Annotated in this window: 56 protein-coding genes (1 of these 56 running past the window's edge); 26 read left to right on the top strand and 30 right to left on the bottom strand. The window is 41.6% G+C overall.

Annotated features, from left to right (window positions below):
- Positions 1-100 precede the first annotated feature (100 nt).
- The 7 genes from dnaA to NFU46_RS19095 all read left to right on the top strand — a co-directional run bounded on the left by dnaA (position 101) and on the right by NFU46_RS19095 (position 9,785).
- Entirely contained in the window at positions 101-1,498 is a 1,398-nt protein-coding gene (gene dnaA / locus NFU46_RS19065) for a chromosomal replication initiator protein DnaA (RefSeq protein WP_251604084.1), read from the top strand.
- A gap of 13 nt (positions 1,499-1,511) precedes the next feature.
- Entirely contained in the window at positions 1,512-2,615 is a 1,104-nt protein-coding gene (dnaN, locus tag NFU46_RS19070) for a DNA polymerase III subunit beta (RefSeq protein ID WP_054563760.1), read from the top strand.
- 6 nt (positions 2,616-2,621) lie between these two features.
- The gene (recF, locus tag NFU46_RS19075) at positions 2,622-3,716 is read left to right on the top strand and encodes a DNA replication/repair protein RecF (RefSeq protein WP_054563761.1); all 1,095 of its coding nucleotides are present in this window, start codon (positions 2,622-2,624) and stop codon (positions 3,714-3,716) included.
- A 12-nt stretch (positions 3,717-3,728) separates the two neighbouring features.
- Positions 3,729-6,155: a DNA topoisomerase (ATP-hydrolyzing) subunit B gene (gyrB, locus tag NFU46_RS19080; RefSeq protein ID WP_175080859.1), complete on the top strand. Its 2,427-nt coding sequence runs from the start codon at positions 3,729-3,731 to the stop codon at positions 6,153-6,155.
- A 141-nt stretch (positions 6,156-6,296) separates the two neighbouring features.
- A complete protein-coding gene (gene glyQ, locus NFU46_RS19085; RefSeq protein ID WP_054554789.1) occupies positions 6,297-7,196 on the top strand; it encodes a glycine--tRNA ligase subunit alpha in 900 nt (299 codons plus the stop codon).
- Between the two features lie 8 nt (positions 7,197-7,204).
- On the top strand, positions 7,205-9,274 hold the full coding sequence (gene glyS, locus NFU46_RS19090) for a glycine--tRNA ligase subunit beta (RefSeq protein ID WP_251604088.1): 2,070 nt from the start codon (positions 7,205-7,207) through the stop codon (positions 9,272-9,274).
- Between the two features lie 61 nt (positions 9,275-9,335).
- Positions 9,336-9,785 carry a hypothetical protein gene (locus NFU46_RS19095; protein WP_251604091.1) on the top strand — a complete coding sequence of 150 codons (450 nt, stop codon included), beginning with the start codon at positions 9,336-9,338 and terminating at the stop codon, positions 9,783-9,785.
- Positions 9,786-10,262: 477 nt separating this feature from the next.
- Here NFU46_RS19095 and NFU46_RS19100 read toward each other — a convergent pair whose 3' ends face one another.
- From NFU46_RS19100 to fadB, 4 genes are all read right to left on the bottom strand, one after another.
- Complete coding sequence (locus NFU46_RS19100; RefSeq protein ID WP_251604094.1) at positions 10,263-10,787, bottom strand: REP-associated tyrosine transposase; 525 nt, start codon at positions 10,785-10,787, stop codon at positions 10,263-10,265.
- Positions 10,788-10,922: 135 nt separating this feature from the next.
- Positions 10,923-11,162 carry a sulfurtransferase TusA gene (tusA, locus tag NFU46_RS19105; protein WP_054554785.1) on the bottom strand — a complete coding sequence of 80 codons (240 nt, stop codon included), beginning with the start codon at positions 11,160-11,162 and terminating at the stop codon, positions 10,923-10,925.
- Positions 11,163-11,315: 153 nt separating this feature from the next.
- The gene (fadA, locus tag NFU46_RS19110; protein WP_054554784.1) at positions 11,316-12,482 is read right to left on the bottom strand and encodes an acetyl-CoA C-acyltransferase FadA; all 1,167 of its coding nucleotides are present in this window, start codon (positions 12,480-12,482) and stop codon (positions 11,316-11,318) included.
- 5 nt (positions 12,483-12,487) lie between these two features.
- On the bottom strand, positions 12,488-14,647 hold the full coding sequence (fadB, locus tag NFU46_RS19115; RefSeq protein ID WP_251604097.1) for a fatty acid oxidation complex subunit alpha FadB: 2,160 nt from the start codon (positions 14,645-14,647) through the stop codon (positions 12,488-12,490).
- Between the two features lie 1,252 nt (positions 14,648-15,899).
- Between fadB and NFU46_RS20555 the strand changes: the two genes are divergently transcribed.
- From NFU46_RS20555 to NFU46_RS19160, 10 genes are all read left to right on the top strand, one after another.
- Positions 15,900-15,950, top strand: a complete 51-nt coding sequence (locus NFU46_RS20555; RefSeq protein ID WP_350338391.1) for a KxYKxGKxW signal peptide domain-containing protein — start codon at positions 15,900-15,902, stop codon at positions 15,948-15,950.
- A 74-nt stretch (positions 15,951-16,024) separates the two neighbouring features.
- Complete coding sequence (locus NFU46_RS20560; RefSeq protein ID WP_405030700.1) at positions 16,025-16,729, top strand: transglycosylase SLT domain-containing protein; 705 nt, start codon at positions 16,025-16,027, stop codon at positions 16,727-16,729.
- A gap of 93 nt (positions 16,730-16,822) precedes the next feature.
- On the top strand, positions 16,823-18,145 hold the full coding sequence (pepQ, locus tag NFU46_RS19125; protein ID WP_058583681.1) for a Xaa-Pro dipeptidase: 1,323 nt from the start codon (positions 16,823-16,825) through the stop codon (positions 18,143-18,145).
- A gap of 57 nt (positions 18,146-18,202) precedes the next feature.
- Positions 18,203-18,820, top strand: a complete 618-nt coding sequence (locus NFU46_RS19130) for a YigZ family protein (protein WP_063529145.1) — start codon at positions 18,203-18,205, stop codon at positions 18,818-18,820.
- Between the two features lie 95 nt (positions 18,821-18,915).
- Entirely contained in the window at positions 18,916-20,367 is a 1,452-nt protein-coding gene (locus NFU46_RS19135) for a TrkH family potassium uptake protein (RefSeq protein ID WP_054563770.1), read from the top strand.
- 38 nt (positions 20,368-20,405) lie between these two features.
- Positions 20,406-21,062, top strand: coding sequence for a flagellar brake protein (locus tag NFU46_RS19140; RefSeq protein WP_251604103.1), 657 nt, complete (start codon positions 20,406-20,408; stop codon positions 21,060-21,062).
- 468 nt (positions 21,063-21,530) lie between these two features.
- On the top strand, positions 21,531-21,740 hold the full coding sequence (locus tag NFU46_RS19145; protein WP_054563772.1) for a calmodulin: 210 nt from the start codon (positions 21,531-21,533) through the stop codon (positions 21,738-21,740).
- A gap of 67 nt (positions 21,741-21,807) precedes the next feature.
- Positions 21,808-22,020: a calmodulin gene (locus NFU46_RS19150; protein WP_054554776.1), complete on the top strand. Its 213-nt coding sequence runs from the start codon at positions 21,808-21,810 to the stop codon at positions 22,018-22,020.
- 139 nt (positions 22,021-22,159) lie between these two features.
- Entirely contained in the window at positions 22,160-22,375 is a 216-nt protein-coding gene (locus tag NFU46_RS19155; RefSeq protein WP_055022185.1) for a calmodulin, read from the top strand.
- Positions 22,376-22,461: 86 nt separating this feature from the next.
- A complete protein-coding gene (locus tag NFU46_RS19160) occupies positions 22,462-22,680 on the top strand; it encodes an EF-hand domain-containing protein (RefSeq protein ID WP_054554774.1) in 219 nt (72 codons plus the stop codon).
- Between the two features lie 82 nt (positions 22,681-22,762).
- On the opposite strand, the gene trkA is transcribed toward NFU46_RS19160, so the two are convergent.
- Genes trkA through def form a run of 4 tightly spaced genes read right to left on the bottom strand, consistent with a single transcriptional unit; the run spans position 22,763 to position 26,914 of the window.
- Positions 22,763-24,139 carry a Trk system potassium transporter TrkA gene (gene trkA, locus NFU46_RS19165; protein WP_175083300.1) on the bottom strand — a complete coding sequence of 459 codons (1,377 nt, stop codon included), beginning with the start codon at positions 24,137-24,139 and terminating at the stop codon, positions 22,763-22,765.
- A gap of 12 nt (positions 24,140-24,151) precedes the next feature.
- The gene (gene rsmB / locus NFU46_RS19170; RefSeq protein ID WP_054563776.1) at positions 24,152-25,438 is read right to left on the bottom strand and encodes a 16S rRNA (cytosine(967)-C(5))-methyltransferase RsmB; all 1,287 of its coding nucleotides are present in this window, start codon (positions 25,436-25,438) and stop codon (positions 24,152-24,154) included.
- Positions 25,431-26,384 carry a methionyl-tRNA formyltransferase gene (gene fmt / locus NFU46_RS19175; RefSeq protein WP_055199321.1) on the bottom strand — a complete coding sequence of 318 codons (954 nt, stop codon included), beginning with the start codon at positions 26,382-26,384 and terminating at the stop codon, positions 25,431-25,433. Before fmt ends, rsmB begins: the two co-directional genes overlap by 8 nt.
- 20 nt (positions 26,385-26,404) lie before the next feature.
- Entirely contained in the window at positions 26,405-26,914 is a 510-nt protein-coding gene (def, locus tag NFU46_RS19180; RefSeq protein ID WP_054554770.1) for a peptide deformylase, read from the bottom strand.
- 118 nt (positions 26,915-27,032) lie between these two features.
- Between def and NFU46_RS19185 the strand changes: the two genes are divergently transcribed.
- From NFU46_RS19185 to hemF, 6 genes are all read left to right on the top strand, one after another.
- Positions 27,033-28,151, top strand: coding sequence for a LysM peptidoglycan-binding domain-containing protein (locus NFU46_RS19185; protein WP_054563778.1), 1,119 nt, complete (start codon positions 27,033-27,035; stop codon positions 28,149-28,151).
- Positions 28,152-28,181: 30 nt separating this feature from the next.
- Complete coding sequence (gene dprA / locus NFU46_RS19190; protein WP_251604107.1) at positions 28,182-29,279, top strand: DNA-processing protein DprA; 1,098 nt, start codon at positions 28,182-28,184, stop codon at positions 29,277-29,279.
- Positions 29,272-29,745 (top strand): DUF494 family protein, encoded by a 474-nt coding sequence (locus NFU46_RS19195; RefSeq protein ID WP_054563780.1) that lies wholly within the window; start codon positions 29,272-29,274, stop codon positions 29,743-29,745. The genes dprA and NFU46_RS19195 overlap by 8 nt, the downstream gene beginning before the upstream one ends.
- Positions 29,746-29,816: 71 nt before the next feature.
- On the top strand, positions 29,817-30,386 hold the full coding sequence (locus NFU46_RS19200; RefSeq protein WP_175080904.1) for a type I DNA topoisomerase: 570 nt from the start codon (positions 29,817-29,819) through the stop codon (positions 30,384-30,386).
- 34 nt (positions 30,387-30,420) lie between these two features.
- The gene (locus NFU46_RS19205; RefSeq protein WP_175080903.1) at positions 30,421-30,987 is read left to right on the top strand and encodes an L-threonylcarbamoyladenylate synthase; all 567 of its coding nucleotides are present in this window, start codon (positions 30,421-30,423) and stop codon (positions 30,985-30,987) included.
- Positions 30,988-30,989: 2 nt separating this feature from the next.
- The gene (gene hemF, locus NFU46_RS19210; protein ID WP_055199325.1) at positions 30,990-31,940 is read left to right on the top strand and encodes an oxygen-dependent coproporphyrinogen oxidase; all 951 of its coding nucleotides are present in this window, start codon (positions 30,990-30,992) and stop codon (positions 31,938-31,940) included.
- Here hemF and NFU46_RS19215 read toward each other — a convergent pair.
- From NFU46_RS19215 to NFU46_RS19225, 3 genes are all read right to left on the bottom strand, one after another.
- Complete coding sequence (locus NFU46_RS19215; RefSeq protein WP_251604110.1) at positions 31,937-32,389, bottom strand: hypothetical protein; 453 nt, start codon at positions 32,387-32,389, stop codon at positions 31,937-31,939. The genes hemF and NFU46_RS19215 overlap by 4 nt on opposite strands.
- Positions 32,390-32,455: 66 nt before the next feature.
- Positions 32,456-34,051, bottom strand: coding sequence for a methyl-accepting chemotaxis protein (locus tag NFU46_RS19220; protein WP_251604112.1), 1,596 nt, complete (start codon positions 34,049-34,051; stop codon positions 32,456-32,458).
- A gap of 81 nt (positions 34,052-34,132) precedes the next feature.
- Positions 34,133-34,564 carry a group II truncated hemoglobin gene (locus tag NFU46_RS19225; RefSeq protein ID WP_054554758.1) on the bottom strand — a complete coding sequence of 144 codons (432 nt, stop codon included), beginning with the start codon at positions 34,562-34,564 and terminating at the stop codon, positions 34,133-34,135.
- Between the two features lie 41 nt (positions 34,565-34,605).
- Between NFU46_RS19225 and aroE the strand changes: the two genes are divergently transcribed.
- Positions 34,606-35,430 (top strand): shikimate dehydrogenase, encoded by an 825-nt coding sequence (gene aroE, locus NFU46_RS19230; protein WP_251604114.1) that lies wholly within the window; start codon positions 34,606-34,608, stop codon positions 35,428-35,430.
- Entirely contained in the window at positions 35,427-35,681 is a 255-nt protein-coding gene (locus NFU46_RS19235; RefSeq protein ID WP_251604116.1) for a DUF1488 domain-containing protein, read from the top strand. The genes aroE and NFU46_RS19235 overlap by 4 nt, the downstream gene beginning before the upstream one ends.
- On the opposite strand, the gene NFU46_RS19240 is transcribed toward NFU46_RS19235, so the two are convergent.
- The 19 genes from NFU46_RS19240 to mnmE all read right to left on the bottom strand — a co-directional run bounded on the left by NFU46_RS19240 (position 35,678) and on the right by mnmE (position 55,984).
- Positions 35,678-36,211, bottom strand: coding sequence for a gamma carbonic anhydrase family protein (locus NFU46_RS19240; RefSeq protein ID WP_251604118.1), 534 nt, complete (start codon positions 36,209-36,211; stop codon positions 35,678-35,680). The two genes, NFU46_RS19235 and NFU46_RS19240, sit on opposite strands and share 4 nt — an antisense overlap.
- A 1,091-nt stretch (positions 36,212-37,302) precedes the next feature.
- Positions 37,303-39,141 carry a choice-of-anchor I family protein gene (locus NFU46_RS19245; protein ID WP_251604120.1) on the bottom strand — a complete coding sequence of 613 codons (1,839 nt, stop codon included), beginning with the start codon at positions 39,139-39,141 and terminating at the stop codon, positions 37,303-37,305.
- 143 nt (positions 39,142-39,284) lie between these two features.
- Positions 39,285-40,643 (bottom strand): bifunctional UDP-N-acetylglucosamine diphosphorylase/glucosamine-1-phosphate N-acetyltransferase GlmU, encoded by a 1,359-nt coding sequence (glmU, locus tag NFU46_RS19250; protein ID WP_063528634.1) that lies wholly within the window; start codon positions 40,641-40,643, stop codon positions 39,285-39,287.
- Between the two features lie 272 nt (positions 40,644-40,915).
- Positions 40,916-41,338 (bottom strand): F0F1 ATP synthase subunit epsilon, encoded by a 423-nt coding sequence (locus NFU46_RS19255; protein ID WP_054554812.1) that lies wholly within the window; start codon positions 41,336-41,338, stop codon positions 40,916-40,918.
- Between the two features lie 13 nt (positions 41,339-41,351).
- The gene (gene atpD / locus NFU46_RS19260) at positions 41,352-42,737 is read right to left on the bottom strand and encodes a F0F1 ATP synthase subunit beta (protein WP_054554811.1); all 1,386 of its coding nucleotides are present in this window, start codon (positions 42,735-42,737) and stop codon (positions 41,352-41,354) included.
- A 32-nt stretch (positions 42,738-42,769) separates the two neighbouring features.
- The gene (gene atpG, locus NFU46_RS19265) at positions 42,770-43,630 is read right to left on the bottom strand and encodes a F0F1 ATP synthase subunit gamma (protein WP_054563740.1); all 861 of its coding nucleotides are present in this window, start codon (positions 43,628-43,630) and stop codon (positions 42,770-42,772) included.
- A 59-nt stretch (positions 43,631-43,689) separates the two neighbouring features.
- A complete protein-coding gene (gene atpA / locus NFU46_RS19270; protein WP_054554809.1) occupies positions 43,690-45,231 on the bottom strand; it encodes a F0F1 ATP synthase subunit alpha in 1,542 nt (513 codons plus the stop codon).
- 14 nt (positions 45,232-45,245) lie between these two features.
- Positions 45,246-45,779, bottom strand: coding sequence for a F0F1 ATP synthase subunit delta (gene atpH, locus NFU46_RS19275; RefSeq protein WP_054554808.1), 534 nt, complete (start codon positions 45,777-45,779; stop codon positions 45,246-45,248).
- A 16-nt stretch (positions 45,780-45,795) separates the two neighbouring features.
- The gene (gene atpF / locus NFU46_RS19280) at positions 45,796-46,266 is read right to left on the bottom strand and encodes a F0F1 ATP synthase subunit B (protein ID WP_054554807.1); all 471 of its coding nucleotides are present in this window, start codon (positions 46,264-46,266) and stop codon (positions 45,796-45,798) included.
- A gap of 42 nt (positions 46,267-46,308) precedes the next feature.
- Positions 46,309-46,542, bottom strand: coding sequence for a F0F1 ATP synthase subunit C (gene atpE / locus NFU46_RS19285; RefSeq protein ID WP_004335261.1), 234 nt, complete (start codon positions 46,540-46,542; stop codon positions 46,309-46,311).
- A gap of 56 nt (positions 46,543-46,598) precedes the next feature.
- Complete coding sequence (gene atpB / locus NFU46_RS19290) at positions 46,599-47,456, bottom strand: F0F1 ATP synthase subunit A (protein WP_054554806.1); 858 nt, start codon at positions 47,454-47,456, stop codon at positions 46,599-46,601.
- 15 nt (positions 47,457-47,471) lie between these two features.
- Entirely contained in the window at positions 47,472-47,852 is a 381-nt protein-coding gene (locus tag NFU46_RS19295; RefSeq protein WP_054554805.1) for an ATP synthase subunit I, read from the bottom strand.
- A gap of 159 nt (positions 47,853-48,011) precedes the next feature.
- Entirely contained in the window at positions 48,012-48,923 is a 912-nt protein-coding gene (locus NFU46_RS19300; protein ID WP_054554804.1) for a ParB/RepB/Spo0J family partition protein, read from the bottom strand.
- Positions 48,924-48,943: 20 nt separating this feature from the next.
- Complete coding sequence (locus NFU46_RS19305; RefSeq protein ID WP_054554803.1) at positions 48,944-49,729, bottom strand: ParA family protein; 786 nt, start codon at positions 49,727-49,729, stop codon at positions 48,944-48,946.
- A 13-nt stretch (positions 49,730-49,742) separates the two neighbouring features.
- A complete protein-coding gene (gene rsmG / locus NFU46_RS19310; RefSeq protein ID WP_251604122.1) occupies positions 49,743-50,363 on the bottom strand; it encodes a 16S rRNA (guanine(527)-N(7))-methyltransferase RsmG in 621 nt (206 codons plus the stop codon).
- 15 nt (positions 50,364-50,378) lie between these two features.
- Positions 50,379-52,268, bottom strand: a complete 1,890-nt coding sequence (mnmG, locus tag NFU46_RS19315; RefSeq protein ID WP_054554801.1) for a tRNA uridine-5-carboxymethylaminomethyl(34) synthesis enzyme MnmG — start codon at positions 52,266-52,268, stop codon at positions 50,379-50,381.
- 429 nt (positions 52,269-52,697) lie between these two features.
- The gene (mioC, locus tag NFU46_RS19320; protein WP_054554800.1) at positions 52,698-53,147 is read right to left on the bottom strand and encodes an FMN-binding protein MioC; all 450 of its coding nucleotides are present in this window, start codon (positions 53,145-53,147) and stop codon (positions 52,698-52,700) included.
- Positions 53,148-53,733: 586 nt separating this feature from the next.
- Positions 53,734-54,474 (bottom strand): isocitrate lyase/phosphoenolpyruvate mutase family protein, encoded by a 741-nt coding sequence (locus NFU46_RS19325; RefSeq protein ID WP_251604124.1) that lies wholly within the window; start codon positions 54,472-54,474, stop codon positions 53,734-53,736.
- Positions 54,475-54,619: 145 nt separating this feature from the next.
- Positions 54,620-55,984: a tRNA uridine-5-carboxymethylaminomethyl(34) synthesis GTPase MnmE gene (mnmE, locus tag NFU46_RS19330; protein ID WP_175083285.1), complete on the bottom strand. Its 1,365-nt coding sequence runs from the start codon at positions 55,982-55,984 to the stop codon at positions 54,620-54,622.
- A 209-nt stretch (positions 55,985-56,193) separates the two neighbouring features.
- Here mnmE and NFU46_RS19335 point away from each other — a divergent pair, with 209 nt between their 5' ends.
- A protein-coding gene (locus tag NFU46_RS19335; protein ID WP_251604126.1) for a TonB-dependent siderophore receptor crosses the window boundary here: on the top strand, positions 56,194-57,671 show its 5' portion. It continues 670 nt past the right edge of the window; 1,478 of the gene's 2,148 nt are visible here — the first part of the coding sequence; it begins with the start codon at positions 56,194-56,196; the stop codon falls past the right edge of the window.

A 57,671-nucleotide genomic window follows, 5' to 3' on the forward strand; every position in this document is an offset into this window, starting at 1 on the left:
GTCTGGGCCAAGAAAGTTGGTCAAAGAATAGCAATAAATGTTTGATTTTCCATCATTAAAGATGAACGGGAATAAAAATTAAATCTCTGGGAGTTTAACTGTGTATCTGTCGGTTTGGCAAAGTTGTTTATATGTATTGCAAGATGAATTGCCTTCACAGCAATTCAGTATGTGGGTAAGACCACTTCAAGCAGAAAGTACCGAAGATACGTTGACTATATATGCACCTAACCGTTTTGTTTTGGATTGGGTGAGAGAAAAGTATTTAAACCGTATTAATGAACTTCTCGTTGAAATTTGTGGTGATGAAGCACCTGAATTACGTTTTGATGTTGGTAGTAAACCCATTTTAAATGCCCAAGTGGCATCTGCACCGGCTGCAACAGAAGCAAGCACATCTGTTCCACAACAAACTGCCGAAAAACAACAGCCAAAACCTGAAAAAGCAGCGGTCGAACCTGCACCAAAATCAGGCTATAAATCAAACATTAAAGAAAATTATACCTTTGATAGCTTTGTTGAAGGTAAATCAAACCAATTAGCAAAAGCTGCAGCGACTCAAGTTGCAGATAACCCAGGTTCAGCATTTAACCCTGTATTTATATACGGTGGTACTGGCTTAGGTAAAACTCACTTATTACACGCTGTTGGTAACGGTATTATGGCTAATAAGCCAGACGCGAAAATTGTTTATATGCACTCAGAGAGATTTGTGCAAGACATGGTTAAAGCGCTACAAAATAATGCCATAGAAGAATTTAAACGTTATTACCGAAGTGTTGATGCATTGATGATCGATGACATTCAATTTTTCGCTAATAAAGAACGCTCACAAGAAGAGTTCTTTCATACCTTCAATGCTTTACTTGAAGGAAATCAACAAATTATCTTAACTTCAGACCGCTATCCTAAAGAGATAGAAGGGGTTGAAGATCGCCTTAAATCACGTTTTGGTTGGGGCTTAACAATTGCTATTGAGCCGCCAGAACTTGAAACGCGCGTTGCTATTTTGATGAAAAAAGCGCAGCAAAGTAAAATCAATTTACCTCACGAAGTTGCCTTTTTTATCGCGAAAAAGTTGCGTTCAAATGTGCGTGAATTAGAAGGGGCGTTAAACCGCGTTATTGCTAATGCAAACTTTACTGGTCGTCCGATTTCAATCGACTTTGTAAAAGAAGCGCTACGTGACTTACTTGCGCTGCAAGATAAACTGGTAACGATAGATAATATTCAACGCACTGTTGCTGAGTATTACCGCATTCGTGTATCAGATTTACTCTCTAAACGCCGTAGCCGTTCAGTAGCAAGACCACGTCAAGTGGCCATGGCATTATCAAAAGAACTTACAAATCACAGTTTACCTGAGATTGGTGACGCCTTTGGTGGTCGTGATCACACAACTGTATTACACGCTTGTCGTAAAGTTAAATCACTACGTGACGAAAGCCACGAAGTGAAAGAAGATTATCAAAACTTAATAAGAACCTTGTCATCTTAAGGCCGACTTTATTATGCAAATAACAATATCAAGAGAGCAATTTTTAAAACCTTTAGTTCAAGTGTCTGGTGCGATTGAGCGTAAGCACACCTTACCGATTTTATCGAACGTACTGTTAGTTGTTGAAAACGGGCAACTTTCGATGACGGGTACTGATCTTGAAATTGAGTTAGTGGCGAGTGTGTTTGTCGGTGAAGATACCACAGATACGCAACTCACTTTACCAGCTAAAAAGTTACTCGATATTTGTAAAAGTTTACCTGATGGCTCAGACCTAACGTTAAGTAGCCAAGATCATCAGTTACTATTAACAAGCGGTAAAAGCCGTTTTTCTTTAACTACGCTGGCCGCTGAAGATTTTCCGAATCTTGAGCAGTGGGATGGTGAAGTTGAATTTCAACTAACGCGTTTAGAATTGCGTAAACTTTTAGAAAGCACACACTTTTCTATGGCGAATCAAGATGTACGTTATTACTTAAACGGTATGTCATTTGAAGTTGATAACGCAGATATTAAAACAGTGGCTACAGATGGTCACCGTTTGGCAATTGCACAAAAGCAATTGCCACAGTCTTTAAATACACAACGTCAGTTAATTATTCCACGTAAAGGTGTACAAGAAATTATGCGCCTAATGGTGGCTGATGATGAACTAGTTACCATTCAATTTGGTGCTAACCATATTCGTATTATTGATACTGAGTTTACATTTACTAGTAAACTAGTTGATGGTCGTTTCCCTGATTATCGTCGAGTATTGCCACGTGGTGGTGATAAAGTGATTACTGCTAACCGTGAATGGCTTCGTAGTGCTTTCCAACGTGTGTCTATTTTATCGAATGAAAAGTTTCGTGGTGTACGTTTAAATCTGTCTGAAGGTTTATTAAAAATTACAGCAAACAACCCTGAGCAAGAACAAGCTGAAGAGGTGGTTGAAGTAATGTACCAAGGCGGCGAACTTGAAATTGGCTTTAACGTTTCTTATGTGCTTGATGTACTTAATACATTAAAAACAGAAGATGTAACCTTTACGCTTGCAGACTCTAATAGCAGTGCGCTAATTGAAGGTGCAGGTGACGAAGAAGCTATGTACGTTGTAATGCCGATGCGCCTATAAGCTTATATGAGTTTAAGTCATTTAAGCCTCAATAATTTTCGGAATATTGAGGCGCTGACACTTGAGCCGGTTAATGGCATAAACATTATCTATGGCGAAAATGGCAGCGGAAAAACCAGTCTCCTTGAGGCGATATATTTCCTTTCTCACGGTAAATCATTTCGTACCGCCAAACATAAAAATATCATTCAGCATCAACAAGACAAGTTTGTGATTCATGGTCGCAAAGCGCTGCATGATTTGTCTATTCCGATTGGTATAAGCAAAAACCAAGCGGGTGAAACGTCTTTAAAGATTCAGGGAAAAACGAGCCGTAAAATCTCTGAATTAGCTCAGCTAGTGCCGGTGCAAGTGATTACTCCAGAAAGCTATTCATTGTTTTTTGGTGGCCCAAAAGAGCGTAGAAAATTTCTCGATTTAGGATTGTTCCACGTGGAACATGACTTTTTTTATCTGTGGCAGTCTTTTAATAAAGTACTGAAACAACGTAATGCTTTATTAAAAAGTAAACCTAGAGATTATTTCGAGCAGATCAAGTTTTGGGATAAAGAATTTGTTAGACTAGCTGAACAAATAAATAATCTAAGAATCGCGTATATAAGTAGGTTTAAGCAGCAGTTTTTTGATAAAATGTGTGCAGAATTAACGCTTGTAAGCGATTTAGAAATTAACTTTCATGCGGGCTGGAAAGAGAGTGAAACGCTCTCAGAGGCGCTTGAGCAAAGCTTTGAACGTGATGCCAAACAAGGTTTCACAAGTAAAGGTCCGCATAAAGCTGATTTTAGTTTTAGTGTTTCTGGTAACAGTGTAGAAAATACCTTTTCTCGCGGTCAATTGAAGCTCTTGCTTTATGCGTTAAAAGTAACGCAAAATAGCTTAATTGAGTCAGAAACAGATAAGCAATCTATATTGCTAATAGATGACTTACCTTCAGAACTGGGTGAAGATACAAAAGAAAAAGTGGGTCAGCTTTTGACTCATTGCGATTCGCAACTTTTTATCTCATCAATTTTATCTGAAAGTATTTCTGCTGTGGTGGAACCCATGCAACGAGAACTAAAAATGTTCCACGTGAAACATGGCAACCTAATAACAAGATAAGTGGGATTAACCATGTCTGAGAATTACGATTCGTCGAGTATTAAAGTACTTAAAGGATTAGACGCAGTAAGAAAGCGTCCAGGAATGTATATAGGGGACACCGATGACGGTACAGGCCTTCACCATATGGTGTTTGAGGTTGTTGATAACTCTATCGATGAAGCCTTAGCTGGTCATTGTGATGATATTTTTGTAACGATTCACTTAGACGGTTCAGTCTCTGTAAGAGATAACGGTCGTGGTATTCCTACATCTATTCACGAAGAAGAAGGTGTTTCTGCGGCTGAAGTTATCATGACGGTACTTCATGCTGGTGGTAAGTTCGATGATAACTCATATAAAGTATCTGGTGGCTTACACGGTGTAGGTGTTTCGGTAGTAAATGCACTATCTGAAAAGCTGCAACTGACCATTCGTCGTGAAGGCAAAATTCACCAACAAACATATACTATGGGTGTACCAGATGCGCCATTAGCTATAATTGGTGACGCAACAGACACAGGTACTGAATTACGTTTCTGGCCAAGTGGTGAAACATTCAGTGACCTTAACTTCCACTACGATATCTTAGCAAAACGTTTGCGTGAGCTTTCGTTCTTAAACTCTGGTGTAAGTATCATTCTTACTGATGAGCGCGAAGAATCTAAGAATGACCACTTCAAATATGACGGTGGTATCCAAGCATTCGTAGAATATCTAAACCGTAACAAAACACCTGTACATAAAAGTGTTTTCCACTTTACCCATGAGCGTGAAGAAGACGGTATTAGTGTAGAAGTTTCAATGCAGTGGAACGATGGTTTCCAAGAAAGCATTTACTGTTTCACAAACAACATTCCACAACGTGATGGTGGTACGCACTTAGCTGGCTTTAGAGCTGCATTAACGCGTACGCTAAATAACTACATGGAAAAAGAAGGCTTTAACAAAAAAGCGAAAACAACAAGCAATGCGACGGGTGATGATGCTCGTGAAGGCTTAACTGCGGTTGTAAGTGTTAAAGTACCTGATCCTAAGTTCTCATCACAAACTAAAGACAAACTAGTATCAAGTGAAGTTAAGTCTGCTGTAGAACAAGCAATGGCAGAAAAATTAACAGAGTTCTTATTAGAAAACCCTGTTGATGCTAAAACAGTTGTTGGCAAAATTATTGATGCAGCACGAGCTCGTGAAGCAGCACGTAAAGCACGTGAAATGACACGCCGTAAAGGTGCAATGGATTTAGCTGGCTTACCAGGTAAATTGGCAGACTGCCAAGAAAAAGATCCAGCACTTTCTGAACTATACATAGTGGAGGGTGACTCTGCAGGTGGTTCAGCTAAGCAGGGTCGTAACCGTAAAAACCAAGCAATTTTGCCACTTAAAGGTAAGATTCTTAACGTAGAAAAAGCACGCTTTGATAAGATGCTTTCTTCTCAAGAAGTAGCAACTCTAATCACTGCATTAGGCTGTGGTATTGGTCGTGATGAATATGACCCAGAAAAGCTACGTTATCATCGTATCATTATCATGACCGATGCGGACGTGGATGGTTCTCACATTCGTACCTTACTACTGACTTTCTTCTACCGTCAAATGCCAGAGATTGTAGAAAAGGGCTTTATCTATATTGCGCAACCACCACTTTATAAAGTGAAAAAAGGTAAGCAAGAACGCTACATTAAAGATGATCCAGCGCTTGTTGATTACTTAACATCATTAGCATTAAACAATGCTGCACTTTATACAAGCGAAGGTGCATCTGCACTTGAAGGTGAAGAACTAGAAAGAATTGTTCACGATTATCAAAATACAGTTAAAGTGATTGAACGCTTAAAACGTAAATATCCAAATTCAATTATGGAACGTTTAATTTATCAAAGCGAAATTACCGAAGCTGATTTAGCAGATGAAGCAAAAGTTAAAGAGTGGACTAACACTCTTGTTGACGACTTAATTGCACGTGATGAAGATGCAACTATCTTCCATGCGGGCACTGAGCACGATACTGAGCGCAACATGTATTATCCTGTTGTGAATATTCGTCAGCATGGTGTGGATAAAGCACATGTACTAAACCATGACTTCATTACATCGCGTGACTACAAACGCATAGCAGCGACAGGCGTAAACATTGCTAACTTACTTGAAGAAGGGGCATATGTTCAACGCGGTGAGAAAACTCTTGCTGTTGATAACTTTGTGGATGCATTAGAGTGGTTAATCAATGAATCGAAACGCGGCCTTTATATCCAACGCTATAAAGGACTCGGTGAGATGAACCCTGATCAGCTTTGGGAAACCACTATGGACCCAGATGCACGTCGTATGTTGAAAGTAACAATTGAAGATGCAGTAGCTGCAGACCAATTGTTTGCGACTCTAATGGGTGACCAAGTTGAGCCGCGTCGTGACTTCATCGAAACGAATGCGCTACGTGTAGTTAACCTAGACGTATAACGCGAAATTAAGAATTAAAAAGGAGCCTACAGGCTCCTTTTTTTATTGCTGAAAAAGCACAAACTGCTTAAAACCTTACTGCACACAAGGTATACTGAGGGCAATTTTCAGACTAAACGCACCAGATACTATAAGCCAAATATGCAAAAATATGACGTTAAAACCTTTCAAGGTTTGATCCTGGCTTTACAGGACTATTGGGCACAGCAAGGCTGTGTGATTGCTCAACCACTTGATATGGAAGTGGGAGCAGGGACATTTCATCCGTTAACTTTCTTAAAGTCGATTGGCCCAGAGCCAATGTCGAGCGCGTATGTTCAACCATGCCGCCGTCCAACTGATGGTCGTTATGGTGAAAACCCTAACCGTTTACAGCATTACTACCAATTCCAAGTAGTATTAAAACCATCACCAGAAAACATCCAGGAGCTTTATTTAGGCTCTTTAGCCGCTGTTGGTATTGATACACTAACTGATGAAGTTCGCTTCGTAGAAGACAACTGGGAGTCGCCTACATTAGGTGCATGGGGTTTGGGTTGGGAGATCTGGTTAAACGGCATGGAAGTAACTCAGTTCACTTACTTCCAGCAAGTAGGTGGCTTAGAGTGCTCACCAGTAACCGGTGAAATCACTTATGGTCTTGAGCGTTTAGCAATGTATATTCAGGGCGTAGATAGTATCTATGACCTAGTATGGGCAGACGGTCCTATGGGTCGTGTGACATACGGTGATGTATTCCATCAAAATGAAGTAGAGCAGTCAGCTTATAACTTCGAACAAGCGGATGTTGAGTTCTTATTTGCACAGTTCGATCACTGTGAAAAAGAGAGCGAAAAGCTAATTGAAGCAGGCCTACCATTACCAGCTTATGAGCAAGTAATGAAAGCATCACATGCGTTTAACTTATTAGACGCTCGTCACGCTATCTCAGTAACAGAACGTCAACGTTATATCTTACGTGTTCGTGCTTTATCTAAAGCATGTGCGCAAAGTTACTATGATGCCCGTGAAGCTCTTGGTTTCCCGCTTTGTAAGGATTAAGAATTAGCATGTCAGCAGAAAATTTATTAGTAGAAATTGGCACAGAAGAGTTGCCACCGAAAGCACTTCGTAAACTTGCTGAGTCGTTTGCTGAGAACTTAGCAACTGAGCTTGCAAGCTTAGAATTAAATCACCAAGGCGTTAACTGGTACGCATCACCACGTCGCTTAGGTTTGCGTGTTACTGCACTTGAAGCAAAACAAAGTGACAAGGTTGTAGAAAAGCGTGGTCCTGCAGTTGCAGCCGCTTTTGATGCCGATGGTAATCCAACTAAAGCAGCAATGGGTTGGGCTCGTGGTTGTGGTATCGATGTAAGCGATGCACAAACACTTGAGACAGATAAAGGCGCTTGGTTATTACATAAAGCACAGGTTGAAGGTCAAGCAACTACATCGCTTATGAGTGATGCAGTAAACAAAGCACTTGCCAAATTACCTATCCCTAAACCAATGCGCTGGGGTGCAAATAAAACACAATTTATTCGCCCAGTACACACTGCAACTATTTTGTTTGGTAGCACGCTAATCGAAGGCGAAATCCTTGGTAAGCAAGTTGGCAACCAATTACAAGGTCACCGTTTCCATCATCCAGAAAAAGTCACAATCAACCACGCTGACGATGTGTTTGATGTTCTTAAATCTGCTTACGTTGTCGCTGACTTCGAAGCACGTAAAGCACAAATTCGTGAACAGATTGAAGCAGCTGCTAGCGCTGTAAATGCAAAAGTAGCGATGGATGAAGACTTACTTGAAGAAGTAACATCCTTGGTTGAATGGCCAGTAACGCTGACTGCAACATTCGAAGAAGCATTCTTAGATGTTCCTTCAGAAGCGCTTATCTATACCATGAAGGACGACCAAAAGTACTTCCCGCTATTAGACCAAGATGGCAACTTACTTAACAAGTTCCTATTTGTTTCTAATATCGAAAGTAAAGATCCAAGCGTGGTAATTGCTGGTAACGAAAAAGTTGTTCGTCCTCGTTTAGCGGATGCACAGTTCTTCTACGAAACAGATAAGAAGAAAACGCTAGAGAGTCGCTTAGAGTCTCTAGATACTGTTTTATTCCAAAAGCAACTTGGTACGTTGAAAGACAAATCTGAGCGTATTAGTGAACTTGCCGGTTACATTGCTGAGCAATTAGGTGCTGATGCAGAGCTGGCTAAGCGAGCAGGTTTATTAAGTAAAACAGACTTAATGACCGAAATGGTCATGGAGTTTACCGACGTACAAGGTGTAATGGGTATGCATTACGCTCGTCACGACGGTGAAGCTGAAGAAGTTGCACTCGCGCAAAACGAACAATATATGCCTCGCTTCGCGGGTGATAACTTACCAACAAATTTGATCAGCTGTGCGGTAGCTATTGCTGATAAGTTTGATACGCTGGTGGGTATTTTTGGTATTGGTCAAGCACCAAAAGGCGACAAAGACCCATTTGCACTTCGCCGTGCAGCAATTGGTGCATTACGCATCATGGTTGAAAAATCATTACCGCTAGATATCTTAGACCTTGTTGCTAAGTCACAAACGTTATTCGGTGAAAAGCTAACAAACCTAAACGTATCAACAGATGTGTTTGAGTTTATGTTAGGTCGTTTCCGCGCATGGTATCAAGATGAAGGTATCGAAGTAGATGTCATTCAAGCAGTGCTAGCTCGTCGTCCAACTAAACCAGTTGATTTCGACCGCCGTGTTAAAGCGGTAAGTCACTTCCGTACATTAGACGCAGCAGAAGCGCTTGCAGCAGCAAATAAACGTGTAAGTAATATCTTGGCTAAAAATGACATCACAACACAAGGTGATGTGAATGAGAGCCTATTAAGCGATGACGCAGAAAAAGTATTAGCGTCACACGTTGCTAAGTTTGCAACTGAGCTTGCACCTTTATATGCAAATGGCGATTACCAAGAAGCATTGTCACAACTTGCGGGTATCCGTGAGAGTGTTGATAACTTCTTCGATAACGTTATGGTAATGGCTGATGACGAAGCGGTTAAACAAAACCGTTTAGCATTGTTAAGCCAACTAAGCCGTCTGTTTTTAGATATTGCTGATATTTCTGTACTTCAGAAGTAAGCAGTAGCCAATTAATAAAAGCCAGCTCAGTGCTGGCTTTTTTGTAGCAAAAGGAACAGTAATGAAACGTGTAATTACTTTAGCATTAACAGGCTTATTAACAGGCTGTTCTAGCCAAATGCAAATGCCAAGCATTGACGATATTCTGCCAAGTAAAGAGCTTGACCGTACTATGTATTTACGTGGTGATTTCACCTTGTGGGATGCCGAGCCGCAGTATCAATTAGAGCAAGTTGCTCCAGGCATATTCCAAACCGACGTTAAGTTTTCTACACCTGGTAAGGTTTATGAATTCAAAGTAGCGGATGCAGATTTTAGCGAAGGCTATAACTGTGGTTACAGTGATATGGACCCAGCAGGGCAATCATTGGTTCTAGGCCAAGCCGCCAATGCCGACTGTAATACCATCTACAATTATTTCAGCTTTAAACCCGCTGCAAAAGGTGTGTATGTAGTGAGTTTTGATTACCGCAATAGTAATCAACCAAAAGTGACAGTAACGAAGAAATAGCTCTGCGCTGGTAGGTTGGGTAGAGCGGAGCGAAACCCAACGCATACACTCACCTTGAAGATTAGCTGCGGTATCTAACTCTGCAGCGGATTAGCTATCGGGAGTGTTCGATATATCGCAGAAGAAAAGTATCTACAACATGTTGGGTTTCGTTGCTCTCAACCCAACCTACGTACTCAAACCCGCTGCAAAAGGTGTGTATGTAGTGAGCTTTGATTACCGCAATAGTAATCAACCAAAAGTGACAGTAACTCGAAAGTAAAGCTCTGCGCTGGTAGGTTGGGTAGAGCGGAGCGAAACCCAACGCATACACTCACCTTGAAGATTAGCTGCGGTATCTAACTCTGCAGCGGATTAGCTATCGGGAATGTTCGATATATCGCAGAAGAAAAGTATCTACAACATGTTGGGTTTCGTTGCTCTCAACCCAACCTACACTGGTTAGGCTAGCGTTAGAACAAAGCGCCAGCCTTATCATTAATCTTCATAAAGATTAAGTGCGATATCTAACTCATCATCTGACAAATTAAAAGCAGATAACTTACTCAATTTCCTATAAGACGAAAATGGCCAGTCTCCGACTTGATTCACGTATTTATGTTTCACAGGGTTGAAGTAAATATAATTAATATGGTTCATTAGGTCTTGCTCGTCCTTTATATAATGCTCCCAATACCGTCTCTGCCAAATACCTCGTTCACATTTCTGAATACGGCTAGGCGATTTATGCTCGCAATTATTTAGCTGTCTAGAAAAATTAGACTTAATTAACCGCCACCGTTTTGCATAATCACAATCCCCAGCGGGTAGTTGCCAAATAGCGTGTAAGTGATCTGGAAGAATGACAATGGCGAGCGTTGTAAAAGGGTGTGACTTAAACACACTTTTATAAGCTGAGCGTAGCTGAGTGATGTTTGAAGTTAAAAGTGCTGAGTTTCTTTGCGCTATCGCTAGAGTAAAGAAATAGGTGCCCCCGGGGATTAATACTCTTCTGTATCGCATACATTCATCCTTGAATGTTAAATAATAAGAGTAGTTTAATTTCGATTAAAAGTTGAACTTCACGAACTTTAATTTGTTGCTATCACCCTACAGTTACGTTGGGTTTCGCTTCGCTCTACCCAACCTACGAGCTCGTTATAACCCTTTCTTCACCAAGTATCGATACGGTGCTTGTTCTACATCTTTAGCCACAAGTGTGTGATCCATAAAGGTACAAAAGCTTGGTATATCACGGGTGGTTGATGGGTCGTCGGCGATGATAAGTAAGGTTTCGCCATCTTTCATTTTACGTACTGCGCCACGCACCATCATGACAGGTTCTGGACAACGTAGGCCAAGTGCATCTAATTGGTGATCGGGATTATCAAAACTCATGGCTGACCTTTTAGGTGAAAGAGACGATTAATAAGCGGCTATTTTAACTTTCTATTGCTGCCAGTTTCAATAACCGAAAGCAAAGCAAATAAAAAAGGCGCACTGAGCAATTCAGTGCGCCTTTTTATCACCAAGATGTTTGGTGTGAGCTCGTTATTCTACGCGCTCAAATACAGTTGCAATACCTTGGCCTAAACCAATACACATAGTTGCTAGACCGTATTTAGCGTTCTTGTCTTCCATTAGGTGAACAAGCGTTGTGCTAATACGTGAACCAGAACAACCAAGTGGGTGACCAAGTGCAATTGCACCACCATTTAGGTTAACTTTTTCATCTACCACATCCATCAGACCTAGGTCTTTTAACACTGGTAGAGATTGTGCTGCGAACGCTTCGTTAAGCTCTGCAACATCGATATCGTCAATAGTGATACCTGCTTGTTGAAGTGCTTTTTGCGAAGCTGGAACTGGGCCGTAACCCATGATTGATGGATCGCAACCTGCAACAGCCATTGATTTAATACGCGCACGAATTGGTAAACCAAGTTCTTTTGCTTTCTCTTCGCTCATTACAAGCATTGCTGACGCGCCGTCAGACAGTGCAGAAGAAGTACCTGCCGTTACGCTACCTGATGCTGGATTGAATACAGGGCGTAGTTGCGATAAGCCTTCAACAGTTGTCTCTGGGCGGATTACTTCATCGTCTTCAACTAAGATTAAAGAACCATCTGCATCGTGACCTTCCATTGGCAGGATTTCACGACGGAAGCGACCTTCAACAGTTGCTGCGTGTGCACGTTGGTGTGAACGGTAAGCAAATTCGTCTTGTTGCTCGCGGCTAATGCCGTGCAGCGTAGCAAGGTATTCTGCAGTTAAACCCATTACGCCAGCAGCTTGTGCTACAGACGTTGATAAACCAGGGTGAAAATCATTACCGTGAGTCATAGGTACGTGACCCATGTGTTCAACACCACCAATGATGTAGGTATCACCAGCGCCAGTCATAATAGCGCGTGCTGCATCGTGTAATGCTTGCATTGATGAACCACATAAACGGTTAACTGTAACAGCTGGTACTGAGTGAGGGATACCGGCTAGTAGTGCTGCGTTACGAGCAATGTTAAAACCTTGCTCTAAAGTTTGTTGTACACAGCCCCAGTAAATATCATCAATTGATGCTGGATCAACGGCTGGGTTGCGGTCTAACAAACCTTTCATTAAGTGAGCACTTAAATCTTCCGCACGCTTGTTTTTGAATACGCCGTTCTTTGAACGACCCATTGGTGTGCGGATACAATCTACGATTACTGGATTATTCATGTTTCTTATCCTTCCACCTTATAGAATACACGGCCTTCTTCGGCCCACTTGCGAGTTTCATCTGATACTTGGTAAATCGCACCTAAGTGAGCGTATTTGTCTGCTGTCGCAACAAAGTTCGCTAAACCAGTTTGATCTAAGTAACGGAATGCACCGCCTCTAAATGGAGGGAAACCAATGCCGTAAATTAGCGCCATGTCAGCTTCTTGTGGTGACGCTACGATACCTTCTTGTAAACAAAGTAGTACTTCGTTGATCATAGGGATCATACAACGGTCAATGATTTCTTGCTTGTCGAAATCTTTAGGTGCATCAGTGATAGCACTTAGTAACTCTGTTGCTGTTGCATCTTTTGCTTTTTTCAGGCGACCACGACGGTCTGGCGCGTATTGGTAGAAACCTGCACCATTTTTCTGACCAAAGCGTTTTTCGTTTGCAAATACAGTAACAGGGTCTTTATCTTGGCGAGCCATACGCTCAGGGAAACCGTCAGCCATTACACCAGTACAGTGGTAAGCTGTATCGATACCTACAACATCAAGAAGGTATGCAGGACCCATAGGCCAACCAAATACATTTTCCATCACTTTATCAACTTTAGTGAAGTCAGCACCTTCAACAACAAGTTTGCTGAAACCTGCAAAGTAAGGGAATAGTACGCGGTTTACAAAGAAACCAGGGCAGTCGTTTACAACGATTGGTGATTTACCAAGTTTTAATGCGTAATCAACAACGGCATTAATTGTTGCTTCTGAAGTTTTTTCACCACGAATGATTTCTACTAATGGCATTTTTGGCACTGGGTTAAAGAAGTGCATACCACAGAAGTTTTCTGGCTTTTCAAGTGCCGATGCCAACTCGTCAATACGAATTGTTGAGGTATTTGAAGTTAGGATAGTGCCCGCTGGTAAGTCTTTTTCAAGACCAGTAAGAACAGCTTGCTTCACTTTAGGGTTTTCAACCACGGCTTCTACAACGATGTCTGCGCTTTGTAGGTCCGCATCGTTTAGCGTTGGTTTGATCTTGCCTAATGTAGCAACCATCTTATCCATCGCCATATGACCACGTTGTACTTTTTTGCCAAGTAGCTTAGATGCTTCGCCCATACCTAAATCAAGTGCATCTTGGTTGATGTCTTTCATGATAATAGGTGTGCCTTTATAAGCCGACTGATATGCAATACCGCCGCCCATAATACCTGCACCTAATACAGCGGCTTGTTTAATTTCAAGTTCACTGTGTTTAGCTTGCTTCTTCGCTTTACCTTTAATGTATTGGTCAGCTAAGAAAATACCTGTTTGCGCAGCAGCTTCGCTTGTTGCTGCTAATTTAGCAAAGTTAGCGTTTTCAATTGCCATTGCTTCAGCGCGTTCACAGTTTGCTGCAGCTTTGATTGTTTTTACAGCCATAACAGGTGCTGGGTAGTGACCTTTTGTCTGACCCATTACCATGCCTTCAGCCATCGCAAAGCTCATACCTTGCTCAACACGGTTCATTTTCAGTGGCTGTAATTTTACTTGTCGTTTTGCTTGCCAATCTAGCTTGCCAGCAATTGCTTGCTCAAGTGTTGCAATACTTGACTCTAAAAGTTTGTCAGCACTAACTACTGCGTCAAAAGCACCTACTTTTAAGGCATCAGCAGCGCGGTTTTCTTTACCTGTAGTGATCCATGTCATCGCATTATCAGCGCCAATAAGGCGTGGAAGGCGAACTGTACCACCAAAACCAGGCATGATGCCTAGTTTAACTTCAGGTAGGCCAATTTTAGCGTTAGAGCTAGCAACGCGGTAATCGGTAGCAAGTGCCCACTCACATCCACCGCCAAGCGCCATGCCGTTTACAGCACTTAGCGTTGGGAAAGGTAAATCTTCAATTGCATCAAAAACGTCAGTTGCATTTTTGATCCATGCAACAAGTTCTTCTTGAGGTTTAGTGAAGGTAGGTAAAAATTCGAAAATGTCGGCACCGATAATGAAATGATCTTTATCGCTGGTGAACACCATGCCTTTGATATCTGAGTTTGTTGCCAATTCTTTTAATGCTAAAGCGCAATCTTGCAAGGTTTGCTGCGAAAGTTTATTTACTGAGCCGTCAGCACAGAACTTAAACTCGGCGATGTTGTCCTTGATGAAAGCAACTTCAAATGAATCGCTTTTATATAACATTATTATTCTCCCTAGTTTATTAACTAAGACTGGTACGATGAGTTTGCATTTCAATCAGTGTGCTTGCTTTAAAATGAAAATGCAACGAAAAATTTACTGCGCTTTATCGCGATTGGTTAAAATATAGCTGGTTTGGTGCTAAGGTGTAGGAGAAGTTTTTTGTTATTAATTCTTTAATTTTTGTTAAAGGTCATCATGAAAAAACAACTCCTTGGTTGGACAGCTGCCGCATTACTTTTTCCTTTTTTTGCAGCTGAAGCCAACGATAAACATGACGCTTTTTTAAAAGCAGAAAAAAAGGCGCGTTACGGTGATTATCAAGACATGAAAGAGGCGGCAAGTGGGCTTGATCACCCTTTGAAGCCTTATGTCGAAAAGGCTTATTGGCAACGTAATCCGAGCCTTAAACACCAGACAGAAATCGAAAACTACCTCAATGTTTACCAAAACACGCCACTAGAGTGGCCTGTACGTAAGGCATGGCTTAATTACTTAAAAAAGTACAACAAAAAAGCGGCTTATATTCGTAACTATCGTGAAACAAGCAATAACGAATTGACCTGTCCTTATTTAAGTTTTCAATTGGACTTAGGTGCGCCTGAAAAAGCCATCATGAATCAAGTGACTGATTTATGGGTGGTAGGAAAATCACAACCAAAAGAGTGCGATAAGTTGTTCTCTCTTTGGAAGAAAAAAGGTTACCAGACCGAAGAGCGGGTTTGGCAGCGCATTAGCTTAGCTGCTGAAGGGGGCTCATCAAGTTTAATTCCATACTTAAAAACATTATTGCCTCGTGCTGATCAATATTTAGCTGATTTATATTTAACTGTTCGAAGAGATCCAAGTGCTTCAGCGGGCCTTTATCGCTATAAGAAAAAATCAGCTAAAGAAGGGCAAATCGCGATTTATGGCGTGAAGCGCTTAGTATGGCGAGATAAAGACCTTGCACTACGCGCTTGGGAAAAGCTCGAAACCATGTTCGATTACACTGATGAGCAAAAAGCGGATGTTTACTACAGCTTTGCCTTGTCGCTTGCCTCAAGTGGCCATCAACAAGCGCGCTTTTGGTTAAATAAAGTGCCTAAAGACCGTCAAACTCGTAAGTTAATGCAATGGCAACTTGGCAATATGTTAGAGAGACAAGATTGGTCTGGCATTGTGGCGTTTTTTACAGGCAAAGAAAACTTGAGCCTGGGTCAGCAATATTGGTTGGCATATAGCTTAAATCAACGTGGTGAAGTCGAGCGCGCTCGTGAAATCTGGCAAACAGTGGCTAAAGAGCGTGATTATTACGGCTTTTTAGCATCTGCACGCTTAGGTGTTCCGGTTAGCTTAAATAACAAAGACATTAATATTAGTAATAAGCTAAAACTTGAAGTGGCCAATGCCCCTGGCTTTAAACGAGCTCGTGCTTTATACGAACTTGAGCGCTTTACATCTGCGCGTCGTGAGTGGAATTATTTAACGGATACATCAACCAAAGAAGAAAAGCTCGCCGCGTCTTTGCTTGCTGCTGAACTTGATTGGTACGACAGTACTATCTACACCTTGGCGCAAATAAAAGAGTGGGATTATGTCGACTTACGTTTCCCATTTGCATTTAAGAATGTGTTTGCCACTTATAGTAGTCGCAGCCATATTGATGTTGCTTGGAGCATTGCAATTTCACGCCGTGAAAGCTCTTTTGCGCCCGATGCGCGTTCTCATGCCAATGCCCATGGTTTGATGCAGTTGTTACCAAGCACTGCTAAGTATATGAATAAGAGTTCAGTGTCGCGTAAGCAGTTATACCAGCCTCGCACTAATATTCGTCTTGGTAGTGAGTATTTACAGTATTTGAAAAAGAAAAATCATGGCAACGAAATCCTGGCAACTGCTTCTTATAATGCGGGTTATCATCGCATTAAACGCTGGATCCCAGAGCAAGCTATGCCAGCTGAGCTGTGGATTGAGTTAATTCCTTATACAGAAACACGAAACTACGTTAAGAATGTATTTGCTTACAGACAGGTTTATCACACTCGATTAGGACGCGATGGCAATGTTCTAGCGCCAATTCTTGATATGTCGATGGGTGGTTAAACTCGATTTGTCACACTATCCTCCCTCAGTTGGGGGATAGTGCTGGCTATGATAGACTGCTAACAAGTTAAATTTACTAAAGATGGGTTTACTATGGATAAATTAGCGGTGTTATACGCCGAACATATTGCAACCTTGCAACAACGCACTCGAACAATTACAGAGCGTGAAGGTTTAGAAGGGTTAGTAATTCACTCAGGTCAGGCTAAACGTCAGTTTTTAGATGACATGTATTATCCGTTTAAGGTGAATCCGCAATTTAAAGCTTGGTTACCAGTGATCGACAACCCACATTGTTGGATTGTGGTTGATGGTGCATCTAAGCCGAAACTGATTTTTTATCGTCCAGTGGACTTTTGGCATAAAGTACCTGACGAACCACGTGATTTTTGGGCTGAATATTTTGATATTGAATTATTAGTACAGCCAGATCAGGTAGAAAAGCTACTTCCTTACGATAAAGAAAAGTTTGCTTATATCGGTGAATACCTAGAAGTAGCGCAAGCGCTGGGCTTTAGTATTATGAACCCAGAGCCAGTGATGAACTACTTGCACTTTCATCGTGCTTATAAAACACAGTACGAGCTTGAGTGTTTACGCCAAGCTAACCGTATCGCGGTAGATGGCCACAAAGCAGCACGTGATACGTTTTTTGCTGGTGGTTCAGAGTTTGATATCCAACAAGCTTACCTCATGGCTACCCGCCAGAGTGAAAACGAGATGCCTTACGGCAATATCGTTGCACTAAATGAGAACTGTGCAATTTTGCATTACACGCATTTTGAACCTAAAGCGCCGCAAACGCATCACTCTTTCCTTATTGACGCAGGTGCAAACTTTAATGGTTATGCTGCTGATATCACACGTACTTATGACTTTAAAAAGTCAGGTGAGTTTAGCGACTTAATTAAAGTAATGACTGAGCATCAAATCGCTTTAGGTAAAGCATTAAAGCCTGGCTTGTTATACGGTGAATTGCATTTAGATTGTCACCAGCGTGTAGCGCAAGTACTAAGCGACTTTAATATTGTGAAGTTACCAGCCGCTGAAATTGTTGAGCGTGGTATTACGTCGACGTTCTTCCCGCATGGTCTTGGTCACCACCTTGGTTTACAAGTTCACGATATGGGTGGTTTTATGGCTGATGATACAGGTGCGCACCAAGCACCACCTGAAGGTCATCCGTTCCTACGTTGCACTCGCTTAATCGAAAAGAACCAAGTATTTACTATTGAACCTGGTTTATACTTTATCGACTCGTTATTAGGTGACCTTGCGCAAACTGACAACAAACAGTTTATTAACTGGGAAAAAGTTGAAGAGTTTAAGCCATTTGGCGGTATCCGTATTGAAGATAATATTATCGTTCATGAAGATAGCCTAGAAAACATGACTCGTGATCTACACTTAGATTAACGATAAAGGTTAGTGAATATTGGGGCCAGTAGGCCCCATTTTTTTAGATAAGCAATTATGTCTGAATACCAATATCCGGCTGAGCCGGTTTTTTACCAAGAAGAAATCAAAAAAAGCACTTTTATTGTGCATATTGCCCACACCCCAGATCTTGCGTCAGCAAAAGCCTTTATCAAAGAAATTCAAGATAAATACAGCGATGCTCGTCATAATTGCTGGGCACATGTTGCGGGTAACCCCGGTGGTAGTCATGTGTATGGCTTTTCTGATGATGGTGAGCCCAATGGCACAGCAGGTAAGCCAATGCTTAATGTATTAACAGGCTCTGGTATTGGTGAAATTACAGCGGTGGTAACCCGTTATTTCGGGGGCATCAAGCTTGGTACAGGTGGGCTAGTTCGCGCTTACGGCGGTAGTTTAAATAATGCCATGCGAGAGCTTAAAACCATTACCAAGGTACCGAGTGTTGAACTAGTTGGTCAAAGCGATTACAGCGTACAAGGTGCAATTGAGCAGCTATTAAAAAATCAGTATCAGGTGCTTAATATCGAAAAACAATTTGCAGAGAACATCACATGGCAAATTGAAATCGATAGCCGTCAGGCAGAGCAAGCGATTGATGATATCCATGAATTGACTCATGGCGAAGTTAGCCTAAAAGTCAGAAAAGTTTGAAATGTAAAAATAATACATTCCGTTTACTTACAATTAAGGCTGTAAGACAATAAACTGTATTAGCTAAACATTTAATAAGAAAGCGATACGCCTAGATGCAATTTCGTACCATAATAAAAATTCTCGGCCAGCTGGTGGCGTTATTTAGTATCACTATGGTGCCACCGGCACTGGTGTCTTTGATCTACAAAGACGGTGGTGGTGTGCCATTCGTTCTCGCTTTTATCTTTAGTGTTGTGATTGGTTTAGCGGCTTATTATCCAAACCGTCATGAGCATGGTGATCTTAAAGCCCGTGAAGGCTTCTTGATTGTAGTCTTGTTCTGGTTGGTACTAGGTACCTTCGCTGCGGTGCCTTTAGTGTTCTTACAAGAGCCTAATCTTTCCTTAGCTGACTCCGTATTTGAGGCCTTTTCTGGGCTGACAACAACAGGGGCTACCGTACTTACGGGCATAGAATACCTACCTAAATCAGTCCTCTTTTATCGCCAGCAACTGCAATGGCTAGGTGGTATGGGGATCATCGTACTCGCGGTCGCGGTACTGCCTATGCTAGGGGTCGGTGGCATGCAGCTATACCGTGCAGAAACACCTGGTCCGGTTAAAGACTCAAAAATGACGCCGCGTATTGCCGATACTGCAAAGCATCTTTGGTATATCTATGTATCGCTGACGATAGCCTGTACGCTTGCGTATTGGGCTGCAGGAATGGATTGGTTTGATGCAATCTGTCATGCGTTCTCTACGATTGCGATAGGCGGCTTCTCTACCTACGATGCATCAATGGGGCAGTTTGATAGCCCATTAATTAACTTTATTTGTGTCGTGTTTTTGCTGATCGCAGCCATTAACTTCTCGCTACATTATGCGGCGGTAGCTTCACGCAATATTCGTGTTTATTTACGCGACCCTGAATTTAAAGTGTTCTTATTGATTCAATTAGCATTGGTCATTGTCTGCTTTACTGTGCTGTCATCAAATAATATTTATGCCGATGGTGATGAGACTCTCGACCAAGCTATGTTTCAAGCGGTATCAATGAGTACCACCGCGGGCTTTGCGACTGATAACTTCTCAGCATGGCCACTGTTCCTACCTATTTTACTTATCTTCTCAAGTTTTATTGGCGGCTGTGCCGGCTCTACCGGTGGTGGTATGAAGGTCGTGCGAGTGTTCTTACTTTACTTACAAGGTATTCGTGAGCTCAATCGTCTTGTGCATCCAAGGGCTATTTATTCAATTAAATTAGGCCGAAAAGCACTCCCAGATAAAGTTGTAGAAGCCGTTTGGGGCTTCTTCTCTGCGTATGCTTTGGTGTTTGTCATTATCATGTTGGCGCTGATGGGCACCGGCATGGATAACATCAGTGCATTCTCAGCAACAGCTGCTTGCTTAAATAACTTAGGCCCAGGTTTAGGTGAAGTCGCTGCTCATTACGGAGCGATTTCTGATACGGCAAAATGGCTACTTACTATTGCGATGGTATTTGGTCGTTTAGAAATATTCACCCTATTAGTGTTGTTTACGCCAACCTTCTGGCGGGGCTAACCATAGTAAGGTGATTATCTAGAAGTGGAGGCATTACTGTGCCAAAAACTCAAAAACAACGTAATCTTGAGAAGCTAACCTGTATCCCTGCAGGTAGCTTGGTGGATGTTGAAATTACTACACCAACCGACAGTAAACGCGTAAAAACAGAATTTATTGGACTGATGAATGATCAGTACATAATTCTTAACTATCCATCAGTAAAGCGTTTAGCGAATAGCAGTGATTTCATCAAAGATGGGGTGATGGTTGTTATACGCGCGGTACTTGAAGCGGGCGGTGGGCAAGTGATTGCTTTTCGCCAGCAAATAAACGCCTTGGCATCGCATCCTCACCGTTTAATTTTTCTCGACTTTCCTCAGCAAGTACAGCTTTATAGTTTGCGTAGTGAAGCACGTATTCCTACGTTATTCCCTGCAAACTTAGTGATTGCAGAGCAAAAACTGGCGGGGCTTATTAAAGATATTTCACTCACAGGCGTTCAGTTTGATCTTGATAGCAAGAAGGACTTAAGCGCTTTTAAAGGACAAAGCTGCCAAATCACCCTTAGTAAACGTGAGTTTAATGGCACAGTATGTAGCGTACGTAAAAGAGCAGGCGGTTTTATGCTCGGTGTGCAGCTTGATACGAGTGAGGATGAAATGAAAGTGTTTATGAAAGAGCACTTAATTGACCTTTCTGTGTTGGATAACTAATACCAATTCGCCATTTTGCAACAAAATGGCTATTTTCCCCAATTTAACCCTATAAATATCAAAATTAATTTATAAATAAATATAAATAACCAATTAAATCAATGTTTTATTAATTTAAATTAATTTCGATTTTTTCTTTAAGTTTTGCTGTTCAGATAGAGTTTATTTTCAATTTCCTAATTTCTCTGTTTTTTAATCCGAGTTAATCACTATTGTCTCCATTTTAATCTTTGTAACTTATTGATTTTAAAAGAAGCGTAAAACCAACCACCGAGCTTGTTGCAAAACAGCAACAAATAAATCGCGTTATTTACCCCTAATTCTCGCTATTTTAATTTAATGCACTGATTTTATTGTTCTTTTTAACTTTGGCATCGAAGTTGAAATAGTCTTAGCGAACACAGAGAAAAACTGATTCAGGAACATATCCTTTATCACAGTTGAGACAACATTGAAGGAATAGTGATTATGAAAACGTTACACAAAACTTTAGCACTTGTAGCTCTTGCAACTTCATCAGCAGCGTTTGCCGCTGACTTTGACACACTGGATGTTAATGGCGATGGCGCTATCAGCAAAAGCGAAGCATCAGTAAGCGAAACGTTAATGAGCCAATTTAAAGAGCTTGATACAGACGGCAACGGTGAGCTGTCTAAACAAGAGTACTCAAAAGCTTAATTTCATTGTAAGGACACACTGAAAAGGACTTCTAACTCAAGACAACACATTTTGAAGGAATGACATTATGAACACAGTAAATAAAACACTAGCACTTATGGCACTTGTATCTTCATCTGCAGCGTTTGCGATGAGTGATTTCGATACTCTAGATGTTGATGGCAATGGTGTTATCAGCCAAAGCGAAGCATCGGTAGATGCAGAGCTAATGAGCAAATTCAGTGAATTAGACACTGACGGTAACGGTGAGTTATCGAAACAAGAATTTTCAAAAGCTTAATGTGATTAAGCAAATCAGTTTATTTAGCTGATTAGTTCTGAGCTGCCAAAGACAGCCTAAATGGATAAGGGAATCCATGACAAAGGACAACACTGGAAGTGTGATCAGCTAACACTCTTAAAATTGAAGGAATATGATTATGAAAACAGTAAACAAAACATTAGCTTTAATCGCACTTGCATCTTCTTCAGCAGCTTTTGCAGCAACTGATTTTGACACCTTAGACGTAGACGGTAACGGCGTGGTTAGCAAAAGTGAAGCAGCCGTTGACGCAAAAATTATGTCGCAGTTTAAAACATTAGACGTGAATGGCGACGGCGTTCTTACAGAAGCTGAGTTCTCTGAAGCCGAATAACTGAATTAATAAGTAGTTATACCAATTTCCACTAAACAGGGATCTCAGAAACGGATTTCACTCTTTTCAAATTTAAGGTAGTTATTATGAAACAGTTAAGCACAACAATCGCAATTTTAGCACTAGCAACGTCATCTGCAGCCTTTGCACAAGGCGTAAGCTTTGCAACATTCGATACTGACGGTGATGGTGTGATCAGCAAAGAAGAAGCGTCTGCAAATATGCAGCTTGAAAAGTTATTTCCAGAGCTAGATAGTGATGGTAATGGCGAACTTTCAAAAGAAGAGTTCGCTCAAATTCAATAGAATCTTTTAGAAAAGTTAGGTACTTTCACTTCAAGAGTCGTAAAGCAGCTGTCATGGCTGCTTTTTTCGTTTATAAGCTTTTTTACAAGAAGATAGCACTTACTTGGAACAGCTTTTCAACAACTGTAATGTGCTTTTTATCAATCAAGAACATGATTACATGGTCACCCGACTGAATAACCGTATCGTCATGGGCAATCAGTACATCATCGTTACGCACAATTGCACCAATGGTTGTTCCAGCTGGTAGTTTGATATCAGCAATTGCTCGGCCAACAACTTTAGAAGTATGCTCATCACCATGAGCGACAGCCTCAATGGCTTCTGCTGCGCCCTTACGTAACGAATAAACATTAACAATGTCACCACGGCGAACGTGTGTTAACAGCGCCGAGATAGTGGCTTGCTGAGGTGAAATAGCAATATCAATTTCACCACCTTGAACTAGGTCTACATAAGCGCCACGCTGAATAAGCACCATGGTTTTTTGTGCGCCCATACGCTTTGCCAGCATCGCAGACATAATGTTTGCTTCATCGTCGTTAGTTACTGCGATGAACACATCCACTTGTTCAATATGTTCTTCAGATAACAGCTCTTGATCAGAGGCATCGCCACAGAACACTACGGTGTTATCAAGCATTTCAGAGAGCTGTGCTGCGCGCTCTTTATTGCGCTCAAGCAGCTTCACACTGTGGTTTTTCTCAAGTGAACGCGCAAGGCCCGCACCGATATTACCACCACCAGCAATCATGATCTTTTTGTATGAACGTTCGAGCTTTTGAAGCTCATTCATGACTGCTCGAATATGCTTTGTTGCAGCGATAAAGAACACTTCATCGTCCGCTTCGATAACGGTTGTGCCAAGTGGTTTAATCGCTTTACCTTGACGATAAATAGCCGCTACCCGGGTTTCGACATTCGGGATGTGCTCTTTCAAGGCTGAAAGTGCATAACCCACCAGCAAACCACCGTAATAGGCTTTCACCGCAACCAGCGATAACATGCCATCGGCAAATTGTAATACCTGTAAAGCACCCGGATAGTCGATTAAGCGACGAATATACTTAGTTACCAGCGCTTCAGGAGCAATGTAGTGATCAACAGGTAAGTCGTCATTATGAAATAGCTTTTCACGGTACTTTAAGTATTGCTCTGAGCGAATACGGGCAATTTTGGTTGGTGTGTTAAAAATACTATAAGCAACTTGGCAAGCAACCATGTTCACTTCATCTGAACTGGTTACGGCAATAATCATATCGGCGTCTTCTGCGCCTGCGCGACGCAATACATCGGGATGCGCACTGTGGCCATTAACACCTTGTAAGTCGTACTTATCTTGTAGCTCTCGCAAACGGTTACCGTCGATATCGACAACGGTGATCTCATTTTGCTCACCTACGAGGTTTTCTGCCAGTGTGCCACCAACTTGTCCGGCACCGAGTATGATTATTTTCATAGCTTGTTCTTATTAGTGTTTTTTAACTAGCTTTGCATAATAGAAACCGTCACTTTCACCAGGCAATAATTGCAGACCAGGTAAAGTAGGCGTGTCGTTTTCATGCAAAGGTATGTGTTCAGCACTTGGATTATTGGCAAGGAACTTAGCAACTTGTTGTTGGTTCTCTTGCGGTAATACTGAGCAGGTCGCGTAAACTAACGTACCACCTGGCTTAAGTAGAGGCCAGATGCTATTTAAGATATCGCCTTGTAAATTAGCCAGATCTTCAATATCAGATGCACGACGTAACCATTTAATATCAGGGTGACGACGGATCACGCCAGTAGCTGAACAAGGCACATCAAGCAAAATACGGTCAAATTGCTGCTCATCCCACCAGATGTGAGGTTGTGAAGCATCGGCACATTGTAAATCGGCAGCTAAACCAATACGCACTAAGTTTTGTTTAACGCGTTCTAGGCGCTCGCTGTCGCTATCAAGTGCTAATACGTCGGCATCAGCAAGCTCTAAGATATGGCACGTTTTACCACCTGGCGCTGCACACGCATCTAAAATGACATCATCATTTTGTGGATCTAAAAAGCGTGCTGCTAATTGTGCCGCAGCATCTTGAACTGAGCAGGCACCGGTATCAAATTCTGGCAGTGCGTATACATCACACGGTTTAGCTAGTTTAATACCATCAGGAAAATCAGCATTAAGGGTATGCTCAATATCATTTGCTTTAAGCATCTCGCTGTATTCTTGGGTGCTATATTGCGCTTGGTTTACACGTAACCACATAGGTGCTTGCAGCTGATTCGCTTCAAGGATTTCTTGCCAGTTATCAGGGTAAGCAGCGGTTACTTGTTTGATAAACCAACCTGGGTGGTTAAATTTGCAAACAGGAATTTGCTTTGCTTTTTCTTCAAGCTCAACTTGTTCACGTTGGAAACTGCGTAAAATAGCGTTAATCAGACCTTTTAAACCCAGTGCGCGCATTTGCTGAAGCGCATTAACCGTTTCGCTGATTGCTGCATGAGGCGGTACACGCATGTGTTGAAGTTGGTAAATACCCACATACAACAAGAACTGGAAAATACGGCGCTTACCTTTTAGTGGTTGATCTAAAAGTTGCTGACAATAATTTTCTAGGCTAGGTAAATAGCGCAGCACACCGTAGCAAATTTGTTGTAGTAGGGCTTTATCTTTCGGCGATAATCCTTGGCTTGCAAAAGGTAGTTCTTGATTTAGCGATGCACCTTTATCGACCACGTTATAGAGGGTTTCAGCAGCAAGTGCTCTTACATTACTCATTGCTTTGACCTAATACTGAGCCAGGTTCAACCCAATCACTGCGACCATTTAAAAAGTCAGTAACAGCCATTGGTTTTTTACCTTGTGGTTGAAGAAGGGTGATTTTAAGTGCATCTTGCCCACAGCCAACGGTAATACCTTGCTTATCAGCAGCAATGATTTTACCGGCTTGTGCAGTTTGCGATACAACTTCGGCTTGCCAAATTTTTACCGTTTGTCCTGCCATTTCAGTAAAGCAAACAGGCCATGGATTAAAGGCACGGATATTACGCTCAATTTGCGCAGCATCCATTGACCAATCAATATTGGCTTCGTCTTTTGATAGCTTCTTGGCGTAATTTGCTTGTGCGTCATCTTGCTTTTCTGGGGTGATTTCACCTGCAGCAAGACGATTGATTGTACTGATCAGTGCATCAGGACCCAGTGCAGCTAATTTATCGTATAAAGAGCTACTGGTTTCTGTGCTATCAATCGGGCAACGGCTGATATGCAGCATATCGCCGGTATCTAAGCCTTCATCCATTTGCATTATTGTTACACCGGTTTCATTGTCACCAGCCCAAATAGCACGTTGGATCGGTGCAGCACCACGCCAGCGCGGTAAAATAGAGCCATGCACGTTTAAGCAGCCTAAGCGCGGTGCATCTAAAATCGCTTTTGGTAACAGTAAGCCGTACGCCACCACAATCATAATATCGGCGTTCAGGCTGGTAAGCTCTGCAAGTGCTTCATCTGATTTTAGTGATTGCGGTTGAAATACAGGTAAATCATGAGCAAGTGCCAGTTCTTTAACTTCACTGGCTTTTAGCTTTTTACCTCGGCCCGCGGGTCGATCCGGTTGGCTATATACACCAACAACTTCGTGCTCTGAGTCAATCAGTGCTTGTAAATGGCGCGCAGCGAAATCCGGCGTACCAGCAAAAATAATGCGTAATGGTTGTGTCACAGATATTCCTATTGATTAACTTATGATTTAGCAGCCAGCTTAGCTTCTTTTTCAAGCTTTTTACGGATACGTTGGCGCTTTAAAGGCGATAGATAATCAATAAATAGGGTGCCTTTAAGGTGATCAAGCTCATGCTGAATACAAATCGCTAATAGCTCGTCAGCGTCAAGGCTAAACTCTTCACCGTTTTCATTAAGCGCTTTAACAGTAACTGTTTCTGCGCGGTCAACTTTTGCGTATGAGTAAGGAACAGATAAACAGCCTTCTTCACTCACAGTTGAACCATCTTTTTTGGTGATTTCTGGGTTGATTAACACTAACGGTTGGTCGCGCTCTTCAGATACGTCGATCACCACAATTCGCTGGTGGATATCTACTTGCGTCGCTGCTAAGCCGATACCGTTTTCGTCATACATAGTTTCAAGCATGTCTTTGACGATTTGACGAACTTCATCGTTTACTTCTGGTACTTCTTTCGCGATTGTACGTAAACGCTCATCCGGAAATCTCAAAACTTCTAACCTAGCCATAGTTACCTTTTACACTTGTGATTCATTTAGGGTATTGTATGCTCTTATTTTAGCCATTCGTGTTCACCTTTAACAGGTTTTGGTCGATAATAATCTAAAAACAACTCAAGGAAGCCAAATGAGATACCCACTAGTTGCGGCTTTGTTAGCCATTAGCTGTGCTTTTCCGGTAGCTGCTGATGTTTTAACAATTAAAAAAGATGCACCAAAACAATATGTTGTCAAAAAAGGCGATACGCTTTGGGATATCTCGGGCGTGTATCTTGATGAACCTTGGCAATGGCCTGATTTATGGCAAATGAACCCGCAAATTGCGAATCCGCATTTAATATACCCGGGTGATGCGCTCACTTTAATTTACGATAAAGACGGAAATCCTCGTTTAGTTAAAAATGCGCGTTATAAAAAACTCTCTCCAGAAGGGCGAATTACACCAAAAGGCAAGCAAGCAGTGCCGACGTTGCCTTTGGAGTTGCTGCGCCCATATTTGAGTTATGAGCAAGCGATTAGCGCCGATGTTATTGCACAAAAACCATATATTTTGGGTGCCAGTGTTAATACCAAAATGAATACTATGGGCCATACGCTTTACGTTAAAGGTGACTTAACACTTAACGAAGCTTATGGCGTATACCGTAAAGGCAATGATCTTGTTGATCCAAATACCAATGAAGTACTAGCGAATAAAGCGGAATTAGTGGCGATTGTTCGCGCATTTAGAAGCGGTGACGTAGAAAACGGCGTACCTGCCTCAGTTAAAGTTGAACTGGTAAAACAAGAAATTAAGCCGCATGACTTTTTAATGCCGGCGATGGAAGGGCAAATGTTGCCAGCCTATTTCACTATGAAACGCCCTGAAGCTACTTTAGATGGCACTATTATCGCCGCAGCTAATGAAATGCGTGAATTTAGTACCATGGACATTGTTGTACTAAACTTAGGTTCAGACCAAGTGAAACCAGGTTTTGTACTTGATATTCAGCGTCAATCACCTGAAGTGTATGACGGCCGCAATGGTCCGCGTTACCGCGAAGATTCTAACAGTCTTGAGAAATTCATGACTGATGCAAATGATGTGTTAGGAATTGAAAGCGACGAAGACAGTAATGTATGGCACATGCCAAAGGAAAAAGTCGGTGAGTTAATGGTGTTTAAGGTATATGACAACGTTAGCTATGCATTGATTGTTAAGAATCAGCACCCGATCCGAGTTGGAGATTATGCAGTTATAAACTAACTCACAATTTGGGCGCTCTAAGGAGGGAGCATGGCACAGGTTTCAGGCAAGCTATCCCATTGGCTTGCCTTTTATTTATGTAAAGGGCTTGGAATAAAAAGCCTTGTTGCATTAAGTCAAAGACAGCCACTGGATGAGCTATTTAAGCTATCTAGTTTAGAGCTTCAGCAGCTGGGTTTATCACAAAGCCAAGCCGATAACTTAGTTAATACTGACTGGCAGTTAGTAGCCCACTACCAAGAATTAATAGCAAGACTTAAAATCAAAGTCATAAGCTATTTTGATAGCAGCTATCCGCCTTTACTCAAACAAATAGCCAGTGCACCTATCTTATTATTTTGTTTAGGTAATACGGATCTACTACTGTCACCGCAAATAGCAATTGTCGGTAGCCGTAATGCAACACCTACAGGGCTTGAAGTCGCTGCTGAGTTTGCCCATCAACTTTCTGCTGTTGGCATGACGGTGACATCAGGTATGGCTATGGGAATTGATGGTGCAGCCCATAAAGGCGCATTAGCAGGGTCAGGCAATACGATTGCCGTACTTGGTACGGGTATCGATATTGCTTATCCAAAACGCCATCGCTTACTCATTAAACAGGTTGCTGAGCGGGGCTTGTTGGTTTCTGAGTTCTTACCGGGAACGGCTGCTAATGCCGCTAATTTTCCGCGCCGAAACCGCATTATCTCTGGGTTGTCATTAGGTGTATTGATTGTCGAAGCGCAAATTAAAAGTGGTTCATTGGTGACAGTGCGCTATGCGCTTGAGCAAAATAAAGAGGTGTTTGCCGTGCCGGGTTCGATAAAAAGCCCACTATCAGAGGCAAGCCATTTTTTAATTAAGCAAGGCGCTAAATTGACAGAAAATATTACTGATATTCTTGATGAAGTGAGCTTTTTCTGTGAAAACAGTCTATATAGTATAGAACAGCCTATTGCAGATGAACCCGACTGCCCAGTGTTCAAAAGTATAGGGTATGAGGTAACAAGTGTTGATCAAATAACACAGCGCAGCCAATTACCTGTAGACGAAGTACAAGCTCGGTTACTCGACCTAGAGCTCGCAGATAAAATCGAACGAGTACTAGATGGTTATATAAGACTAGGAGGACATAAACATGTTTGACATCCTCATGTATCTTTTTGAAAACTATATCCATAGTGAAGCTGAAATATTTACTGAAGAGAACGAGCTTACCGATGAGTTGGTTCGTGCTGGCTTCAATAAACCTGAAATCTACAAAGCCCTTGATTGGCTAGAGCAACTTGCTGACTTACAACAAAGCGATATCTACCCGTACCTTAATGCCCAACCACAACATGCTATGCGTATTTACACTGATAGTGAATGCCAAATGTTAAGTGTTGAGTGTCGCGGCTTTTTAATGTTTATCGAGCAAATAGGTGTAATTAACACCGTAACTCGCGAAATGGTGATAGATAGGCTTTGTGCTCTAGATAAACCATTTATTTCTTTGGAAGATCTAAAGTGGGTAGTGCTTATGGTGTTATTTAATGTACCAGGGTCAGAGCAAGCTTACGCACAAATGGAAGACTTAATATTTGACGAGCCAGCCGATGTATTACATTAATTCGACTTTGCTTGTATCTTTGTTGAGTTTGGGTATATTAGGCGAAAATTAGCCAACCCCACAGGAATCTTATGAGTAAAATCGACCATTCTCTTTTTTCTGCAGATAAACATGCACTCGAAAAAGAGTATGAGGTTTGCCCTAAATGCGGTTCTGAATTGGTTATGCGCAACTCAAAGTCAGGGCCGTTCTTAGGCTGTGCCAGTTACCCAAAGTGTGACTTTATCCGCCCATTAGCTCATCACGATAGCCAACAAATAAAAGTACTCGAAGACAGTGCCTGCCCAGAGTGTGGTAAGCCATTAGTAATTAAAAATGGCCGCTACGGTATGTTTATTGGGTGTACCGGCTATCCTGAGTGCCATTACATTGCTCATGATGAAGAGCCTGACGATGCCCCTCAATTACCTGCTTGCCCTAAATGCAAAAAAGGCCAGCTGGTTGCGCGTAATAATAAGTTTGGCAAAACCTTTTATTCTTGTGATGGCTATCCGCGTTGTAAATATACCCTTAATCACAAACCTGTGGCGACTGAGTGCCCGGCCTGCCAGTGGCCAATTATGACCGAAAAGAAAACAGCTTCAGGTGTTGTGTTACAATGCCCGCAGAAGTCGTGTATGCATAAGTTAGTCAAATCTTAATGCACTTGTTATTTGTTTATTTAGGAGAGTTTCTTTGTCTGATCCTGTTGCACAACCAGCCAATGCAATTGACGCTTTGCAGCAAGGCGGTGTAATTGTTTACCCAACCGAAGCTGTTTTTGGTCTTGGTTGCGATCCTGATAACCAAGCTGCGGTTGAAAAGCTTTTAGCCATCAAACAACGCCCTGTAGAAAAAGGCTTAATTTTAATTGCTGACAATTATGGCCAGTTATTAAAGTATGTAGATGATGCCAAAATCCCGATGGATAAACGTGCTGATATCTTTTCACAATGGCCAGGTGCTATCACTTGGGTGATGCCAGCAGCAAAAGAAACGCCAAAGTGGCTAACAGGCCAGTTTGATACTATTGCGGTACGTGTTACTGATCATCCAACGGTAAAAGCCCTGTGTCAGCAATTTGGTAAGCCGTTGGTTTCAACAAGTGCAAACTTAACCGGTCAAGAAACGGTAATGACTGTCGCACAAGCGAAAAGCGAATTTGCAGACACAGTAGATTTTTATGTTGATGAGCCGTTAGGTGGCAACAGCCAACCAAGTGTGATCAAAGACGCAGCGACCGGTAAAGTATTTAGAGGATAAACATGCAAAGCGAGCTACTCGAACAAGTTAAAACCTATTTAATGGCCTTACAAGATACAATTTGTCAGGGCCTTGAAAATGCTGACGGCAAAGCAAAATTTGTTGAAGACAATTGGCAACGTGCAGAAGGCGGCGGTGGCCGTACTCGTGTTATCCAAGGTGGTAATGTCATTGAACAGGGTGGGGTAAACTACTCGCATGTGTTTGGTGCTTCGATGCCAGCATCAGCAACAGCACATCGTCCAGAGCTCGCTGGTCGTAGCTTTCATGCATGTGGTGTGTCATTAGTGATCCACCCTAATAATCCACATATTCCAACTAGCCATGCCAATGTCCGTTTCTTTATTGCCGAAAAAGAAGGCGAAGAGCCAATTTGGTGGTTTGGTGGTGGTTTTGATTTAACCCCTTATTACCCTGTTTTTGAAGATGTACAACATTGGCATCAGGTGGCTAGCGATTTATGTCAGCCATTCGGTGCTGAGGTTTACGATAAATATAAAAACTGGTGTGATGATTACTTTTATTTAAAACACCGCAGTGAAACACGTGGTGTTGGTGGCTTGTTCTTTGATGATTTAAATGAGCTGGGCTTTGAACAAAGCTTTGCCTTTATGCAGGCGGTAGGAAATGGCTATTTAGATGCTTACCTTCCTATAATTGAGCGCCGCAAAGACACGCCAACAACCGAACAGCAACGCGATTTCCAACTGTATCGTCGTGGTCGTTATGTTGAGTTTAATCTTGTTTGGGACCGCGGCACATTATTTGGCTTACAAACCGGCGGACGTACTGAGTCGATTTTAATGTCGATGCCACCATTAGCACGTTGGGAGTATAACTATGTACCTGCTGCAGATAGCCCAGAAGCTAAGCTGTATCAGTACTATTTACGCCCGCAAGATTGGTTAAATAGCAAAGAGTCTGATTTAGTTGCACGCCAATGGCAGCTTTAATCAAGTATTGAAACCACTCGAACCAACATTGCGTTGTCACCCTCTACGAGGGTGGCAACACTGTCACTGCTAGGCTGCTCTGCCAAGACACTAAATAGCACTTCTGCTTTTAATATCTCTAGGTTATCAGGTGTTGTATCAATAGGTGCGCTAACCTGAACTAAGCACTGACTGATATCACAGGCATAGAAATCAAGTTTCACCTGAAAATATTCAGGGTGCTGAATTAGCTTATCAAAACCATCAACAATACTTTGTTCATACTTATCGCTTTGTGAGGTTTTATCTTGGCTGAGAAGTGATTGAGCAATCTGTTGAATATCATCCTGATAAATATATTTATTAATAGTGCTTTGTTGAACAGCAGAATCATTCACGCTGTGTTGATAGGTAAATAGTAGCGCCGCAATAACCCCAATGCAGACTAAAAGAGTTGTTATAAATTTCATTTAAACATCCTTATTTACTATGAAATGCATATAACAACTCTAGCAGTTGCACGAAAAGCGCGCAATTTAGCTTAATTTAAAGCGTCTTACTTGTTCATCCAGTGAACGAGCTAACGACAACAGCTCTTCACTGACTTTTTGGTTTTCATGGGCGTCGACTAATGAGTGCTCGGCATTGTCACTAATTGCGATAACACTTTGGTTAATTTCTTCAGCCGCGAGGTTTTGCTGTTCAGTAGCATCAGCAATTTGCACGTTAAGTTGGTTTATCTCACTCATTTGTGAAGAAATATCACGTAATGCTTTAGCTACTTGCTTAACTTGCACAGCTCTTTCGTCTGCTTCTTCGCAAGAGTTATTCATGGTATTAACGGTTTGTGCCGCTTCACTTTGTAGCTTGTCGATAGTGCGGCGAATTTCGTCGGTTGAGTCATGGGTGCGGGTCGCTAAAGTACGTACTTCATCGGCTACCACAGCAAAGCCTCGGCCAGCTTCACCAGCACGAGCCGCCTCAATGGCTGCATTAAGTGCAAGTAAGTTTGTTTGTTCGGCAATGCTACTGATCACCTCGAGTACTTTACCAACGTCTAACGTTTGGGTTTGCAGTTGACTTACTTGCTCGGCAGCTGCTCTAACATCTGCCGCAAGTTGATTAATACTTTGCTCAGTGTGCTCAGCAACATGTAAGCTTTGCTGCGCAAGTTGATTACTGTGCTCTGACTTTTCAGATGCAAAATGGGTGGTGTTTTTAACTTCGCTTGATGAGCTTTCAAGCTCATTAATGGCGGCAGCGACCGAATCTGTCCCTTGCTTTTGCTTTAAGATCGCTTGCTCGGTAGCATCCGCTGAGGCATAAATGCTTTCGGCAGAGTGGATCAATACCTTAGAAGAATGAGAAACTTGGGCAATATTATCTTTAAACGCACCAATCATGTGATTAAAGCTGGTGGCAAGAGAACTAAGCTCGTCATTATTACTGTCATCTACCGTGAGGCTTAAATCTTTATTGGTGGTTGCCAAGTGCATGGTATGGCTAATGACTTTTAAGCGTTTGATGAAAATTTTTCTAAACATCACTGCTAGTAGTGAGAAAGCCGAAATGAAAATAGCCGCTAATAGTAGCGTGTTCACTAAGGTGTTTTGCGATACTTCTTGCTCGATATCAGCCAGCGAGTAACTAATTTTTACTACACCTAACACATCGCCTTCTTGTGCTTGATGGCAGCCTAAGCAGTTTGTTCCTTTATAATCACTGCGAGCAAACATAGGCTTTAGATAAGTCATCGTACTTTTTTGATTATCAATAAATAGTGCTTCAGTGCCTGTTAGTGCTTTTCGCTCAGCATCGTTAGTCGCAACTTGGTTGGCATTTCCAGGCCCATAAATTTTATTAACGATTGGACTACGTATGATATGAGCGTCTTCAATATTAGGGTGGCTTCTTAATTTAGTACTTAGAATTTCACGATTAGCCATAGTGCCTGTCAGCATCATTGTATTAATAGAATCAAAGTAATTATCGGCAAGCAGTTTTATGTTACTTTCAACAGTATCTCTTGCTAATTCATGTTGTTGCTGGGCACTACTAAATATACTGGCAAATAATACCAATACGCCTGTTAGTGCTAACAAGGCATAAATTTTAAATTGGATAGACTTCATTCGACGACGCTTTTTCTAAATTAAGGAAAATTTATTATCTTTATTTAGAAAAAGCGTACATTGATATAGCGCAAAGCTTAGTTAGTTTTGATTGATCATATGGCTGGCGAGTTGCGATAACGACTGTCTTAACCCTTCGCGAAGTAGTGGATTATCAATCTCGATATCAAGCGTTTTATTCATACAATGCATCCATTGGTCACGTAGGTCTTGATCAATAGGGAAAGGCATGTGACGCTTTCTTAGCATTGGGTGACCATATTTTTCAACGAATAGGTCAGGGCCGCCCAGCCAGCCCGATAAAAACTCAAAGAATACTTGGCGAATTCTATCTAAAGGCTGCGGATGCATATCATATAATGGTTTGGCGTATTCATCTGTGGCCATTATGTCGTAAAATCGATTTGCAATTGCTCGAGCTCCTGCTTCACCGCCAATAATTTCGTAAGGTGTTTTTTCTGGGGTAGGTGTTTCAGGCGTTGGTTTCGATTTAGAAAAAAGTCGTTTAATCATAATATTAATAAAGCTCTACAGGGCGAAGAGGTTGCTTCACTATGGACAAATACGCGGTTTTTGGAAATCCAATAAAACATTCGAAATCACCCGCAATACACGCACAATTTGCTGCATCATTAAACGAGCAAATACAATACAGCGCCATTTTAGCACCAACAGATGCATTTGAAAAAACTGTCGCTGAGTTTTTCGCTGCGGGTGGTAAAGGGGCTAATGTCACTTTGCCATTTAAAGAGCAAGCGTTTGTCATGGTCGATGAACTAACAGAGCAAGCGAAAATAGCTGGAGCAGTAAACACGATTAAACAGCTTGAAGATGGCAGCCTACTGGGTGATAACACCGATGGTGTAGGGCTTGTTAAAGATCTATTAGCCAATAATGTCACCTTAAAAGGGCAGCGAGCTCTTCTTATTGGCGCCGGTGGTGCAGCGCGAGGTGTCATTCAGCCATTATTGAATGAGCATATCGAAAGCTTAACAATAGCCAACCGTACCGCCGAAAAAGCAAAGGCGCTAGCGAGTCATTTTAATGGTGAAATAAATGTACAGGGCTTTGCTTTAAATGATATCCCAGCAAACAACTATGATGTGGTGATTAATTCAACCTCAAGTAGTGTAACTGGAGACCTGCCGGGTATAGCTGAAGACCATGTTGCTACGTGTCAGTGCGCTTACGATATGTTTTACGCTAATGACGATACCGCATTTATTAGTTGGGTTAAGTCGATTAACCCAACATGTTTAACACTCGATGGTTGTGGCATGCTAGTTGGCCAAGCAGCACAAGCTTATTTTGTATGGCGCAATAAAATGCCAGAAATTATTCCCGTTGTTACCGCGCTTAAAGCAGGAGAAATTGCGTGAATCAAGCTATTCAATTTATAGACAGACTCGAATTTAAGCCTGAAGAAAAGCAGTTGGTATTCTTCGCACAAGTAAGTGGCTTGATGGTGGAGTGTGTTATTGATACCAGCAAGTATGATTTTGCAGATCAAAACAGTGCGGTTAATTACTTTGAATCTTATCGTTTCGATTACGAAGAGCTCGCCGAGCAACTGATCGACGATGAGCAGTATAACTCGGCAGGACAAATTGAATTAACCGAAGTGTTTTAGCCCTCAGCTAAGTATTCATCTTTAAGCTGAACATAATTATCAGCAGAGATTTTTAAAAAGGCGCGCTCTTGCTCTGTTAAAGGGCGAGCCTGTTTAACAGGGCTACCTACATAAAGGTAACCAGACTCTAAACGTTTGTTAGGTGGTACCAGTGAACCACCACCAATGATCACATCATCTTCAACAATTGCGTTATCCATTACTATTGCGCCCATACCAACAAGTATACGATTACCAAGTTGGCAACCGTGTAGCATAACCTTATGACCAACAGTGACATCATCACCAATAATAAGAGGGTAGCCATCGGGGTTTGACTTAGAGGCACGAGTTAAATGTAAAACACTGCCATCTTGAATGTTCGTACGTTCACCAATACGTATATAGTTAACATCACCTCGCGCAGCAACAAGAGGCCATACACTTGAATCTTTACCAAGCGATATATCACCTACTAAAACCGATGACTCATCAATATAAACACTATTATCGTATGTCGGAGTGATCCCTTTATAAGAACGGATAGTCATAAATTCACCTTTTAATTTTAAAATGCGCTCAGTCTAGTGTAACAGCGAAGCAAATAAATACACCAAAACAGGCCTAAATTGACTGCAAAACACCCAGTTTTAAGGTGTTTAGTTCAAAAGCTGAGCGAACAGTACGTTTTTTTAAATTTTATTTAAAAAAGTGCTTGCGTAAAAAATCCATCTCCCTATAATGCGACCCCACTGACACGGCGGGCAGCAACGCAAGACGCTGAGCAACGTGACAGAGAGTTAAGTGAAACTTCGGTTTCAAATAATAGAAAAAAGTTTGAAATTAAGTATTGACTCGAAAAATTAAGGATGTATTATACGCATCCCTAGCGACAACGTCGCAACGTTCTTTAACAATATAAAGCAATCATCTGTGTGGGCACTCGTACAGGTTGAGTTCTAACAGCAGATTCTAGTTCGCTAGATGATGCAAACAAATTTAGAGTCTCAAATGTAACTGAGTGACTATATAGTCAATTCGTTTTGATTTTACTTTTTTTAAAAGTAGAAACAAACAATCAGAATTCATTGAGCGTGGTTTGAAGTTTACTTCAAACAAAAAACTTTTAATTGAAGAGTTTGATCATGGCTCAGATTGAACGCTGGCGGCAGGCCTAACACATGCAAGTCGAGCGGAAACGAAGAGGTGCTTGCACCTTTAGAACTCAATCTGTACGAGTGCCCACACAGATGATTGCTTTATATTGTTAAAGAACGTTGCGACGTTGTCGCTAGGGATGCGTATAATACATCCTTAATTTTTCGAGTCAACACTTAATTTTAAACTTTCTTTTTAGACCGTTTCAAACCCAAGTTTTACTTAACTCTCTGTTACGTTGTTCAGCGCTTTTCATTGCTGCCCACCGTGTCAGTGGATGCGCATTATAGGGATACGAAGAATTAACGCAAGCACTTTTTGAAGGTTTTTTTGATTATTTTCAAATTAGTACAATAACCATACAAATAAAGGGCTGCAGAGGGGGTTTAGCTCAAAAAGCAGTCATTTATGTGAAGATAAAATGGCATAGAAAAAGCGAAATACTTTAAATTAGGTATGTCGCTTTTTATTTTTATAAGGCGGATTAGTTAGTAGAAATTTCCCAAACACCGATTGACCCCGAAATTTCATTACCAACAACTAGCAATGCTTCATTCGTTGCACTTTGTTCTGCAGGTATAAATGTCATACCTTCAGGAGCAAGATCACCTGTTATATCTGCATCAGCTTCTAGGCCACGATTAAAAAAGTAATCTTGGAATGTCACATTGTATGGATTAGTAATATCAAACACCATAATGCCACCCATACGCTCTAAACCAATAAATGCAAATGTACGTTCGCCAATCGTACCCAGTGCTAACGCTTCTGGTTCTGCACCTTTGTCATCAGAGCGACTATCACCGTCATTTTCATCTTCGTTATTATTGAATGCTGCTCCGTGAACTGATGCAGTAATACGTGAGATTTGATCGCCCGAGTCAAAAACCACCATGCCGTTACTATCCCAAATGGTAAAAGAGCGGGCACCATATGCATAGAGTGATTCATATTCGCCATTATTATCTTCATCACCTTTAACAGTGGTCACTTTTAAACGGCCAATATCGCTGTTGTCATTGTTCAGGTAGTCAAAATTGCTTGCCAGTGTTAAGTCTTTAGCTCTGGTTTCATCTATATATGATAAACAACCATCATCTTCATCATAATCTAGACCACCCTTTGCTAAACAATCAGCTTCGTCGGTTGTATCAAAGAAGTATTCTCGTGCATCACCTTCGTTCGCTGTGACAATAAAGTTAGCACCTTTCCAAGTAAAGCTTGAAATCGTATCAGGTTGATACATGCCATAGAGACCAGGGTACGATTTAAAGTTAACACCACCGTCTTTATCTGATGCATCAAAAAGTAAATTAGACCAATCTTTAAATCCTAAGCCTTTAAGCTCTAGGCTATTATCTTCAAGATTGACGATAGCAAGGGCGTTATTTTCTTGTAGTGACACGTAGGCAAACTTATTGTCTTTCGAAACGCTGATGTATTCAGGTTCTAAATCCATTGCTACGGTTGTATTAATCAAGTTACCGTTGATTGTTCGACCTGTCGGGTTAGCAAATACAATCCCAAGTTCTTCAAGTTCTGCTTGTTTGTCGTTATAAGCCGAAAAAGTAATGCTAATAGCAGTATCTGCAATTACACCATCATTAATATTAATAATGCTGATAGAGCCTTCAGGGTCAATACTGTAATCACCATTAGGTTCGCCTTCATTTGCAACCAATACTTTATTGCCATCATGGCTAAAAGTAACCATGTCGGGCAGGGCACCTACAGTGACATTTTTAATAAACTGAGGCTCGTCGCCACTAATATCATAAAATGCGATTAAACCGGCATCACCGGTATTACTTGCAGCCATAGCGACTGCTAAAAGTTCATTATTAGCATCAATAGCGATACTGTTTGCATCGCCCACACTGTGCTCATTAAGTGCAAGGGTAATCTCTGAGCTTAAATTAGTGCCGTTTATAACCCCTTCGTTATCTTTAACTAAAGCTGCGCGGTCAAAGCTATCGGCTTTCATGATATTAACGACCGCAGAATCACCGGAACTATTGATAGCAAAAATTCGTTGTTTAGATGCTTGATAAGCAACAATTTCCGCAGCACCTTCAGGGCTTTCTGCATTCAGCACTGCACGGCCGATAAGATTTATAGTTAAAGCAGCGTTTGCATCTGTACCATTTGCTCCGTCAGTTCCGTTTGCACCATCGGTGCCATTTACCCCATCAGTTCCATTAGTACCATTTTGACCTGCAGGACCTTGTTCACCTTGTAGGCCGTCTTTGCCGTCGTCACCGTCTAATGAGCAGCCAGAAAGAATGGTTAAAAGTGATAGCGCAATAATTGATCTTTTTAACATTATTATTTTTCCTTGGAGTTGTATTGAGGCAATTACAACACGCAGGCATTACAACTATATGGCACTTTTATGAGAACAAAATTTTGTCATAAAAAAAGCGAGTATAAACTCGCTTTTTATTTATAAATTAGTAGGGTAGCTCATTACTTTTTAGTTGGGCGCTTCCAACCAGTAAGGTTACGCTGTTTACCACGAGCGACTGCAAGCTGATCATCTTCAACAGTATTAGTGATAACAGAGCCTGCGCCAATCGTTGCCATTGAGCCAATATTCACTGGGGCCACCAGTGATGAGTTAGAACCGATAAAGGCGTTATCACCAATAATGGTTTTTGATTTATTTACACCATCATAGTTACAAGTAATAGTACCTGCGCCAATATTAACTTTTTCGCCAACTTCAGTGTCGCCTAAGTAGGTTAGGTGGTTTGCTTTTGAACCTTTGCCTAAGCGAGTCTTTTTCATCTCAACGAAGTTACCAATGTGCGAGTCTTCTTCCATAATCGCACCAGGGCGAAGGCGGGCATATGGGCCTAAAGTACATTTAGCAGCAACACTGGCTTCTTCAACAAGTGAGTTAGCTTTAATAACAACGTTATCGCCGATAGTACAATCTTTAAGTACGCAATTTGGCCCAATTTGTACGTTGTTACCCAGAGTTACTTTACCTTCGAAAATAACATTAACGTCGATGAGAACATCTTCGCCAGTCGTTACTTCACCACGTACATCAATACGAGCAGGATCAGCAAGTGTTGCGCCGTTTAGCATTAGCTCTTCTGCTTGCCATGCTTGGTATGCACGTTCAAGCGCTGAAAGTTGTACGCGATTATTAGCACCTTCAACTTCCATCGGATGCTCAGGCTGTGCAGAGGTAATTTCAACACCTTCACTGTGTGCCATCGCAACAATGTCTGTTAGGTAGTATTCACCTTGGGCGTTATTGTTAGATAGGTTACCTAACCAACGTTTAAGTAGCGCACCATTAGCAGCCATAATACCGGTATTGATTTCTTTAATCGCAAGTTGCTCAGGTGAAGCGTCTTTTTGTTCAACAATACCGACTAGCTTGCCATTTTCACGGATCATTCGACCATAACCTGATGGGTCATCTAAGGTAACCGTTAATACTGCTAAGCCTTTTTCTGGAGTCGCAGCAAGTAGCTTTTCCAAGGTTGCGCGTTTTGTTAGTGGCACATCACCATAGAGAATTAATACGGTGTCATCATCGGCAATATGTTCTTTAGCAACAGCGACAGCATGACCCGTACCGAGTTGTTCTTCTTGTAATACCCAGTTTACTTGGTTGTGCGATAGGGCTTCTTGAAGCTGCTCACGGCCATGACCGTAAACAAGATTTGTTTCACGAGCGCCAAGGGCAGTGGCATTATCAATAACGTGCTGCACCATAGGTTTGCCAGCAACTTTGTGTAATACCTTAGGTAGAGCAGAGCGCATACGGGTGCCTTTACCCGCAGCAAGAATAACGGTAGTCAGAGACATTAAAACAATATCCTTCTTTCTTTGTTTTAGGTGTGCAATATTTTGTGAGTTCTGGGAAACATACAAAGTTGTGTAAGTCACATCATGTGTAAATACGCAATCCTAATGTGTTGGACTGAACCTTGAATGAAACAGCTATTCACTATTAATTTACACTATTGTAGCGAGCTTTGATGAAGGATATAAGTATAAATATAAAGTAGGGTGCTTAGCGGTGAATTTTAGGCACAAAAAAGCCCACGTTAAGTGGGCTTTTCGAAAACCGAGTAGGCTTACTTTTTACGTAATTGTTGAATTACGCGAAGTTGAGCGATTGCTTCAGCAAGTTGCACTGCAGCTTGTTGATAATCTAACTCAGCAGTTGACGTATTCGCCATTTGCTCTTCAGCATCACGTTTAGCTTTTTCAGCCGCTTGCTCGTCTAGATCTTCACCACGTACTGCAGTATCTGCAAGAATCGTGATGCGATCCGGTTGAACTTCTAGCGTGCCGCCAGCAATATACATCACGTCTTCGTGACCAAATTGCTTAACTAAACGTACCATACCAGGTTTTAGGGCAGTTAATAATGGAGCGTGACCATAGTTAACACCAAGGTCACCTTCACTACCACTCACTTGAATCGATTCAACCAGACCAGAGAACAAACTCTCTTCTGCGCTTACTACGTCAAGATGTACAGTCATAGCCGCCATACTACCCTCCTAATTACATGCTTTTGGCTTTTTCTTGAGCTTCTTCAATAGAGCCAACCATGTAGAACGCTTGCTCTGGCATATCATCAAACTCACCGTTTAAGATACCTTTGAAGCCAGCAATTGTGTCTTTAAGTGACACGTATTTACCAGGCGCGCCTGTGAATACCTCAGCAACGAAGAACGGCTGAGATAGGAAACGCTGGATTTTACGTGCACGAGATACAACTTGCTTATCTTCGTCAGAAAGCTCGTCCATACCTAGGATTGCGATGATGTCTTTAAGTTCTTTATAACGTTGAAGAACTGTTTGAACGCCACGCGCTGTATCGTAGTGCTCTTGACCGATTACTAGTGGGTCAAGTTGACGTGAAGATGAATCAAGTGGGTCTACCGCAGGGTAGATACCAAGTGAAGCGATATCACGAGAAAGTACTACTGTTGCATCTAAGTGAGCAAACGTTGTTGCTGGAGATGGGTCAGTTAAGTCATCCGCAGGTACGTATACCGCTTGGATTGAAGTGATTGAACCCGTCTTAGTAGATGCGATACGCTCTTGAAGTACACCCATTTCTTCAGCAAGAGTTGGTTGGTAACCTACTGCTGAAGGCATACGACCTAGAAGTGCTGATACCTCTGTACCCGCTAGAGTATAACGGTAGATGTTATCAACGAAGAAAAGTACGTCACGACCTTCGTCACGGAACTTCTCAGCCATAGTAAGACCAGTTAACGCTACGCGTAAACGGTTACCCGGTGGCTCATTCATTTGACCGTATACTAGAGATACTTTATCTAGTACGTTTGAGTCGTTCATCTCATGGTAGAAGTCATTACCCTCACGAGTACGCTCACCAACACCTGCGAATACTGAGTAACCGCTGTGCTCGATTGCGATGTTACGGATAAGTTCCATCATGTTTACGGTTTTACCAACACCGGCACCACCGAATAGACCAACTTTACCACCTTTAGCGAATGGACATACAAGGTCGATTACCTTGATACCAGTCTCTAAAAGTTCTACTGAACTTGATTGTTCTTCATAAGAAGGTGCTGCACGGTGAATAGACATACGCTCTTCTTCACCAATTGGACCAGCTTCATCAATAGGGTTACCTAAAACGTCCATGATACGACCTAGTGTCTTCGTACCTACTGGAACGTGGATTGGCTGACCTGTACCTTCTACTGCAGTACCACGACGTAAACCGTCAGTAGTACCAAGTGCGATACCACGTACCACACCGCCACCTAGCTGTTGTTGAACTTCTAAAGTTAAACCAGCTAAGTCGCCATCTGTTACTTTTAGTGCGTCATATACGGCTGGCACGTTGTCTTGTGGAAATTCGATATCCACAACGGCGCCGATAATTTGGACGACCTTACCTAAACTCATGTCTATTCCTCTCATTAAACTTTGCCGAAGCGTTAAACTGCTGCCGAACCGCCAACAATCTCACTAATTTCTTGTGTGATTGCAGCTTGACGAGCCTTGTTATAAACAAGCTGTAACTCATCCATAAGGTCGCCTGCGTTATCAGTTGCAGCTTTCATTGCAACCATACGGGCAGCCTGTTCAGAGGCAGCGTTCTCAACTACACCTTGGTATACTTGAGACTCAATAAAGCGTACTAACAGAGCTTCTAAAATCGCTTCTGGGTTTGGCTCATATAAGTAATCCCAAGAATGTTGAGATACTTCTTCTTCAGCTTTTGGCAAAGGGAGTAACTGATCGATTGTTGGCTCTTGCTTCATAGTATTAACGAACTTGTTGAATACTACGTATAAGCGGTCAATTTTACCTTCAGAGTATGCATCTAGCATTGTCTTTACAGGACCAATAACGTCTTGTAGTGAAGGTGTATCTCCTAAGTTCGCTTTTTTAGCGACTAACTTACCGCCAAAACGTTGGAAAAAGCCAGCTGCTTTGCTACCTAAAGTAGTAAATTCAGCTTCAACGCCTTTTTCTTTCCACGCTTTAACATCTAGGGCAACTTTTTTGAACTCGTTTGAGTTCAAGCCACCACATAGACCACGGTCAGTAGAGATAACAATATAACCAACTCGTTTTACTTCACGCTCTTCTAAGAAAGGGTGAGTAAAATCAAGATTTGCTTGAGCAACACGACCAATCACTTGGCGTAAGTTTTCAGCGTATGGACGGCTTGACGCCACACGTTCCTGCGCTCTTTTCATTTTAGACGCAGCAACCATTTCCATTGCGCTGGTGATCTTTTGAGTATTCTTGATACTCCCGATCTTGCTTTTAATCTCTTTTCCGCTGGCCATGACTCTCTCTCCGAATCAGGTGGGCTTTAGTTGCCTAAAGCTCACCATTCATAACTAAATTACCAAGTTTGCGTCGACTTGAACTTCTCTAGAAGTTCTTTAAGTTGAGCTTCAATCTCAGCGTTGTAGTTACCAGTTTCATTGATTTGAGCCATTAGCTCTGCGTATGTGCTGTTTGCATAAGAAATTAGGCCAGCTTCGAAATCCATGATTTTCGCGATTTCGATGTCTTTTAGGTAGCCTTTTTCAGCAGCAAATAGCGACAGAGACATTTCAGCAACAGACATTGGTGCGTACTGTTTCTGCTTCATTAGCTCTGTTACGCGCTCACCATGCTCTAATTGAGCACGTGTTGCATCGTCAAGGTCAGACGCGAACTGCGAGAACGCAGCTAATTCACGGTACTGAGCTAACGCTAGACGGATACCACCACCTAGTTTCTTAACGATTTTAGTTTGCGCTGCACCACCAACACGAGATACCGAGATACCAGCGTTAACAGCTGGACGGATACCTGAGTTGAATAAGTCAGTTTCTAAGAAGATCTGACCATCGGTGATAGAGATAACGTTTGTCGGTACGAACGCAGAAACGTCGCCGCCTTGAGTTTCAATGATTGGCAATGCCGTCAATGAACCTGTTTTACCTTTCACTTCACCGTTAGTGAACTTCTCAACGTAATCAGCGTTTACACGTGATGCACGCTCTAGAAGACGTGAGTGAAGGTAGAATACGTCACCTGGGTATGCTTCACGGCCTGGTGGACGCTTAAGTAGTAATGAGATTTGACGGTAAGCAACAGCTTGCTTAGATAAATCATCATATACGATTAGCGCGTCTTCACCACGGTCACGGAAGTATTCACCCATAGTACAACCAGAGAATGGTGCTAGGTACTGAAGTGCCGCAGATTCAGAAGCAGATGCAACAACAACAATCGTGTTTTCTAATGCACCGTGCTCTTCTAATTTACGTACTACGTTAGCGATAGTAGATGCTTTTTGACCAACTGCAACGTACACACACTTAACGCCTGTACCTTTTTGGTTGATGATAGCATCGATTGCTAATGCAGTTTTACCAGTTTGGCGGTCACCGATCACAAGCTCACGTTGACCACGACCTACTGGGATCATCGCATCGATAGATTTATAACCAGTTTGTACTGGCTCATCTACTGATTGACGTTCGATAACGCCTGGTGCGATTTTCTCAACAGGTTCAAAACCGTCGTTATCTAAAGCGCCTTTACCGTCGATAGGTGCACCTAGTGTGTTAACAACACGACCAAGTAGACCACGACCAACAGGAACCTCTAGGATACGACCAGTTGATTTAACTTTTACGCCTTCTTTAAGGTCAGCGTAAGGACCCATTACTACAGCACCTACTGAGTCACGCTCAAGGTTTAGTGCGATAGCATAACGGTTGCCAGGAAGCTCGATCATCTCACCTTGCATACAGTCAGCAAGACCGTGGATGCGGATGATACCGTCAGTAACAGATACGATAGTACCTTCGTTACGAGCTTCACTTACAACTTCGAACTGCTCAATACGTTGTTTGATCAGATCTGAAATTTCAGTGGAATTAAGTTGCATGCTCTTTTTCCCAATTACGATTGTAGTGATGTAGCTAAGCGGGCTAATTTGCCACGTACTGAGCCGTCGATTACAGTGTCACCCGCCTTAATGATAAGACCGCCAACAACTGTAGTATCTTCACTACAATTCAGCTTAACTTTGCGTGCGAAACGTTTTTCAAGTGCCGCTACCAATGTTGCTTGCTGCTCAGCAGCAAGCGGTGTTGCAGAAATCACGTCAACGTCGATTTCTTTGTCGTAGTCCGCTTTAAATTCAGCGAATAACTCAGCAACAGCAGGCAGTGCAACTAAACGTCCATTTTCAGCCATCACCTTGATTAGGTTCTGACCTTGTTCGTTGAGCTGCTCTGCACAGATCTTGATAAACAGATCTGCTTGTTCAGTAGCAGTAGGCAATCCAGCTAGCGCGGCAGCGGCTTGCTCGTTGCTGGCAACATGGCCAGCAAAGAACAGCATGTCGTTCCAACTTTCAACAGTGCCTTTTTCAACGGCAAGTTCAAAAGCCGCTTTAGCGTATGGGCGAGCGATAGTAGCCAATTCAGACATGCTCATACCCTCCTAATTACAGCTCAGCGACAAGTTTTTCAACGATGTCACTGTGTGCGGCTTGATTGATTTCGCGCTCTAAAATCTTCTCAGCACCAACCACTGCCAGCGTCGCTACTTGTTTACGTAGTTCTTCTGTTACACGGTTACGCTCTGCTTCGATTTCAGAGTGCCCTTGAGCAATAATTTTTTCACGCTCTTGTTGACCACGAACAGTTTCTTCGTCAACGATTAGCGTGGCACGCTTTTTAGCTTGTTCAATGATATCAGCCGCTTGAGCTTTTGCCTCTTTAAGCTGCTCAGCAGCTTTCTTTTGCGCAAGTTCTAAGTCTTTTTCGGCTCTATCAGAGGCAGCTAAACCATCTTCGATTTTCTTCTGGCGAGCTTCAATTGCACCATTTAGTGGTGGCCATACGTATTTCATACAGAAAAGTACGAAAACCGTAAATGCAATTAATTCACCGATAAGAGTGGCTGTTAAGTTCACGACCGCTCCTCCTTAAAATAGTAAGCTGTTCAAAAAATAATATTAAAGTACGAACAACAATACCATTGCGATACCAACACCGATCATAGCTACGGCATCGATTAGACCAGCAAGGATGAACATCTTAACTTGTAATGAAGGTGCAAGTTCAGGTTGACGAGCACAAGCTTCTAGGAATTTACCACCCATGTTACCGAAGCCGATTGCAGTACCGATTGCACCGAAGCCGATAAGTAGAGCAACAGCGATATACTTAAGACCTAATACTAGTTCCATTTTTTTCTCCAAAGTTTCAATTGTAAATTAAAATTAAATTTTAAAAGTGTAAAAAATTAGTGATTATCTGAGCTTGCCATGCTTAGGTATACGATTGTAAGCATCATGAATACGAATGCTTGCAGTACGATTACTAAGATGTGGAATACAGCCCAAATAAAGTGCAACGGTAGTTGCATTAAACCAACTGCGCCGATCAAGATGAAAATCAACTCACCAGCATATAAGTTACCGAATAAACGCAGTGCTAACGAGAACGGCTTAGCAACTAAAGCGATTGTTTCTAGTAATAAGTTACATGGGATTAAGAACACCATTGCTAGCTTGTTATTAGAGCTAAACGGGTGAAGCGTTAATTCAGCTAAGAATCCGCCAATCCCTTTGATTTTGATTGCGTAACCGATCATCAGAATGAATACACCAATAGCAAGTGCAGCAGTCATGTTGATGTCTGTTGTAGGTACAATCTTCATGTAAACGTCGTGAGAATCCATACCAAATGCTTGCTCGCCAACGAAGCCAGCGAATGCAGGTAGGAAATCAACCGGAATCAAGTCCATTAAGTTCATTAAGAACACCCAAACGAAAATCGTTAGAGCTAATGGAGCGATTAATGCGCTTTTACCGTGGTATGTGTCACGTACGTTGTCTCCAACGAACTCAACGATCATTTCAATGAAACACTGAAATTTACCAGGTACACCGGTATTTGCTTTCTTAGCGGCACTACGGAAGATCCATAAAAATACAAGACCTAGACCGATTGACCATGCGAGGGTATCTATATTCCATGTCCAGAAACCACTGTCTGCACACGCTTTGTTGAAGGCAAGACCAGCGTCGGTCGAGCACATCTTAGCGTTAGTTAAGTGGTGCTGAATATGGCTTGATAGAGTTACTTCTTCTGCAGCCATGTTATATCCCAAAAGTTAATGATTAAAAAAAACGGGCGCAAACAATCCGCTAAATAACACCAATACATAAACACAGAAAAACGGTAATAAAACGACCGTGTAAGACTTCAGTATCAGTGCAAACAAAACGATTGTTAGCATAAATTTTAATCCGTTGCCGCGCTTTAGCGAGGCATACACTTGATTTACTCGACTTGCACCCATATAACGGAATGCATAGACAGCAAATACAAAATTAGGGAGTAGTGCAACAGCTCCGCCAGCAAGCGCTGACTGGCCGGCATTGACTCCCCAACCTATAAAAACAATTACTGCAGCGATTAATGCTACGATACCCTGAAGACAAATTAATTTAAATGCGGCAAGCCTATACGGCCTTGCTAACCTATTAGTCACGTTTTGTTAACCTTTAGAACGTTAAATTGTCAGGGTATGAAAACTGGCGAAATTATACTGATTCCTACCAGTTTTGCAACTTGAGTCGACCCTTTGTAGTGCAAAAACACCACAAATGTCTCTTTTTGGACATGTTATTAATTAATGACGGGAATAGTCTTAATTTATACGGCTTAAAATGCCATCCAACTCATCAAGAGTTGTATAAGAGATAACCAGTTTGCCTTTGCCTTTTTTATTGTAGTTTATTTCTACTTTGGCGCCTAAATTTTCAGCAAGTTTTTGTTCTAACTGTTTGACATCCGGATCTTTTTCTTGCACTTCTTTTTTCGGAGCTGGTTCTAAGATAGAGCGAACTAATTTCTCAGTTTCACGAACAGTCAACGCTTTAGCAACCGCTAATCTAGCAGCATCTGACTGCGCTTCGCCTTCAAGTGCCAATAAACAACGTGCATGACCCATTTCGATGTCGCCATGCTCTAACAGGATTTTAACATCTTCGTTAAGATTATTTAGACGTAGTAAATTAGTCACAGTCGTACGCGATTTACCAACAGCTTCGGCGACTTGTTGATGAGTGAGTTCAAATTCGTTAAGTAAACGATTCAATGCAATCGCTTCTTCCATCGCGTTTAGGTCTTCACGTTGGATATTTTCAATCAATGCGATTGCAACGGCAGCTTCATCTGGTACATCTTTGATGATACATGGAACAGCATCTAATTTTGCAAGTTGAGCAGCACGCCAACGACGTTCACCAGCAATAATTTCATATTTGTCTGCACCAATTTGGCGCACAACAATTGGCTGAATGATGCCTTGAGCACGAATTGAACTGGCTAACTCTTCTAGCGCTTCTTCAGACATGTCTTTACGCGGTTGATATTTACCCGATTGTAAAAACTCAATCGCTAATTTTTGCAGCTCACCTTTGCTTTGCTCTGCAACAACTTCTGAGACTTGCTCTGGTGTTGCTGTCGCTTGTTGCTGATTATTTGCACTTGGGGCAGGTTTTGATGAACTTAATAAAGCGTCGAGTCCTCGGCCTAAACCGCGTTTTTTAGCAGACATGTTATTTTTTTACCTCGAAGTTAGGCTACTGCTGAAGATGTTTTCTCTTTTCTACGTAACATTTCGCCGGCTAGGGCTAAGTAAGCTTTAGCACCACTTGATGCACGGTCATAATACATGGCAGGGGCACCAAAACTCGGCGCTTCTGCTAAACGGACATTACGTGGGATAACGGTACGATATACTTTATCGCCAAAATGTTGTTTTAGTTGTTCTGATACATCATTTGCAAGGCGATTGCGCGGATCATACATGGTGCGCAAAATCCCTTCAATTGTTAACGCTGGATTTACTAGCTTAGATAGCTGAGTAATGGTATCCATTAATGCCGTTAAACCTTCAAGGGCATAATACTCACATTGCATCGGAACTAAAATCGAATCTGCGGCAGCCATTGCATTAACAGTAAGCATGTTAAGTGAAGGCGGGCAGTCGATAAAAATGAAATCGTATTGATCTTGAATTTGTTCAAGCGCATTACGTAAACGCACTTCACGAGCAAACAATTCCATTAGTTTAACTTCAGCGGCAGTCACATCGCCATTAGCAGCAATTAAGTGATACTCACCTGAGGTTTCTTTATTGATCACTTCATCGATTGGTGTTTCTTCAATCAATAAATCGTAAATAGTCGCAACATCACCGTATTTATCGACACCACTACCCATAGTAGCGTTTCCTTGCGGATCAAGATCGATTAATAACACTTTACGCTTCGTCGCGGCCATCGATGCCGCGAGATTCACAGCGGTGGTTGTTTTACCAACACCACCTTTTTGGTTTGCTAATGCGATGACTTTTGCCACAGTGCTCTGATCCCTAGTCTTTAGATAGAATGATTAGATGTCTTTGCGCATCTAACTCAGGTACTTCCAAGCTGATTTTTTCATCAAACTTAATACCTTTAGGTAATGAGTCTAGTTCTTCGCTTGGAAATACGCCTTTTAAGGCGATAAATTTACCTGAATGATCAATCAAGTGCGCACACCAGTCAACCATATCTTGTAAAGAGGCGAATGCACGACTTAATACACCATCTAATTTAACACTTGGTTGATATTCTTCAACTCTAGACTGCACTGGGGTTACACTTTCAAGGCCAAGTGCATGTTTTACCTGCATCAAAAAGCGCACGCGTTTACCTAAACTATCTAACAATACAAATTGTGTATCAGGTAAAGCGATGGCTAATACGATACCCGGTAAACCAGGACCGGTACCTACATCAATGTAATGTTTGCCTTTAAGGTGTGGTGCAACAACTAAGCTATCCATAATATGTTTAACCATCATTTCTTCAGGTAAACGAACAGAGGTTAAGTTATAGGCTTTGTTCCACTTGTCTAATAATTCAACATATTGCACAAGTTGTTGTTGCTGTTTTTCTGTTAGCGCAATATCAGTTTGCGCTAACAGCGAAGTTAATTGTTGTTGTAACACTGTATTCCTCACCAACTACGCAGTCTTGCGCAGTAAGCCTTGCTTTTTCAGATAGACTAATAATAGCGAAATAGCAGCAGGGGTGATACCTGAAATACGTGACGCTTGGCCAATTGTATCTGGACGACTATCAGTAAGCTTTGCGATAACCTCATTTGATAAACCAGAAACAGTTGAATAATCAAAGTCTTTTGGTAATACAGTTTGTTCATGACGTAGCTGCTTATTGATCTCATCTTGCTGACGAGCAATATAGCCTGCGTACTTAGTATGGATCTCAACTTGCTCAAGTGCAGCTTGGTTATCAAACTCAGAACCTAAACCATCGATCGCCATTAAGTCGTTATAACGAATTTCAGGACGACGGATCAGATCTTCAAGGCTCGCTTCACGAGTCAGTGGTGTTTTTAATAATGCATTTACTTGATCAACAGCAACGTGATCTTTGTGGATCCATGTTTCTTTTAAACGTTGCGTTTCTTTTTCGATGATTTCCATTTTTTCGTTAAATGCAGCCCAACGAGCATCGTCAACTAAGCCAAGTTCACGGCCTTTTTCAGTTAAACGAATGTCGGCATTATCTTCACGAAGTAATAAACGGTATTCAGCACGGCTAGTAAACATACGGTACGGTTCTTTAGTACCTAATGTTGCTAGGTCGTCAATTAGTACACCTGTGTATGCTTCATCACGACGAGGTGTCCAAGACTCTTTGCCTTGTACTTGTAATGCGGCGTTCATACCCGCAATTAAACCTTGCGCGCCGGCTTCTTCGTAACCGGTTGTACCATTAATTTGGCCTGCGAAGAATAAACCATTAATAAACTTAGTTTCTAATGATTGCTTTAAGTCGCGCGGATCAAAGAAGTCATACTCAATTGCATAACCTGGACGACAAATATGTGCATTTTCAAAACCAGTGATTGATTGCACAATTTCAAGCTGTACATCAAACGGTAAGCTCGTTGAAATACCATTTGGATATAATTCGTATGATGTTAAACCTTCAGGCTCAACAAAGATTTGATGTTTGTCTTTATCAGCAAAACGTACGATCTTATCTTCGATTGAAGGGCAGTAACGTGGACCAATACCTTCAATTACACCTGAATACATAGGTGAGCGATGTAAGTTATTGCGGATCACATCATGTGTTTTTTCATTTGTATAAGTGATGTAACACGGGATCTGCTGTGGGTGATCCGATTGTTTACCCATAAATGAGAATACAGGTGTTGGGGTATCACCTGGCTGTTCTTGCATCTTGCTAAAATCAACAGTACGCGCATCAATACGAGGAGGCGTGCCTGTTTTTAAGCGATCAACACGGAAAGGTAATTCACGTAAACGCTCTGCAAGTGCAATTGAAGGTGGATCACCGGCACGACCACCTTTGAAGTTCTCTAAACCAATATGGATCTGACCACCTAAGAAAGTACCTACGGTAAGAACCACTGAAGGCGCGCTAAAACGAAGACCCATTTGCGTTACAACACCGATTACTCGATCACCTTCAACGATTAGATCGTCACATGATTGTTGGAAGATCTTTAAGTTTTCTTGATGTTGTAAAGTATGTTGAATAGCTGCTTTATACAAAGCACGGTCAGCTTGTGCACGTGTAGCACGAACTGCAGGGCCTTTAGATGAGTTTAAAGTACGAAATTGAATACCGCCTTTATCAATAGCCTGAGCCATTGCACCACCAAGTGCATCGATCTCTTTAACTAAATGGCCTTTACCAATACCGCCAATTGCCGGGTTACAAGACATTTGACCAAGGGTATCCATATTATGAGTTAGCAATAGGGTATTCATGCCCATGCGAGCAGATGCTAATGCAGCTTCAGTACCTGCATGTCCACCACCTACAACAATAACATCAAAACGTTCGTGAAAAATCATTTATGGGATCCTACTTAATCGACCAGCAAAACTTTGTAAAGGGAGCGTATTCTACCTAGAAATTTAGAGAAGATAAATGATTAAACAGTGCTCAAGATCTAAGTGGGTGATCTCTAATAATATAAAGGATCTTTTAAAGAGATCTTTTATTACTCTTACTACTAGTAACAGCTAGATCTGTTGATAATGTTCGCTTTACTATTTAAAACATGATCTTAACGCAGATCTAAAGGTGTTAATATGATCGGATCTTCCCGCGTAAAAGCTTTGATCAAAAGGGCTATTTATACACAGGGCAATATCGATTGGATCTTATCCAAGGGATAAACTAGGTTAAAATCGCAGTTAGATCAGTGTTTATCCACAATCCGATCTAAATTATCGGTAAATTGTGGGTAACTTTTATAACAACGATCAACACCGATTGGCTTAATTGAGCCCTGCTGATTCGATCCAGCTTGGTAACCAGGCTAATGCCGTGTCTTCTGGCAATGCTTCATCAAGAATATTTAGCTCTAAGCGTTCTGCCACGCGGTTTGCGCCTTTATTAGCTAATAACTCATCTAGATTACGGCCTGCATAGTTATAGGTGTCGTAACTAGTGTCACCCAATCCGATCACACTGTAGTTTAATCCTTTAAGATCAGCCTGTTGGTTAATAGACTCAACAAATGGCAGTAGGTTCTCTGGGTAGTCTCCCGCGCCGTATGTAGAAGTACATAACAACCAAATAGTATCTTGCTGATCAATATCATCAAATACAGGCTGTTCATGAAGCTGCACTTGGATCCCTTGTTGTTCAAGGGCTTCTGCTAGTTGCTCTGCCACGTATTCTGCAGATCCCATTTGGCTGCCAACGATGATATTTACTGATTGCATGTGATTGATCATGTATAGAAATAAGTGGCCACATGATAACTAAGTTAGGGTGTGAGTAAAGCGTTGAATTACGATCTGAATAAGTTTTTCTGCTTAAAATGACAGCTTTAATTCAATGCTTTTTATAATCTACTGTTTTTAATGGTTTTTTATTTTTATTCATAAATCAAACCCTTTGATCAAGCTGTTAATAAATTTGGGGAAAGTTCTGATCAAGCTAAATATTTGAAACTGTATAACTTTGCTAAGTTGTTGATCTTTAATTATGTGTAAGCGCTTAATTTTTCAGATCTGATAAAAGTAGTGAGTATGATCGTTTTGTGGATAGATCGCTTGTTGATAACGATCGGTTTGCAATTTGCGATCAATAAAATAGATCGAAAAAAACTTAAATAAGCGCTAATAAAGGCTGTTTTTAAGAAAATTAGTTATCAAAAAGGGCTGTTGTATGAAAATAAATTCAAATTTCCGCGTTTTTTTATGATCAAATCAGCCTTTAGATCTAAAAAAGCCCCAAATGTGGATAACATTTTTAGCTAAATTCGATCTTAAAAGCTGTTTTGATCTAATTTTTTAGCTCGCTAAGTTAGTTTTCGATCTGAGTTAAACTGGTTTTTATCGTATTTCCGACTAGATCATAGAGTGAATTACCCAATGAAAACCGTTTTGCACCACCAGCGAAAGCGGCTTTTGCTGAGTTAAAATTGCTCATTGCCATAACATTTAATGGCATATCTATTGTGTTAGCTAAGCTGGTTATGTGCTCTATATTAGTTAAGCCGGGCACAAACAGACCGTCTGCACCTGCATCTTGATACGCTTTTGCTCGCTCTAATGTTGCTAGAAAAGGGGAGTCACTAACAAAGTAGGTATCGGTTCTGGCGTTTATAAATAAACCACCGAAGCCATTTTCGTTAAGTGCTTTTTTTATCTCACTAATAATAGTGCATTGTTGTTCGATAGATCTCAGTGCGTTAGTGTCTTTATCTGAGTCCTCTATGTTGATGCCTACAACTCCTAATCTTGCTAACGCTAAAACGTTTTGGCTAATTTTCAGCGGATCATTACTGTAGCCTGACTCTATATCCACAGAAAGTGGAATATGAAGGTGTTCGGTTAAGCTTTTAGCCAGTGCTAATTGAGTTTTAAAAGAGATGTTTTCACCATCAGCTAACCCTAAACTGGCAGCAATTCCCCAGCTGGTTGTTGCTACTGCTTTAGCTCCCGCAGCTTGGATGAATTGTGCTGAACTAAGATCCCACGCATTAGCAAGTATAAAGCCGCTTTGCTGGTGGTGTAATTGGTGAAAGAGTTGATATTTGTCCATGATGTCCTCCGTTTAATGACATCGCTAGACTAATTGATATGAGGTTAATTACTGGCTGGTTTCGGCCCTGAACCGATAATTGATCACTAGACTAAAAACAAAAAAGAGTCTTGCGACTCTTTTTTATAATATTGATGACCGGAATTTATTTACCGATACAGAACGAACTAAAGATTTTCCCTAGCAAGTCATCAGAGGTAAATTCACCCGTTATCTCATTTAAGAACTGTTGAGTTAGGCGTAACTCTTCAGCCAAGATCTCACCAGCAATATGCATCTCTAATTGCTCTTTGCCTGTGTTTAAATGATAGGCTGCGTGATCAAGTGCATCTAAGTGACGGCGGCGTGCCATGAATCCACCTTCTGTGGCACCTTGGAAACCTATACATGCCTTTAAGTGAGTACGAACTAACTCTATACCCTCTGCATTTTTGGCACTTAAACGGATCACCGGATATTGATCATGTTCATCCATACCGACATTTTCACCGGAAATATCGGCTTTATTTCGGATGACAGTAACACCCATCCCCTCTGGTAACTTGGCCATAAACTCTGGCCAAATATCATGAGGATCAGTGGCTGATGTATCTGTGCCGTCTAACATAAATAGTACGCGATCGGCTTGGTTAATTTCATCCCATGCGCGTTCAATACCAATTTGCTCTACTTTATCTGGGCTTTCACGCAGGCCTGCGGTATCAATAATATGTAGTGGCATACCATCAATGTGGATATGTTCGCGTAATACGTCACGTGTTGTACCTGCTATTTCGGTAACGATGGCTGCATCACGGCCAGCTAACGCATTTAATAAGCTTGATTTACCAGCGTTAGGGCGACCCGCAATAACAACACGCATACCTTCACGCATGATGCTACCTTGTTTAGCTTGCTGAGTTACATTCTCTAATTGATCAATAATGGCATTGAGATCTGCGGATACTTTACCGTCTGATAAAAAGTCGATTTCTTCATCAGGAAAATCAATTGCAGCTTCAACATACATACGTAGGTGAATGACTTTCTCCACCAGCGTTTCAATATGTTTAGAGAATTCACCTTGCAGTGATTGGAGGGCGCTTTTTGCTGCTTGTTCACTGGTTGCATTAATTAAATCGGCAATTGCCTCTGCTTGAGTTAAATCAAGCTTATCATTCATGAATGCGCGTTCAGAGAACTCACCTGGTTTTGCTAAACGTACACCGTCAATTTGGCTAATTTCTTTTAATAGCATATCTAATACGACAGGGCCGCCGTGACCTTGTAGTTCTAGTACGTCTTCGCCGGTAAATGAATTTGGCCCTTGGAAGTAAATAGCAATACCTTGGTCAAGCTGTTCACCGTTCAAGCTTTTAAATGGTACATAGTCTGCGTAACGTGTTTTAGGACAACGGCCAATAATCTGTTCTGCCACTGTTTTAGCTAAGCTGCCAGAGACGCGAATAATACCAACCCCACCACGTCCTGGTGCGGTCGCTTGTGCTGCAATTGTGTCTTGATTAATCATGCGATGAAATAATGCCAATAAAAGAATGAATGCTGGCTCTATTGTAACCTATGGCTTAATTTCATGCGAATAGCTGTTTGAGTAATGAAGTAGCAAAAGTCTGATGTAAGTAATACTTTATTTAGCTTTAATTAATAATAAACGGCCATTGCAAATGATAATTATATTCATTACCATGTTGCGCATTCTAAATCTTATTGTTTTTTATTATGCGTCTTTCTGCTGTTTTTATTGCACTTGCTGCTGGTTTTTCGGGCGTTGCTCATGCTCAAACTGAAGTGACTACTCCGGATCAAAGTGATTCTAAAGAACTCGAAAAAATAGAAGTTGTTGGCCGTGCGTTCTCTTTATATCGCCCAACCGAGTCAAGTTTTGCTACTCGTACCAATACACCTTTAGAGAAAATTCCTCAGTCAATTCAAATTTTGCCGCAGGAGCTGATTAGCGATCAGGCTGCTCGCCAAATTACCGACCTTTATAGCAATATTGCTGGCGTTAATGCCTTTAGTTATTCAGGCGTGACATTCCGTGGTTTCCGCCAAGATGAGATTTTATATGATGGTGTAAAGGGCGACCCTTTCAATGGCTTTGCTGTACCGCAATTATTTAATATTGAACAAGTTGCGGTTTTAAAAGGACCTGCTGGCGCTATATACGGTAGTGGTAATCCGGGTGGTATTATTAACTATGTAACTAAGAAGCCTAAATTCACCAGTGAACACAGTATTGAAGTTGAAGTAGGTAATGATGACTTCTTCAGTGGTGCATTAGAAAGCACTGGAACATTGAGTGAATCACTTGATAATCATGCTTACCGTGTTGGTCTTTACCGTGATACTGAAAAGCCATTCCGTGCTAATACTAGCAGCGATAATACCATTGTTGATCTTGGTTATACGTGGCTTATCAATAGTGCAACCGAATTGACCACTCAGTATACCTATATAGAGCAAGAGTTGGGTGGGGCACGTTTACGTGGTGTACCTGCTGATGATAATGGCAATTTTTTAACTGATATTAGCTGGAATCATAACGAGGCGACAGACTTTCAAAATGTTGAAGCCCATGTCTATCAGGCAACTTTAAAACATGAATTTAATGATGTTTGGCGCACAGATGTCACAGCACGTTATTTTGATAACAAAGAAGTGCAAAACTACCATGAACCAAGAGGCCTCGTTGATACAGATGACGACGGTATTGTTGATTGGAGCCATCGTGAGTTTCGTGATCAAGTACGTGAGAACGAAGGCTTTAGCTTAACAGCTAATGCGATTGCAGAATTTACAGTTGCAGACATGCAGCATCAAGTGCTGTTTGGTAGTGATTGGTATGAACATGATTTTGAAAGCGTCTACCGTACAGCTACGCAACAAAGTAAAGGTGGCCCAGTACCAGGACTTGATCTTAACAACCCTGAGTATGGTTTAACCTCTGCAGATGATTATGATCTTGATAGTATTACCCCACGGCTTGGTAAAACGAATAGCACCCGCTTTGGTGCTTACTTGCAAGATCAACTAGATATCACCGCTAATTGGAGTGTGACAGCTGGCTTAAGGTATGATCGTTTTGAAGATAAAGATCTGTTAAATCAAACCGAGTTTTCTGATAGCGACTTAACCTACCGTATTGGTACCAGCTATAACATTAATAATATGTTCTTCCCTTATGCGCTACATGGCAC

The organism is Pseudoalteromonas sp. NCCP-2140 (assembly GCF_023708065.1).
In the GTDB taxonomy this organism is placed as follows: domain Bacteria; phylum Pseudomonadota; class Gammaproteobacteria; order Enterobacterales; family Alteromonadaceae; genus Pseudoalteromonas.

Coding starts and splice junctions, on each gene's coding strand:
- dnaN (WP_054563760.1), top strand. CDS start 1,512: ATGCAAATAACAATATCAAGAGAGCAATTTTTAAAACCTTTAGTTCAA.
- recF (WP_054563761.1), top strand. CDS start 2,622: ATGAGTTTAAGTCATTTAAGCCTCAATAATTTTCGGAATATTGAGGCG.
- gyrB (WP_175080859.1), top strand. CDS start 3,729: ATGTCTGAGAATTACGATTCGTCGAGTATTAAAGTACTTAAAGGATTA.
- glyQ (WP_054554789.1), top strand. CDS start 6,297: ATGCAAAAATATGACGTTAAAACCTTTCAAGGTTTGATCCTGGCTTTA.
- glyS (WP_251604088.1), top strand. CDS start 7,205: ATGTCAGCAGAAAATTTATTAGTAGAAATTGGCACAGAAGAGTTGCCA.
- NFU46_RS19095 (WP_251604091.1), top strand. CDS start 9,336: ATGAAACGTGTAATTACTTTAGCATTAACAGGCTTATTAACAGGCTGT.
- NFU46_RS19100 (WP_251604094.1), bottom strand. CDS start 10,787: ATGCGATACAGAAGAGTATTAATCCCCGGGGGCACCTATTTCTTTACT.
- tusA (WP_054554785.1), bottom strand. CDS start 11,162: ATGAGTTTTGATAATCCCGATCACCAATTAGATGCACTTGGCCTACGT.
- fadA (WP_054554784.1), bottom strand. CDS start 12,482: ATGAATAATCCAGTAATCGTAGATTGTATCCGCACACCAATGGGTCGT.
- fadB (WP_251604097.1), bottom strand. CDS start 14,647: ATGTTATATAAAAGCGATTCATTTGAAGTTGCTTTCATCAAGGACAAC.
- pepQ (WP_058583681.1), top strand. CDS start 16,823: ATGGATAAATTAGCGGTGTTATACGCCGAACATATTGCAACCTTGCAA.
- NFU46_RS19130 (WP_063529145.1), top strand. CDS start 18,203: ATGTCTGAATACCAATATCCGGCTGAGCCGGTTTTTTACCAAGAAGAA.
- NFU46_RS19135 (WP_054563770.1), top strand. CDS start 18,916: ATGCAATTTCGTACCATAATAAAAATTCTCGGCCAGCTGGTGGCGTTA.
- NFU46_RS19145 (WP_054563772.1), top strand. CDS start 21,531: ATGAAAACGTTACACAAAACTTTAGCACTTGTAGCTCTTGCAACTTCA.
- NFU46_RS19150 (WP_054554776.1), top strand. CDS start 21,808: ATGAACACAGTAAATAAAACACTAGCACTTATGGCACTTGTATCTTCA.
- NFU46_RS19155 (WP_055022185.1), top strand. CDS start 22,160: ATGAAAACAGTAAACAAAACATTAGCTTTAATCGCACTTGCATCTTCT.
- NFU46_RS19160 (WP_054554774.1), top strand. CDS start 22,462: ATGAAACAGTTAAGCACAACAATCGCAATTTTAGCACTAGCAACGTCA.
- trkA (WP_175083300.1), bottom strand. CDS start 24,139: ATGAAAATAATCATACTCGGTGCCGGACAAGTTGGTGGCACACTGGCA.
- rsmB (WP_054563776.1), bottom strand. CDS start 25,438: ATGAGTAATGTAAGAGCACTTGCTGCTGAAACCCTCTATAACGTGGTC.
- def (WP_054554770.1), bottom strand. CDS start 26,914: ATGGCTAGGTTAGAAGTTTTGAGATTTCCGGATGAGCGTTTACGTACA.
- NFU46_RS19185 (WP_054563778.1), top strand. CDS start 27,033: ATGAGATACCCACTAGTTGCGGCTTTGTTAGCCATTAGCTGTGCTTTT.
- dprA (WP_251604107.1), top strand. CDS start 28,182: ATGGCACAGGTTTCAGGCAAGCTATCCCATTGGCTTGCCTTTTATTTA.
- NFU46_RS19195 (WP_054563780.1), top strand. CDS start 29,272: ATGTTTGACATCCTCATGTATCTTTTTGAAAACTATATCCATAGTGAA.
- NFU46_RS19200 (WP_175080904.1), top strand. CDS start 29,817: ATGAGTAAAATCGACCATTCTCTTTTTTCTGCAGATAAACATGCACTC.
- hemF (WP_055199325.1), top strand. CDS start 30,990: ATGCAAAGCGAGCTACTCGAACAAGTTAAAACCTATTTAATGGCCTTA.
- NFU46_RS19215 (WP_251604110.1), bottom strand. CDS start 32,389: ATGAAATTTATAACAACTCTTTTAGTCTGCATTGGGGTTATTGCGGCG.
- NFU46_RS19220 (WP_251604112.1), bottom strand. CDS start 34,051: ATGAAGTCTATCCAATTTAAAATTTATGCCTTGTTAGCACTAACAGGC.
- NFU46_RS19225 (WP_054554758.1), bottom strand. CDS start 34,564: ATGATTAAACGACTTTTTTCTAAATCGAAACCAACGCCTGAAACACCT.
- aroE (WP_251604114.1), top strand. CDS start 34,606: ATGGACAAATACGCGGTTTTTGGAAATCCAATAAAACATTCGAAATCA.
- NFU46_RS19240 (WP_251604118.1), bottom strand. CDS start 36,211: ATGACTATCCGTTCTTATAAAGGGATCACTCCGACATACGATAATAGT.
- NFU46_RS19245 (WP_251604120.1), bottom strand. CDS start 39,141: ATGTTAAAAAGATCAATTATTGCGCTATCACTTTTAACCATTCTTTCT.
- glmU (WP_063528634.1), bottom strand. CDS start 40,643: ATGTCTCTGACTACCGTTATTCTTGCTGCGGGTAAAGGCACCCGTATG.
- NFU46_RS19255 (WP_054554812.1), bottom strand. CDS start 41,338: ATGGCGGCTATGACTGTACATCTTGACGTAGTAAGCGCAGAAGAGAGT.
- atpD (WP_054554811.1), bottom strand. CDS start 42,737: ATGAGTTTAGGTAAGGTCGTCCAAATTATCGGCGCCGTTGTGGATATC.
- atpG (WP_054563740.1), bottom strand. CDS start 43,630: ATGGCCAGCGGAAAAGAGATTAAAAGCAAGATCGGGAGTATCAAGAAT.
- atpA (WP_054554809.1), bottom strand. CDS start 45,231: ATGCAACTTAATTCCACTGAAATTTCAGATCTGATCAAACAACGTATT.
- atpH (WP_054554808.1), bottom strand. CDS start 45,779: ATGTCTGAATTGGCTACTATCGCTCGCCCATACGCTAAAGCGGCTTTT.
- atpE (WP_004335261.1), bottom strand. CDS start 46,542: ATGGAACTAGTATTAGGTCTTAAGTATATCGCTGTTGCTCTACTTATC.
- atpB (WP_054554806.1), bottom strand. CDS start 47,456: ATGGCTGCAGAAGAAGTAACTCTATCAAGCCATATTCAGCACCACTTA.
- NFU46_RS19300 (WP_054554804.1), bottom strand. CDS start 48,923: ATGTCTGCTAAAAAACGCGGTTTAGGCCGAGGACTCGACGCTTTATTA.
- mnmG (WP_054554801.1), bottom strand. CDS start 52,268: ATGATTTTTCACGAACGTTTTGATGTTATTGTTGTAGGTGGTGGACAT.
- mioC (WP_054554800.1), bottom strand. CDS start 53,147: ATGCAATCAGTAAATATCATCGTTGGCAGCCAAATGGGATCTGCAGAA.
- NFU46_RS19325 (WP_251604124.1), bottom strand. CDS start 54,474: ATGGACAAATATCAACTCTTTCACCAATTACACCACCAGCAAAGCGGC.
- mnmE (WP_175083285.1), bottom strand. CDS start 55,984: ATGATTAATCAAGACACAATTGCAGCACAAGCGACCGCACCAGGACGT.